Below are 56434 nucleotides of genomic sequence, written 5' to 3'. Positions count from 1 at the left end.
GTCGTGAGCGCCGTCATGACACCGCTCCTGTTCGTCGTGCTCGCCGCGGTCGCGGCGCTCGGCGCCGTGAAGGCGGTGCGCGGGGCATCCTTCGTCCGCCTCTTCCCGCCGCTCGCACTCGCCGTCACGCTCGGCTTCATCGTGCTCAACAAGGTCGGCTCGCCGCAGTTCCAGGTGTGGCTCATCGCACCTCTCGTGCTCGCCCTCGCGATCGATCGCCGTCGCTGGCGCGGGTTCGCCGTCGCGGCTCTGGCGACCGCGCTCCTCACGCAGTTCGTCTACCCGCTCACGTACCTCGGCGTGATGTACGCCGAGCCCGGCCCCGTGGCGATCCTCACGGCGCGCAATCTCCTCCTGGTCGCGCTGTTCGTGTGGTCCGTCGTCGAGCTCGCGCGCGTGCGACGCCCGTCATCCATCCTCTAGATCGAAGGAGCCCTCATGCTCGTCGCCTTCTCCGTCGCACCCAGCGGCACCGGCCGCGCCGACGGCAGCGTCCACGACGCGGTCGCCGCCGCCGTGCGCATCGTCCGCGAGAGCGGTCTGCCGCACCGGACGACGTCGATGTTCACCGAGATCGAGGGGGAGTGGGACGAGGTGATGGATGTCGTCAAGCGCGCGACCGAGGCGGTTCTGCCGTTCGGCTCCCGCGTGTCGCTCTTGCTGAAGGCCGACATCCGACCGGGGTTCGCCGGTGAGCTCGACGGCAAGATCGAGCGCCTCGAGAACGCCCTCGCCGAGAGCGATCTCGGCGAGGGGGATTGATGCTGTCGAATCGATTCGACATACGCTTCTTCGCGCAGTAGCATGGCGCGGTGACCTCCTCTTCGACGAAGAGGGGTGCGGCGATGTGGGCGCTCCTCTCCCTCGCCATCGGCAGCTTCGGCATCGGCATGACCGAGTTCGTCGTCATGGGCTTGCTGCCGAACATCGCGCAGGACCTGCTGCCGACGCAGTGGGCGGCCTCGCCGGACCAGGCGATCGCCCAGGCGGGTTGGCTCATCACCCTCTACGCGCTGGGCGTCGTGGTCGGTGCGCCGACGATCGCCGGCAGCGTCGCGCGGTTCCCACGCCATCGCGTCATGATCGGCCTCGCTCTCGCGCTGACGGCCTTCAATGCGCTGACCTTCCTCGCTCCGACGTTCGAGCTGGTTGCGGCATCCCGATTCCTGGCGGGTCTGCCTCACGGTGCCTACTTCGGCATCGGCGCCCTCGTCGCCGCCGATGTGCTCGGCCCCGGAAAGCGCGCGAAGGGTGTCGCGTTCGTGCTGACGGGGCTCACGGTCGCCAACGTCGTGGGCGTCCCGCTGGGCACGTTCCTGGGTCAGCAGGTGGGCTGGCGTGCCGCGTTCATGGTCGTCGCGGGCATCTTCGCCGCGGCCACCATTGCGATCGCGTTCTTCGTGCCCGAGCACGAGGGGGATCCCGGTCGGACGTTCCTGCGGGAGCTCAAGGTCTTCCGCATCGGGCAGGTGTGGCTCGCGCTCGGGATCGGCGCGGTCGGGTTCGGCGGCTTCTTCGCCGTCTACAGCTACGTCGCGCCGCTCGTGACGGACGTCGCGGGTTCGCCGGAGTGGGTGGTGCCCATCGTGCTCGTGCTCATGGGCCTCGGCATGACGATCGGCAACCTCGTCGGCGGACATCTCGCCGACGTCGACCTCAAGCGCGCGATTCTCGTGGGGCTCGTCGCCCTCGCCCTCGTGCTGGCACTGCTCGCCGCCACCGCGCACTGGATCTGGGCGCTCGGGTTCTTCGTCTTCGCGACGGGCTTCGTCTCGGCGGGCCTCAGCCCCGCCATCCAGACACGCCTGATGGATGTCGCGGATGACAACCAGTCGATCGCTGCCGCCCTCAACCACTCGGCTCTCAACATCGGCAACAGCATGGGCGCGTTCCTCGGTGGCGTCGTCATCGCCGTCGGATGGGGCTTCGTCGCTCCGCCGTGGGTGGGCGTCGCGCTCGCACTGGGCGGACTCGCTCTCGCGTTCTGGAGTTTCGCGCTCGACCGCCGAGCTGTGCGCGTTCCCGCCTGACCGCCGGCCCACGCGCATCCGCCTAGGGTGGATCGCGTGACTCCCGACGACCGTGTGACCCGAGCGCTCGCCGACACGATCGGGCACGCGCGGCCCCGCGTCGCGGGCGACGGCACCGACCCGGCGATCCCCGTCGCGGCGACCGTCGTGCTCGTCCGCGACGGCGTCGACGGGATGGAGGTGCTGCTCATCGAGCGGCCCGACCGCGGTTCGTTCGCGGGCGCGTGGGTCTTCCCGGGCGGAAAGCTCGAGCCCGTGGACGCGGGAGAGGGTGGGGAAGAGGATGCCGCGCGGCGCGCCGCCGTGCGCGAGACGTGGGAGGAGACAGGGGTCGTTCTCGACCCCGGCGACCTGGCCACGCTCTCGGTCTGGGATCCTCCGCCGGGCATCGCACTGCGCATCCGCACGTGGTTCTTCGTCGCCGCCGCGCCCGTCGCCGACCTCGTGCTGTCAGCCGACGAGGCGGTGAGCGCCCGTTGGGAGCGCCCGGACGACATCCTGGATCGGCATGGACGCGGGGAACTCACCCTCTACCCGCCGACCTGGGTCACACTCCACGGCCTCGCCGGCGGCCGCACGGCAGATGAGGCGATGCACGCCGCGCGTCGCGCGGGCACCGCTCGCTTCGATACCGTCGCGCGAAGCGGCTCCGCCGGGCCGATGCTGCTGTGGCAGGGCGATGCACAGTACGACGTGGAGGACTCCGAGGCATCCGCCCGCCACCGGCTCGAGGTCGGCGCGCTGCCGTGGGTGTATTCGCGCGACGAGTGACAGGACGAAGGGTCCGGGTCTAGCCTGGGGCCAGTGCCTGAGCCCGGGGGGATCCGATACGGGTGGTGGCGGACCGGCGTGGTCGGCGCCCTGCTCGCCGTTCTGCTTGTCGCGATGCTGCCGAGCACAGGCTTCGCGGTGCCGATCGTGCCGTTCGCGGCGCGCTTCTCGGCCGACGACAACGGCACCGTGACGGTCTTCGGCAACAACCTGCTCACCTGCCCGACCACGGACGCGCGATGCGCGGGCGCGCAGGCGGGCACGAATGCGCTCAACAACAACGGGTTCCCGATGACGAACCTGGATGCCGACACCGATCCGTCGACATTCAACTCGTCCAGTTCCACGGTGATCGCCCCTCCCGACGGCGAGGTGCTGTGGGCGGGACTGTACTGGGGCGCACGCGTCAGTCGCGGCGTGGGTGGGGTTGCCGGCGTCGGCGATCGCCGGGTCATGGCGCTGCGCCCACCGGGCGCGACGGCCTACACGAGCGTCACGTCGCAGGCGAGCTTCGGCCCGACCTCGGGCGACCAGGCGTATCAGGAGTTCGCCGACGTGACGGCGCTCGTGCGCAGCGCAGGCCCTGGTGCGTACTGGGGTGCCAACGTCGTCGCCGGCACCGGCGAAGACCGCTTCGCCGGGTGGTCGCTGGTCGTCGTGTTCCGCGCGCCGGGCCTCCCGCTGCGGAGCCTGACGGTCTTCGACGGCTTCGCCGACGTGGGACGCGACGAACCTCAGGTCATCAACCTCTCGGGCTTCCGAACGCCGGTCTCGGGCCCCGTCGAGACGCAGCTCGGCATGATCGCGTACGAGGGCGACTTCTCGACGTCGGGCGACTCGGCGCGCCTCAACGCGACGCTTCTGTCGACGACGCCGCTCTCGCGTGGCAGCAACTTCTTCAACGGCACGAACGACGACAACGGCACGAGTGTCGCGACGCGCGCGCCCGCCCACGTCAACATGTTCGGGTACGACGTCAAGAACCTCGCGGCCAGCGGCATCCCCAACGGCGCGACGAGCGCCACGATCTCGCTCGAGAGCACGGGCGACCGCTACTTCCCGGGCGTCGTGACGACGGCCATCCGGCTGTTCGCGCCCGACTTCACGACGAGCACCAAGACCGTCACGAACTTGGCGGGCCGCAATCCCGCGCTGCCCGGCGACGAGCTCGAGTACACGCTGACCTATCCGAACACCGGCCAGGACCCCGCGACGAACGCCGTCGTCACCGACACGCTGCCGCTCGGTACGACCTTCCTCTCGGCGGAGCCGAGCGCGGGCACGTGCACGGGGTCCGATCGCACCGTGACCTGCACGGCCGGCACGATCGGCATCGGCGCGACCTGGCAGGCGCGCGTGCGCGTAGCGGTGGGGCCGGATGCCGGAGGCACGACGCTGCGCAACGCGGCCGTGCTCGACTACACCGCCACGACACTGGGCCGCGAGCTGACCTATGTGGTGGCGCCGGCGCTCATCCCCGTCGCGACGGTCGCCGATCTCGTGCTCACGAAGTCGATGAGTCCCGACCCGGGCCTCGCGGGCGGACAGATCACCTCGACGCTGACGGTCCGTAATGACGGCCCCAACCTCGCGCGCGACGTCGTCATCACCGATCAGCTCCCGGCGGGAGTGACGCTCGCCTCGGCGACGGTGCCGGGCGGAAGCTGCGCGACGGCCGGAGCAGTCGTGACGTGCACGGTGCCCACGATCGCGAACGGCGCCTCCGTCGATGCGTCGATCGTCATCGACGTGCCCTCGAGCTCGACGGCGCTCAGCGTCGTCAACGTCGCGGCCGTCTCCTCCGCGAGCTCCGACCCCGACGCCTCGAACAACGCAGCCGGCGCCTCCGTCGCGCTCACCACGCAGGCGGACCTGCGTGTCGAGAAGACGTCGGCCGCGGCATCCATCACCCCCGGCGACTCCACGACGTACACCGTCACCGTCACCAACGACGGGCCATCCGATGCCGTGGGCGTCACGGCGACCGACTCCGCGGGGGATGCCGCTCTCGTGCTGACGAACGCCTCGGCCCCCGGTGCAGCGTGCGACGTGTCAGCCGAGACGGCGCGCTGCACCATCCCACGGCTGGCACCCGGCGCGAGCATGACCATGACCGTGACGGCCCGCGTGCTCCCCGATACCGCGAGCGGCGTCGAGCTCGTCAACACCGCGACGGTCTCATCGAGCACTCCCGATGCGGACGCGTCGGACAACTCGGCGTCGGCGACCGTCACGACCGCGGAACCGCAAGCGGATATCGCGACGACCAAGACGAGCAGCGACGCGCGCGCGGGCGGGCAGGTCGTGTACTCGATCGTCGTGACCAACCACGGGCCGTCGACGGCGCGGAGCGTCTCGCTCGCCGATCAGCTGCCCACCGGTCTCACCGCGACGAGTGTCGTCTCGAGCCGCGGCACCTGCGCGACGGCGGCCGAGATCACATGCGACCTCGGCGATGTGCCGGGACCGGATGCCGCGGGCGTCGCATCCTCGGCCACGATCACGGTCACGGCCGACGTCGCGCCGACCCTCGCCGCCGGCACCATCTCGAACACGGCGACCGCGTCGACCGTCACGGCCGATCCCGATCCGACGAACGATGCGGCGACGGTGGAGACGGTCGTGACGACCGCGGCGGACGTCTCGATCACGAAGACGGCAGACCCCGTGCAGCCCGCGGCGGGCGAGGACGTCACCTTCACCGTCACGGTGTCCAATACCGGACCGTCGACGGCGCGTGATGTGGTCGTGGCAGACGCGCTTCCCGCCGGGCTCACGCTCCTCGGAGTCGATCCCGGTCCGGGGGTGAACTGCACGGGCGCTCTGTCGTGCGCCGTCGCCGACCTCGATCCGCAGGCGACGGCGACCTTCGCAGTGCGCATGAACGTTCCCGCCGACTTCGATCTGCAGGCGGGGGCCGTCAACACCGCGACCGTCACGAGCAGCACTCCCGACCCCGCACCGGGCAACAACACCGCGACGGCGACCGTGACGGCGCGCGCGATCTCGGACCTCGCGGTGCTCAAGTGGGACACGACGGGCGGACCGCCGCCCCCCGGCACGCCGCCTCGATCGTTCACCGCCGGTGAGACGGTCACCTACTACGTCGCGGCGCTGAACTTCGGGCCGTCGGATGCCTCGTCCGCTCGCGTCGTCGACACTCTGCCCACCGGCGTCACGTTCGTCTCGTCGGTGCCCGAGTGCACGTTCACGCCGCCGGATCTGATCGTCTGTGACCTGCCGACCGTGCCGAACCAGTTCGCGGCGGTCTTCCCCGTCACGGTGATCGTCGACGCGGCGCTCCCCGAGGGCACCCTGCTCACGAACACCGCTGAGATCACCCTGACCGATCCTGATCGGGTCGACCCGGTCTCGTCGAACAACCTCGTCTCGGTGACCAATCCCGTGACCACCATCGCCGACCTCAACGTCGTCAAGTCCTCGTACTCGCTCGATCTGCCCGACTTCGGCTTCACGACGCCCTCGTCGGCGCCGCCAGGGACCAACATCGGCTACGGGATCGACATCCGCAACGCCGGTCCGTCGATCGCCCGCGACGTCCTCCTGGTCGACTCTTCGACGATGACCGACTTCCACGTCAATCGCATCCTGCTCGTGAAGCCCGGCGTCGATCCCGTCGACATCACGGCGCAATGCTCGTGGAGCGGCGGCGACCTGCAGTGTCCGATCGGCGACGTGCCGGTGTTCGCGCCCGGCGCCGCGAGCTGGCGCGTGCAGGTCGACGGCCTCTCGCTCTCGAACGCGACGCCCGGCACGTACGTGAACGCCGCCAACCTCTCGTCGGGCACGGCCGACGCGAATCCCGCCGACAACACCTCACAGGCACCCGTCACGATCACCGATCCCGTCGCGACCTTCACGATCGACAAGAGCGTCCTCGGTGGGGACGACATCAACGGCGACGGGGCGTCCGACATCATCCCCGGCACGGCCTTCAGCTATCAGATCGACGTCGAGAACGTCGTCGACGTCACCCGCGAAGGCGCGTCCGATGCCCCCGACGTCGTCGTCGTCGACGAGCTGCCCGAAGGTCTCACTCCGATCGCGGCCACCAGCACGCAGGGCACGTGCACGATCACGCCCCCGCGCACCGTCACGTGCGAACTGGGCACGGTGCTGGGGCCCGGCCGGCTGCCCGCACCGCCGCCGGTGCTCATCACGGTGTCGGGCACGGCCGCTGCGAGCCTCGCCGGCACGCCGACCGTCACCAACACGGCGAGCGTGTCGTCGCCGATCTCGGCCACCGTCACCGGCAGCGTCACGCAGGACGTCGTGGCGGTCGCCGATCTGTCGATCACCAAGGTCGCCGACGCGCCGCAGTTCGCCGCCGGCGGACTCGCGGGCTTCAGCCTCGTCGTGACGAACGCAGGGCCGTCGGACGCCGTGCAGACCGAGGTGGGCGACCTGTTCCCGTCGCAGATCGTGTTCGACCCCGCGGCCTCCGACCCCACGTGCACGGAGATCGTGGATCCTGCGGCGACCTACGTCTCGTGCGCGATCGGCACGCTCCCCGCGGGAGAGACCCGCACGGTGCGCGTCGCGGGACGCATCCCACCCGACCAGGCGGCCATGGACGTCGTCAACCTCGGTGCCGTCGCCTCGGCCGTCACGGGCGAGCCGAACATCGACGACAACCGCAGCGAAGTGACGGTGAGCATCGTGCAGTCCGCGGACCTCGTCGTGACGAAGACGGCGGATGCCGCGAACTATGCCGCGGGCGGACGCGCGACCTACACGATCGGCGTGACGAATCAGGGCCCATCGACGGCGTCGGACGTCGTGATGACGGATGCCCTGCCCGCCGCACTCGACTTCGTGGACGTCGTCGCGGGCGACGGCGTGACCTGCGACTTCGCGGGAGGCGAGGTCACGTGCACGGCGTCGACGCTCGCACCGGGAGCCGCCGTCTCGGCGACGATCCGCGTCGACCTGCCCGAAGACATCGAGCCCGGCCCGGTCGTCAACACCGTCTCGGCCGCCTCGTCCACGTCCGATTCCGATCCCGCATCGAACTCGGCGTCGGCGACGTTCGACGCCTTCGTCATCGCCGACATCGCCATCGACAAGTCCGTCGTCACACCGGATCCGGTCGCAGGCAGCGCCGTCGTCTTCGCGCTCGATGTGACCAACAAGGGGCCGCAGAACGCGCCCAGCGTCGTGGTGAGCGACTCGCTGCCCGAGGGCATGCGCTTCCTTTCGGGTCAGGGTGCCGCGTGCCAGATGACGAACCCCGAGGGCATCGAGGTCGTCACCTGCGAAGGGGGAGCGCTCGCCGTCGGCGCGACGACCCGCATCCTGCTCACCGTCTCGACGGATCCCTCGATCACGTCGTTCTCGAACGGCGCCCTCGTCGGGTCGGCGGCGCAGGACGCCGTGAGCGCCGACAACTTCGACGTCGTCGAGTTCGCCCTCACCCCGCCCGAGCCGCCCGTCGACCCGCCCGTCGATCCGCCCGTCGAGGGGGAAGGCGGCGGCTCCGCCTCGCTCCCGGGCGGTGAGCTGCCCCCGACGGGCGCGCCGTTCCAGGGCATCGCGATCCTCGTGGCGCTCGGTCTCACGGCGCTCGGGGCGTTCCTCGTGCTGCGGCGCCGCCGAGCCTGACGGTCAGCCCTCGAGCAGTCGCCGCACGTGGGTACCCACGAGAGGCGTCTCGATGAGGAAGCCGTCGTGGCCGAAGTCGCTCGTGAGCACGACGGCGCCGTCGTCGCTGATCGAGTCGCGGATGCCGCGGGCGATCAGGTGCTGCCCGTCGATCGGGAAGAGCCGGTCGCTGTCGATGCCCAGCACCAGGGCGGTCGCGGTGATGCGCGCGAGCGCGTCATCCACTCCGCCCCGATCACGCCCGATGTCGTGCGAGTTCATCGCCTCGACGAGGATCAGGTAGCTGTTCGCGTCGAAGCGGCGCGTGAATCGGTTGCCGTGGAAGTCGAGGTACGACTCGACGGCGAAGCGTCCGCCGTGGCCGAGGGGGCTCACGCCCGACTGCCACGACCGCTGGAACCGCTGATTGAGCTCGGTGGGGGAGCGGTAGTTGAGCAGCGCCATCCGGCGCGCGAGCGCGAGGCCGCGCGTCGGTCCGTCGCCGTCCGCGGCGTCGTAGTACTCGCCGCCCTGGAAGCGCGGGTCGATGGTGATCGCTTCGAGCTGCACCGAGTTCAGCGCGATCTGGTCCGCCGTGTTGACGGGCGGCGCGGAGAGGATGCCGACCCGCGCGACGCGGTCGGGGAGGCCGATGGACCACTCGAGCGCGTGCATGCCGCCCATCGAGCCGCCGACGACACCCGCCCACACGTCGATGCCGAGTGCGTCGGCGAGGCGGACCTGGGCTGCGACCTGATCGCGGATCGTGAGGTACGGGAAGCGGCTCGCCCACTCGTAGCCGTCGGGCGCGATGCTCGACGGGCCGGTCGAGCCCTGGCATCCGCCCAGCATGTTCGGCGCCACGACGAACCACCGGTCGGTGTCGATGGGAGCGCCGGGCCCGACGAGGTCGTCCCACCAGCCGGAGGTCGGATGCCCCGGCCCCGCGGTCCCGCGGACGTGGCTGTCGCCGGTCAGGGCGTGCAGCACGAGCACGGCATTGTCGCGCGCGGCGTTGAGCTCGCCCCACGTCTCGTACGCGAGGCGGTAGCCGGGAAGCTCGGCACCGCCCTCGGTGCGGAAGGCACCGAAGGCGGCGAAGCGGCGGTCGCCGACGGGATCGCCGTCGCGCCACGCGCCCGTCGCGGGCGGACGGCCCAGGAGCAGGCGGGCGTCAGCCTCGGTCACCGGTGCCGAGGGCACGGTGTCTTCGGATGACTGCCAGTCCATGCCTCCATCCTCCCGGATGGATCGTGCGGCTCGGCGACTGTTACGACCGGAAGGGGAGCGTCTCGTAGACCGCACCGTGCCCGCCGACGAGCGCGACGGCACGGCCGTCGACGGTCTGGACGAACCGATGCGAGGTGTCGAGGTCATCCGGCACCTGCGCGTCGAACTCGGGGAGCGTGCCCGTCGATTCGTTCGAGAGCCAGACGCACGGGATCGTGCTGACGAGGTCGGCGAAGCGGCGGCGCTGCGCGGCGTCGAGGTAGAGCAGGACGGCGCTGTGGAAGACGACGAGGGTCGCGTCGGCGGGCGCGGATGCCGCGACCTCGGCGACGAGGTCGAGAAGGTCTCCGCGCACGATCCGGGGCGGATCCGCCGCCGCCACCGCGGCCGCGCCGCGCAGGCGCTCGGCGCGGGCGTCGTGATCCGGCCCGGGCCACACCAGGGTCGCGAGCCAGTCGATCGCATCCTGATCGGTGGGATCGAGCGGATTCAGGTCGATGCCTCGCCGCCAGACGACGTCGGGCATCCGGGTCGGCGGGTCTTCGTCGATGCGGCACGCGAGGGCGAACTCCGTCGGACCGGTCACGGGGTCGAGCCGGGTGCTCCCCGAGGGTGTCTCGTACAGCGTGCTGTAGCGGTCCGGGAACAGGCACAGCCCGGCCGACGCGCCCACCTCGAGGAGGGCGACGGGACCGGCGATGCGGCTCAGCACCGGCAGGAGCGTCGCGCATCGATTGGGCTCGTTGGTCTGCGTCGATCGTGAACCGGCCACGGCGACGACGTCGTCCCAATGCGCGCGCAGCCAGGTCGACCACTCCGGGAAGGGCACGAGAGGGCAGCCGAGCCAACGCGCCGAAGCGAAGAGCAGGTTCGCCTGCCGGAGCCGCTGGTCGAGCCCCGCGATGCGCGTGATCAGGTCGTCGTCCGCCGCGATCCCGAGCGCCCATTCCTCGTACAGCGGCGATGTGCCGCTCGCCCAGCGGCGGCCGAAGTCGTCGTAGTACGCGCGCACGCGGTCGAGGGTCGCGGCATCCATCCGCTCACGATATGCCTCTGGCGTCGCCGAACCCACATGCTCCCGTCGAACCCACACGGCTTTGTCGAGCGGAGTCTGTGGGTTCACCGGAATCGTGTGGGTTCGCGGGGCGGGGCGGGCGGGGCTGTGTCCCCGGGGCGGTCTAGCATGCGTGGCATGGATGACGTCGTCGACTACCTGCTCGAAGGTGACCCCTCGATCCGCTGGCAGGTGCTCCGCGACCTGACGGATGCCTCGGCAGCCGAGGTCGCGGCCGAACGCGCGCGAGTGGCGCACGAGGGATGGGGTGCGCGGCTCCTCGGCGAACAGGCGGCGGACGGGCGCTGGGACGGCGGCACGTATCGCCCCGGCTGGGTGGATGAGGATCGCCCGTTCTTCGATGCGTGGACGGCGACGCACTTCTCGCTGCAGCAGCTGCGCGACTTCGGCGTCGATCCGGCCGACCCCGCGGTCATGCGCGCGATCGAACTCGTGCGCGAGAACGTGCGCTGGGATCACGACGGCCAGCGCTTCTTCGACGGTGAGGTCGAACCGTGCATCAACGGGATCGCGCTCGCCGTCGGGGCGTACTTCGGGCAACAGGTCACGCCGATCGTCGACACGATCCTCGGCGGCCGCCTCGCCGACGGCGGCTGGAACTGCTGGGACGAGGACGGCACGAGCCGCTCGTCGTTCCACTCGACCATCTGCGTACTGGAGGGGCTGTGGGCGTGGGAGCAGGCGACCGGCGGGACGGATGCCTCGCGCGCAGCCCGGCTCGCGGCCGAGGAGTATCTGCTCGAGCGTTCGCTCATGAACCGCAAGTCCGACGGGACCCTCATCGACCCGCGGTTCGCGATGGCCTCGTACCCGCCGCGCTGGTACTACGACGTGCCGCGAGCGCTCGACTACTTCCGTCAGACCCGATCGGCCGACGATCCGCGCTTCGCGCCCCCGCTCGCGCTGCTGCGGTCGAAGCGTCTGCCGATGGGGCTCTGGCCGCTCGAGCTGACGCACGAGGGGCCGACGCTCTTCTCGTTCGAGCGCGAGGGCGAGGGCTTCCCGAGCCGGTGGGTCACCCTCCGTGCGCTCCGCGTGCTGCGCTGGGCGGAAGCGTCCGGAGCCTGACGCGAGCCGTCGTTCACCGTCCGGTCGCGCGCGTGTGGGATCATGCGGCCATGTCGACCGCAGAACCGTTCATGCCCGCTCATGAAGCCAAGCCGCAAGCCCCCGACACCGAGCGCGACATCGACGGCGACGTCGACGTGCTCTTCGGCGAGGTCGATCCCGATCAGGGCCCGATCCCGGTCGACCACGAGGCGCCGTCGCTGTTCCATACGCCGGTTCCGGGTGACGCGCTGACCGAGGCCGAACTCGAGGACGACCTCGAGGCCTGATGCAGAATGCCCCGCCCCCGCGCGAGCGCGGTGGCGGGGCATCCGATCCCCCTGCACGTGGGATCAGGCGCGGGCGGCCTCAGAGACCTTGCGCGCGGCCGCGAGCGCCTGCTCGAGGTCGGCCTTGAGGTCGTCGATGTTCTCGAGTCCGACCGACAGGCGCACGAGACCCGGCGTGACGCCGGTCGTGAGCTGCTGCTCGGGAGTGAGCTGCGAGTGCGTCGTCGACGCGGGGTGGATGACGAGCGAACGCACGTCGCCGATGTTCGCGAGGTGGCTGAAGAGCGTCAGCGAGTTGACGAACTCGCGACCCGCCTCGACGCCGCCCTTGAGCTCGAACGACAGCACGGCACCGACGCCCTTCGGGGCGTACTGGTTCGCGGCGGCGTACCAGGGCGAGGTCGGCAGACCCGAGTAGTTGACCGAAGCGACGTCGTCGAGGTTCTCGAGCCACTCGGCGATCTCCTGCGCGTTCTGCACGTGCCGCTCGATGCGCAGCGACAGCGTCTCGATGCCCTGGATGAGCAGCCACGCGCTCTGCGGCGAGATGGCCGCGCCCAGGTCGCGCAGCAGCTGCACGCGAGCCTTGATGATGTACGCGAGTCCGTCGCCGACGGCAGCGGTGTAGGAGGCGCCGTGGTAGCTCGGGTCGGGAACCGTCAGGCCCGGGAACTTGTCGACGTTCTTCGACCACTCGAACGTGCCGCCGTCGACGATGACGCCGCCGATGACGGTGCCGTGGCCGCCGAGGAACTTCGTCGCAGAATGGATGACGATGTCGGCGCCGTGCTCGAACGGCTTGATGAGGTACGGCGTCGCGATCGTGTTGTCGACGATGAGCGGGATGCCGTTGTCGTGCGCGACGTCGGCGACCTTGCGGATGTCGAGGATGTTGATCTTCGGGTTGCCGATCGTCTCGGCGAAGAAGAGCTTCGTGTTGGGGCGGATGGCTGCGGCCCACTCCTCGGCGTCGTCCTGGTTCTCGACGAACGTCGTCTCGATGCCGAGCTTGGCGAGCGTGTACTTGAACAGGTTGTACGTGCCGCCGTAGATCGACGACGACGAGACGATGTGGTCGCCCGCCTCGGCGATGTTGAGCACTGCGAAGGTCTCGGCAGCCTGGCCGCTCGCGACGAGGAGGGCGCCGGTGCCACCTTCGAGCGCCGCCAGACGCTCCTCGACGACGCCCTGCGTCGGGTTCTGGATGCGCGTGTAGATGTTGCCGAACTCGGCCAGGGCGAAGAGATTCGCGGCGTGGTCGGCGTTGTCGAACACGTACGACGTGGTCTGGTAGATCGGCGTGGCGCGCGCCTTGGTGACGGGGTCGGGCGCGGCGCCGGAGTGGATCTGCTTGGTCTCGAAGCGCCAGTTCTCGGGTGCGGACATGAGTTGCTCCTGATGGATCTGATGGCCGGCGGCGGTCGTCGGGGCCTGAAGCGAGAGTAAGGATGCCGCGTGCCTGTCAACAACGGAAGGGAAATGTTACGTAACCTGCCGGCGGTAGCGTGGAGACATGGCGACGACGAGACGTGCGGTGGTCACGGGAGCGAGTTCGGGTATCGGTGAGGCGACGGCGCGGCTGCTGCGAACCCGGGGATGGGATGTCGTGGCCGTCGCGCGACGCGCGGATCGCCTCGAGCAGCTCGAGATCGAGACGGGTGCCGTCGCGTTCGCGGCGGACCTCACGAACCAGACGGATGTCGACGCCCTCGCTGACTGGCTGTCGTCGTCGGGCCCCGTGCACGCGCTGGTGCAGGTCGCCGGCGGCGCCCGCGGCACCGACCGCGTCGAAGACGGTCGCGCCGAAGACTGGCAGTGGATGTTCGACGTCAACGTCCTGTCGGCGCAGCGTCTCGTCGCGGCGCTGCTTCCGCAGCTGCGGGAGGCCGCGGCATCCACCGGCCACGCCGACACGCTCTTCGTCACCTCGACGGCGGCCGAGTCGCCGTATCCCGGCGGCGCCGGATACAACGCCACGAAGGCCGGTGAGGCGATGCTCGCCCACGTGCTGCGGCTCGAGCTCAACGGCGAGCCCATCCGCGTCATCGAGGTGGCTCCAGGCATGGTCTACACGCCCGAGTTCACGCTCAATCGCCTCGCGGGCGACCAGAACGCCGCCGAGCGGGTCTACGAGGGCGTGGAGAATCCGCTCGTGGCCGAAGACGTCGCCGACGTGATCGCGTACGCGCTGAACGCGCCCGGGCACGTCAACCTCGACCTGATCACGATGCGTCCGGTCGCGCAGTCGGCCCAGCACCTGCTCGCGCGCGGCCCGCTCACCGTGCGTCCGAGCGCCGACCCCGCCTGACCCCCCGCCGATCGGGGAAGGGACCGCCCCCTACTCAGGCTGGGGAGGGTCAGATGATCTGCGACTCGCCCGCGGTCTGCTCGAGCTCTTCGGGGAGGGTGTCGGCGAACGCGACCTTCGGGACGAAGAACAGCACGGCCGCCGCGGCGAAGCCGCCCGCGGCGCAGATCGCCCATACGGCCAGGTAACCGCCGAGGGATGCCGCGGTCTGGCTCGCGACGGTGCCCGCGCCGACGGCGAGGAGGACGCCGAAGACGGCCGAGGCGAACGTGCCGCCGATCGTCTTGGTCGTGTTCGTCAGAGCCGACGCGATGCCGGTCTGTCCGCGCGGCGCCGCCGCGGCCGCGGCGGCGGGCATCGCCGCCACGAGCGCGCCCGAGCCGATGCCCGCGATCATGAGGTTGAGGAGCACCTGCCACAGCTCCGTGTGGAACGGCAGGAAGAGCAGGTAGCCGATGCCGACGAGCGCCGAGGCGACGATGAGGATGACGCGGGGGCTCGCCTTTCGCGACGTGATCGCGAACACGACGGCACCGATGATGAGCGAGATCAGGTAGACGCCGATGATGTTCGAGCGGTCCGTGGCATCCAGTCCCAGCCCGTAGCCGAGTGAGGAGTCCGTACCCGCGTATGTCGAGAGCGGCCCCTGGGCGCCGAGGAGGCTGATCCCGACGAGGAATGCCGTCGCCTGCACGGGCCACATCTCGGGCTTGCGGAGCACACGGATGTCGATCGCGGGGTCTTCCTGCCGCAGTTCGTACCGCACGAACCACCAGAACATCGCGACACCGGCGGCCAGCAGCACGCCGACCCAGATCCACCCGCTCGCGCCGAGGTTCAGCTCGCCGATCATCCGCATGTACACGAGAGCGCCCGTGACGAGCAGGAGGCCCCACGCGAGGATGACGAAGCCCCACGTGTCGAGCCTGCGGCCGGGCAGGGGCTCGGACTCGGGCACGGCGAGCCAGATCACGATCGCGACGAGCGTGACGGCGATCGCGGGGATGAAGAGGGTCGTCTGCAGGTCGCCCGTGGCGGCGAAGATGCGCCCGGCGGCCAGGGCGCCGATGATCGCACCCGCCTGCAGGCCCACGACGAGCAGGCCCGCCGCCCGGCGCGTCGTCGAGACGCCGCGGTTCTGACGCCGACCGCGTTCGAAGATGAGCGCGATCTCGAGCGGGAGCCACACGACGTAGAAGCCCTGCAGCGCCCACGCGATCAGGAACGACCAGAAGTCGCCCGAGAACGCGAGCCACCAGCTCGCGCCCGCCGTGAGGATCGCCGAGATGAGCAGGATCTTCTTGTGCCCGTACATGTCGCCGAGCTTCGCGAGGATCGGCAGCACGAGCGCCGAGAGCAGCAGCTGCGCCGCCTCGAACCAGTTGACGTCGGAATCGTGGATGCCGAGCTCGTGCACGATGTCGCTGAACAGCGGCACGTAGTAGCCCTGCAGTAGTCCGCTCACGAGCTCGACGACGATGAACCAGCCGATGAGGCCGGCGGTGATGCCCAAGGCAGAATTACGCAGCGCCGAACCGCGGGGGCGGTCGGCAGAGGAGGCGCGGGTCACAGCGGCGAGACTAACACCACGCGAGACCTAGTCTGGACGCAGGACGACCGGGAGGAACGGACTGTGGAGAAGACGCGCGAGACGCTCACGTGGGATGGATTCGGCGCGGCATCCCGCGACCTCGCGCGGGCTATCGTCGCCGACGGCTTCGTACCCGAGGTCGTCGTCGCGATCGCGCGCGGCGGGCTGCTTCCGGCAGGGTCGATCGCGTACGGCCTCGGCGTTAAGAACTGCGGCGCGATCAACGTCGAGTTCTACACGGGGATCGGCACGGTGCTCGACGCGCCGGAGCTCCTTCCGCCCGAACTCGACATGACGTACCTCGACGGCAGGCGGGTGCTGCTCGTTGACGACGTCGCCGACAGCGGGCGCACGCTCGCACTCGCCGTCGACCTGCTGAAGGGCCGGGGCGCCGACGTGCGCTCGGTCACGATCTACACGAAGCCCACGACGATCATCGAGCCCGACTACTCGTGGAAGGCGACCGATCTGTGGATCGACTTCCCGTGGTCGGCGCAGGGGTCGGTCATCGACGAGGACGCCCGCGATGGCGCTGACGCTGTCTGAGCTCGCCGACGCGGGGCTGATCGACTCGGCGTGGGCCGCCGCGCTCGCGCCGGTCGGTCAAGACATCGCGGCGCTGGGGGAGCGGCTTCGCGCCGAGACGGCCGCCGGGCGCGGCTACCTCCCCGCGGGCGACCGCGTGCTGCGGGCTTTCGCGCGTCCCCTCGGCGACGTGCGGGTGCTGATCGTCGGACAGGACCCGTATCCGACGCCGGGGCATCCCATCGGCCTCTCGTTCGCCGTCGAAGAGCACGTGCGACCCCTGCCGCGCAGCCTGTCGAACATCTACCAGGAGCTCGAGGCGGACCTCGGCATTCCGCGGGCCCCGCACGGCGACCTCTCGGCCTGGAGCGACCAGGGCGTCATGCTGCTCAACCGCGTGCTGACGGTCGCGCCGGGGCAGCCCGCCTCGCACCGCGGCTGGGGGTGGGAGAAGGTCACCGAGCACGCGATCCGCACGCTCGTCGCACGCGACCGACCGCTCGTGGCGGTCCTGTGGGGGAGGGATGCCGCGAACCTGCGCCCCCTGCTCGGGCAGACGCCGATAGTCGAGTCGCCGCATCCGTCACCCCTCTCGGCGAGCCGCGGTTTCTTCGGGTCCCGGCCCTTCTCGCGCGCGAACGACCTGTTGCGCGCGCAGGGTGCGGAGCCCGTCGACTGGCGGGTCGTAGGCTGACCCCATGCTCGAGGAGGAATACGACCGCGACCGGCGCAGCCTGCCGCGCCACCTGCGGAGGGCGCCGGAGCCCGAGCGCACGTTCGCGTTCACGATCCGACCCGTCGAGGATCGCGATGTGCCCGACATCCGCGAGATCTACAACTACTACGTGACCAACTCGGTCGTGACGTTCGACGAGAAGAAGTGGTCTCTGAAGCAGTGGCGTGACAAGATCGCCGGCCTCGCGAAGGCAGGGCTCCCCTTCCTCGTCGCCGAGTCGCCCGCCGGTCAGGTGCTCGGGTACGCGCTCGTGCAGCCCATGTCGAGCAAGACCGCGTACCGCTACAGCGTCGAGAACTCGATCTACCTGGGCCAGGCGGCGACCGGCAAGGGCCTCGGTCGGCCTCTGCTCGAGGCACTCATCGCCGCCTGCGAAGAGGCCGGCATCCGCGAGATGGTCGCCGTCATCAGCGACAAGGGAGCCGAGGCGTCCATCGCCCTCCACGAGAAACTCGGCTTCGTCGAGGTCGGCCGCATGGGCCGGGTCGGCTTCAAGTTCGGCCGCTGGCTCGGCACGATCTACCTGCAGAAGTCGCTCAAGCCGGTCAAGAAGAAGCGCAAGCTCTTCGGCGGCTGATCAGTCCTCCGGCGCCTTCCAGTCCCGCACGGCGTCGACGAGGTCGCGCCACGGCCCGGTGAGGTCGGTGTCGGGCACATCCGCTTCGCGCTCCTCGGGTCCGCACTGCGCCGCGATCGACCACGTGTAGCGGTCGGCGCCGGCGGGGTCGGGCACGGGTTCGTCCCACGGGCCCGGTGCTTCCCAGGGACATCGGGCGATGAGGTCGACGAAGACGGATGCCTCGTCTGGTCGAGGCTCAGCGCGCCACGCGCGGCGCAGCCCCGCGATCCCGCCCGTGCGGGTCACGATGACGACGACGATCTCGTCGTCAGGCTTCGTCTCGTCCATCCACGTCGACGCCGACGCCCGCCCATGCGTCTCGGACGGCGTCCGCTTCCTCCGAACCCTCACCGTACTCCGTCTCGGCGGCGCGCACGGTGGCGGCCGCGAACGTCGTGAAGTCGGTGTCGGGCGTGAGCTCGCCGCTCGTGAGCGTGCGGTACCAGATGAGCCCGGCGCGCTCCCACGCGCGGCCGCCCAGCGCGACAGCCAGCAGATGGAACGCGTGATTCGGGATGCCGGAGTTGATGTGCACGCCGCCGTTGTCGTCCTGCGTCACGACGTAGTCGCGCATGTGCCCGGGCTGCGGATCCTTGCCGAGCACGTCGTCGTCATACGCCGTGCCGGGCGCAGCCATCGATCGCAGCGCGCGGCCCTGCACCGCGTCGGTGAAGATGCCCTCACCGACGAGCCACGTCGCGGACGCGGCATCCTGCCCCTTCGCATGCTGCTCCGTGAGCACGCCGATCACGTCGGCGAAAGACTCGTTGAGCGCCCCCGACTGACCCTGATACGTGAGGCCGCCCTCGGCGTCCACGACGCCGTGCGCGAGCTCGTGCGCGATGACCGAGAGCGAGCCGGTGAAGCCCTGGAAGACCTCGCCGTCGCCGTCGCCGAACACCATGCGCTCGCCGTTCCAGAACGCGTTGTCGTAGTCCTGGCCGTAATGCACCGTCGCCAGCAGCTGACCACCCGCGTCGTCCAGGCCGTTGCGGCCGAAGGCATCCCACAGGAAGTCGTACGTCTCGCCCAAGCCGTCGAACGCCTCGTCGACCGATTCGTCGCCCGTCGCCGGGTCGTCCTCTCCCCGAACGCGCACGCCCGGCAGGGTCTCGCGCTGCTGGGCGTCCGAGATCGTGCGGTCGGGGGCCGGAGCGGCCTCGGCGACGAGTGTGCCGCCGTCCTCGATCGACAGACGCAGGCGCGTGCGCCCCGGGCGATACGGCCGCGGCACCGCGAGGGTCGCTCGCGCGGCCTCCGCGGCGCGCGCCCACGTGGGCTCCTGCACGGCGGCGATGCGAGCGAGCAGATACGGAGGGACGATCGCGTGGGCCATAGCACCGAGGCTACCGAGGCGCCCCGACAACGTCACGAGGCGGTCGGGTCGATCGTGGGGATGGATGCCAGGAGCCGCCGCGTGTACGCCACCTGCGGCTGCAGGAGCACCTTCTCGGTCGGCCCCTCCTCGACGATGCGGCCGTCCTTCATGACGACGACCTGGTCGCAGAGGTTCTGGACGACGCCGATGTCGTGCGACACCATGACGAGGGTCAGCCCATCGCGTGCGCGCAGTTCGGCGAGCAGCTCCAGGATCTGCGCCCGGACGGTGACGTCGAGCGCCGAGAGCGGCTCATCGCCCACGAGCAGGCGGGGGCTGTGCACGATCGCGCGGGCGAGCGCGATCCGCTGTCGCTGGCCGCCCGAGAACTCGTGCGGGAAGCGATTCGCCATGGATGCCTCGAGTCCGACGTCTTCGAGAACCGCGCGCACGCGCGCCCGGCGGTCGCCCTCGATGCCGAGCGCCCACAGCGGTTCTCCGACGATGCGGCCGATGCTCATGCGCGGGTCGAGCGAGGCGTACGGGTCCTGGAAGACGATGCCCGTCTCACGGCGGAGCCAGTGCAACGAGCGGGCGGAGGCCGCGGCATCCACCTCCCGCCCGTCGAACGTGACCGTTCCCGCCGTGGGCGTGTCCAGGCCCAGCAGCAGGCGGACGAGCGTCGACTTGCCCGACCCGGACTCGCCGATGACGCCGACCGCCGAGCCCTCGTCGACGTCGAGATCGGCGTCGTCCAGTGCGGTCGTGAGCACGGGCCGGCCCCACGTCTCGCCGGGGGAGCGGTAGGTGCGCGTGAGCCCGCGCGCGCTGAGCAGGGTCATGCGACACCTCCCGGTCGCCACAGGGTCGCCGTCGCGTCGCGCAGGAGTTCCTGCGTGACAGGGGATGCCGGTGCCGTGAGCAGCTTCGAGACCGGAGCGTCCTCGACCACGTGCCCGTGCTCGAGCACGACGCCGTGCGTCGCGATCTGCGACAGCACCGCGAGGTCGTGGGTGATGAACACGAGCGACATGCCCTCGCTCTCGACGAGCGAGAGCAGGAGCTCGAGGATCTCGGCCTGGATCGTGACGTCGAGCGCCGTCGTCGGCTCGTCGGCGATGAGCAGCCGCGGCCGGCACGCGAGCGCCATCGCGATCGCGACGCGCTGGCGCTGGCCACCCGAGAGCTGGTGCGGATAGCGGCTCACGATCGTCGACGGGTCGGGGAGGGCGACGCGGGATGCCTCGGCAATCGCGCGGGCCGCGGCATCCTTCTTCGTCGTCTTCTCGTGGATGCGGATGGACTCTGCGATCTGGCGGCCGACGGTCCGGATCGGATTGAGCGCGGTGCGGGGCTCCTGGAAGACGATGCCGATCTCGTCGCCACGCAACCCGGCCAGTTCACGGTCGGGCAGGCCGAGCAGTTCGCGGCCGTTCCAGCGGATCGAGCCGCCCGCCGCCGCGCCGTCGGGCAGCAGGCCCAGGATCGCCAGCGCCGTGAGCGACTTGCCTGAGCCGGACTCGCCGATGAGCCCGACGCGAGCGCCGTCGGGCACCGAGAACGAGACGCCGTCGACGACACGGCGACCGCCGATGTCGATCGTGAGGTCCTGCACCTCGAGGCTCATGACACCACCTCGGGCATGTGCGACTCGGCCGCTCGCCGCGCGCGGTTCGCTCGCGTGAGCGTGGGGTCGGTCGCCTCGCGCAGCCCGTCGCCCAGCAGATTGAGCCCCAGCACCGTGAACGTGATCGCGAGTCCGGGCCAGATCACCGAGAGCGGGTGCACCGTGATGTACTGCTGCAGCTGCGCGAGCAGGAGCCCCCACGACGGCTCGGTCGGGGGCGCGCCGACGCCGAGATACGACAGACCCGCCTCGGCGAGCACCGCGACGGCCATGCCCCACGAGAGCTGCACGATGAAGACCGGCGCGACGTTGGGCATGAGGTGGCGCAGCAGGTTCTGCGCCGGTGTGAGCCCCGACGCCTTGCCCGCGAGCACGAAGTCGCTGTGCAGCACGCGCCGCAGCTCGGGTCGCGTCACGCGCGCGATGTTGACGCCGAACCCGATCCCGACCGCCCAGATGACGACCCACAGCGACCCGCCGAAGACGGCAGAGATCATCATCGCGATGATGAGCACGGGGAACGCGATGAGGATGTCGACGAGCACGGCGACCGACTCGCGGATCCACCGCGCCGTGAGCGCCCCCAGCGCGGCGAGGGCGACGCCGACGACGGTCGCCACGACGCCTGCGCCGATCGCGACGAAGACCGTCGTGCGGGCGCCGGCCATGAGCAGGCTCAGGATGTCGCGGCCCGACCCGTCCGTCCCCAGGACGTGCGGCCAACCCGGGCCCGCCCAGCGGTTCGCGATGTCGACCTGCTGAGGTGGGAACGGCGTCCAGAACGCCGCGACGATCGCGGTCAGGAGGATGACGGCGACCACGATGAGCCCGAAGCGCCCGGTCGACAGCGACCAGAGTCGCCCGAGCCACGCCCACCGGCTCGGCGCCCGGTCGCTGTCATCGCGATCACCCAGGCGGCCCTCCCGCGCACCACGGTCGGAGAATGTCGCCGATGTCGGAGAATTCGGGCCGGATGCTCCGGCCGAGCGCGAATTCTCCGACCGGGCGGCATCGGCTGCGGCGTCGGGGGCGGAGCGAGGGGTCGTGTCGTCGCTCATGTCGCTTCCCTCTGCCGTGGGTCGATGAGCCGGTGCACCAGATCGACGACGAACCCGACGACGAGCACGAACCCCGTGAGCACGAGCAGCTCGCCCTGCACCTTGAGCAGGTCGCGCGCTCCGACGTCGGCCACCAGCATCCGCCCGATCCCCGGGAGCGTGAACAGCTGCTCGATCACGACTGCGCCGACGATGATGCCCGCGACCTGCAGACCCAGCACCGTGATGACCGAGAGCCCGACGACGGGGAGTCCGTGGCGGATGAGCGCGGCATCCCGCGTCAACCCCTTCGCCGCGGCGGTGCGGACGTAGTCCTGGCCGACGGCCTGCAGCGTCGCGCTGCGCACGAAGCGCAGGAGCATCGCCCCCTCGACGATGCCGATCGTGAGGGCGGGGAGGATGAGGGCGCGGAACGCCGCCCACGGATCGTTCCAGCCGCTGCGGGGGAAGCCCTGCGCCGGCAGCCAACCGAGCCACACGGCGAAGACGATCACGAGCATCATCCCGGCCCAGACGACCGGCACCGCTGCGACCGTCTGCGCGCCGACGCTGAGAGCCGTGCCGTCGGCGCGGCCGCGGCGCATCGCCGACAGCACACCGAACGGAACGCTGAAAAGCACGGCGATCACGAGCGCCATGACGCCGAGCGGGAGCGTGACCTGCGCCTTCTCGACGAGTTCGCTCGCGACGGTCGAACCGGTGATCTGCGACGTGCCGAGGTCGCCGCGCAGCACCCCGCCGATCCAATCGAGATACTGCAGAGGGAGAGGCTGGTCGAGGCCCAGCCGTTCGCGGATGGCGGCGACCTGCTCCGGCGTCGACCCCGTGCCGGCGATCAGCTGCGCGACGTCACCGGGCAGCACCCGCAGGGTGAAGAAGATCAGCACGCTGGCGACGAGCAGCCCGAGCAGAAGCAGGGCCAGTCGCGTCAGCGTGTATCGGATCACCCGTTGCTCTTGGCGAGTTCTGCGAGATTGAGGCGATCGTTCGCACCGATCGAGGGCATACCCGTGATGTTAGTGCCCACAGCGACGACGGAGGCGCCGTTGTAGAGCCAGTCGGCCGCGGCGTCCTCCGAGACGATCTTCGCCGCTTCGGCGAGCAGAGACGCGGCTTCGGCCTCGTCGGTCGCGGCAAGCGACTCCTTGTAGAGGCGCTGGACGTCGGGGTTGTCGTAGGTGAAGTAGTAGTCGGGGTTGGCCCAGTTCTCGAAGTCACGGGACTCCGTGTGCAGCACGAAGCTGAGGTCGTAGTCCTTGTTCGTGTAGACGTCGTTGAGCCACGTGCCGAAATCGACCTGATCGACCTCGAGGGTGATGCCGACATCGTTGAGGTTCGACACGAGGATCTGTGCAGTCGTCGTGGGGTAGAAGTTCGGGATGGTGAGGGTCAGTTCGAGGTCCTCCTCGCCCGCTTCGGCCAGGAGCGCCTTGGCCGCCTCGGGGTCGTACGGTGCGACGTCCGAGAGGTCTTCGTAGCCCGGGTCGAGCTCGGGGATCGGGCCGTACAGCGTCTGGCCGGACTGGGCGGCCTCGAGGAAGGCGTCGTGGTCGATCGCCTGGCGGATCGCCTGTCGCACACGCTTGTCGGCGAGGGGGCCCGACGTCTGGTTGAACGCGAGCGTGCCCTTGTCGGTGGACTGGCCGAGCACGACCTGGTAGTCGCCGGACGCCTCGACCTGCTCGGTGAGGTTCGCGTCGAACCCGGTGAGCGCGTCGACCTCGCCCGCGAGGGCGGCGTTGAGCGCCGCCTGGTTGTCGGGGATGTAGTCGAACACGACCTCGGCGACCTTCGCCTTGTCGCCCCAGTACTCCTCGTTGCGCGCGAACGTGATGCTGTCGCCCTGCCGCCAGTTCGCCAGCGTGAACGGGCCGGTGCCGTTGGCTGCGGTCTTGTAGTCGACGCCGTCGTCTTCCTTGAGGACGATCCCGGCGCGGCCGGTGAGGTTCCACAGCAGGCTGGAGTCGGGCTCGCTCAGTGTCAGCGTGACGTCCTGACCGTCGGCGGTGATCGTCTCGACGTTCGCGAGACGCGCCGAGTCGCGCCACGCGGGCGTCGCTTTGCGCGTCTCCAGCGACCACACGACGTCCTGCGGGGTGAGTTCCTGCCCGTCGTGGAATGTGACACCCTCACGCACCGTGAAGGTGTACTCCAAGCCGTCGGGCGACACCGTCCAGTCCGACGCGAGGGCGGGAACGATGTCCTGCTCGGGCGTGCGCGAGACGAGACCCTGGTAGATGTTGTCGACCAGGATCTGGTCCACCGCCGCGCCGGCCGTCTCGCGGATGTCGAGGTTGCCGGGCTCCAGCACGAGCCGGATCGCGACCGACGCGTCGGGATCGACCTCACCCGTCGCGGTCGGCGCAGGCGCGGCAGACGTGCACCCGGCGAGCGCCAATGCGCCCGCCGTGAGCAGAGCGACGGCGGCGAAGGCGGTGCGACGGAACATGTGCGGGTCCTCTCGGAGGAGCGCCCCTGCTGTGGGGCGCGCGGGCCTCGGACGGTATGGTGCGTCCTCAGCCTAGAGATGCCGAGGCGCCCGCAACGCGTCCGTTACGGCGAACGCAACACAAGTGTTAACCCTTCCCGGCATCCTGCCCGCCTCTCATCCGGGCTGGGTACGCTGGCGTCATGAGCGAAGCCCGAGTGCACCTGTCGAGATCCGCCCGCGACGCCTACAACGCGCTGGACGCGTTCTCGAAGACCGTCAAGGAACTCGCGGGCGACGCGGGCATCGATGCGCGACTCAAGGAGATCGTGCAGATCCACGCCTCTCAGCTCAACGGCTGCGCGTACTGCGTGCGCATCCACGTCGATCGCGCAGTCGACGCGGGCCTCGACGCCGACACGATCGCCCAGATCGCGACCTGGCGCGACTCGGGGGTCTTCACCGAGCGGGAGCGTGCGGCGCTCGAGCTGACGGAGTCGTTCACCTTCATCCACGAGGACGGCATCCCCGACGACGTATACAACCACGTCGGCGGCATCCTGAGCGAGAAGGAGTACGTCGCGCTGAGCTGGCTCCTCGTCTCGATCAACGCGTTCAACCGCATCACGATCGCCGGGCGATACCCCGTCCCGCCCCGCTCGCAGTGAACACTGGGATCCCCGTCTCGGGCGCGACCAACTTCCGCGACGTCGGCGGCCTGCACGCCGGTGCGCAGCGCTCGCGCGCCGGCATCCTCTTCCGCTCGGGCAACCTCGCGCACCTCGATGACGACGGGCGCTCGGCGCTGCGTGCGCTCGGCATCCGGCGCATCATCGACCTGCGCGACGATGATGAGGTGCGCTGGGCGCCGAGCCTCGTCGACGGGCTCGACCTGCAGACCACGAGGGTGCCTCTCTTCCTCGGATCGGTCGGGTCGTTCTTCGAGGAGGACCTCTCGCTCGACGAGATGTACCGGCGGCTCGTCGAGGACTCCGCCGCGGGCGTCGTCGACGTCGTCCGCGGCATCGTGACCGACCAGCCCGTGCTCGTGCACTGCACCGTGGGCAAGGACCGCACGGGGGTCACGGTGGCGCTCGCGCTGCGCGCCGCCGGCGTCGACGAAGACGCGGTGGTCTCGGACTACGCGCGCACCGAAGCGCTGCTGCCGGCCGAACGCAACCGGAAGGTGCTGCAGCGACTGCGGGCGATGTATCCGGCTTCCGCGCATCTCGAGGATCTCGCCACGCGCTCGCCCGCGAGCGTGATGTCCGCCGCGCTCGCACGCGTGGACGCCTCCTACGGCTCGGCGGGGGACTACCTGCTCTCGCACGGGCTGACCGAGGATGAACTGCGGGAGCTTCGGCGCGTCCTCATCGCCGACGAGTGATATTCACGGCTCACCAAGGTAAGGCATACCTACACGGGGGTATACTGGCCTCATCATGACCAGCACCGCCGAGACGAACGTGCACAGCGCCAGCGCGTGCCGCGCGTCGAAGCACACTCGCGTGCAGCACCTCATCACCGCCGACGAATCGTCGCTGGCCGACCTCGAGGCACTGCTCGCGACGCTGCCGATCTGCTCGACGGGGCGCGTGTTCATCGAGATTCCGGATGCCTCGTGGCAGGCGCCCATCACGGCTCCTGCTCGCATGACCCTCACGTGGCTCGACCGCTCGGTCCGCTCGGGTGAGGCCGGCAGCGGCCGGGCCTGCGCGCCGGGTCAGGCTCTCGCTCGCGCCGTCACGGCCTGGGCGGACGAGATGCTCTGCGCAGAGGACGACGCGACCCGCATCCACCTCCTCGGCGGATTCCTCGGCACGGCCGACATCGTCGACCATCTGACGGCGCGCAACGGCATCCCGGCCGACGCGATCCACACGCCCGAGCAGTACGGTCTCGCGACCGCGCGCTGAGTCTCACCAGCGCGCGCGGGCGAAGCATCCCGCTACTCTCTTCGCATGACCGCCCCCGTGATCGTGCACCCGACCGAGTCCACCGTCGATCCGAAGGATCTGCGCATTCCGCTCTGGGCGGTGATCTGGCTCACGATCTCGGCGGTCATCCAGACGTACGACGCGTGCTACGTGCTGCTCGGTCCGCTCTCGCACGAGGGCGGCCCCCTCGCCGGAATGTGGCCGGGCCATGTCTTCTACGGCACGTTCGACCACCGCTACGCCGACTTCGACGCGTTCGGCAGTGCGCAGAGCTGGGCGAACCTGCTCGAGGTCATCGTCATCGTGTGGGTGCTCTTCCACGCCAAGAAGTGGTCGGGTGTCGTCGTCGGCCTCATCGTCACGGCCTGGACGTTCTGGAAGACCGTGATCTACTTCCTCGTCGAGATCTCGAGCGGGCTCGAGATGACGCGCCAGTCGCTCGAACGTGGTGACATCCTCGGCTTCCTGATGGTCGCCGTGCTGCCGAATCTCTTCTGGATCGTCTTCCCGCTCGCGGTCGTGATCACGCTCGGCAGGCAGATCTACCGCGTCGGCCGCGCCGCCCTGGTTCGCGGAACGTAATTGCCGTCCTCGAGGCCCGCGAGGATCTCGAACCGGTTGCGCAGTGGGTTGCGGCCCGCGAGCAGGTAGAGCACCGGCATGAGGAACCCGTAGCGCTGCCACTGGCGCTTGTGCACGGCTTCGTGCTGCAGCAGTCGCGGCGTGATGACGCCTTCGCCTGTCAGAAAGCATCCGCCGACGCACGTGCCGCCGCGACCGTACGTCCACGACGGCATGCCGCGGAACACCCACAGGCCGTTCTGCTTCGTCACGCGACCCGTGCTCCAGATCGACCCCCACACCCAGCCCACCGTGTTGCCGTACAAGTACCCGAGGCGGCTGATCGGGGAGTCGAGAAGGATGCCGGGGATCCAGCGATCGAGCTTCGCACCGCGCGCGACGGCGCGCGCGGCATCGGCCTCCCACCCGGCGGGCGGCGTCGGGATCGGGCTCACGCGAGCGCCCCGACGATGCGCAGGATCGCGCCGAGGTCGTCGGATGCCGTCGCCGCCGACGCGGGGGAGTACCCCGTGATCGAGGATCCGACGAGCGGCAGGGCGGCTCGCGCCGCCGCGATCGCTCCGGTCAGCTCGGCGACCGTCAGGCCGAACGGCTCGGGATGCGCGTTGCCCGTGAGCTCGGCCGGGTCGAGCACGTCGACGTCGACGTGCACGTAGAGCGCTTCCGCGCCCGTTTCGCGGACGGCGGTCGCAAGCGACTCCGGGTCGCGCAGCGCATCGACCGAGAGGACGGCGACACCGAGCCGCTCGATCGCCTCGGCCTCGGGTTCGTCGAACGAGCGCGCACCGCCCACGACGACCCGACGGGGTGGAACTACCCCGGGCTCGAGCATGAGGCCGCCTTCGCCCTGCCCGACGACGGCTCGCAGGGTCATGCCCGCGAACGCGCCCGAGGGCGACGAGCCGGCGTCGTTGAAGTCGGGGTGCGCGTCGAGCCAGACGACGGCGAGCGACGGATGCCGCTTCACGGCGTGTCCGATCGCCCCGAGGGCGACACCGCAGTCGCCGCCGACCGTGAGGACCGGCTCTTCGAAGGGGGCAAGGGCGTCGACCATGCGGTCGCGGGTGCCCAGCAGCGCGCTCAGCCGTCGGACACCGGTGCCGAGCGCCTCGCCCGCACCGGTCGGCACATCGAGCACGAGGGTCGCCGATCGGGGCAGGTCGCCCGCGATCGCCTCGGCGCCGTCGATGAGCTGCATCGCCCGCGAGGACGGACTGCCCTGCCACTGCGGGACCACGAGGTAGCGCGTCATCCTCCCATCTTGCCCCGCCCGCCCACGCTTGGCCCCTGAATACCGATGGGTTCTCGCGGGGAAGGGCAACGGCGCCGCACCCCCGGAGGAGTGCGGCGCCGTCGGCGCGAGGGCGAGAGGTCAGCTCTCGATGGCGCTCTGCGGGGCTCCCGACTTGAGGGCGGCCAGGCGCGCCTCGACCTCGGTCAGCTCGCCGACGTCCTCGAGCGCGTTGAACTGCGCGTCGAGGGTGGATGCCGCGAGCTCCTGCTTGCCGGCCGCGAGGGCCTCCTGGCGACGGACCTTGTCTTCGAACCGGCCGAGCTCGCTCGTCGGGTCGAGCACGTCGATCGACTTGACGGCGTCGTGCACCTTGTTCTGGGCTTCGGCGGTCTTGGCACGCGCGAGCAGCTCGGAGCGCTTCGACTTCAGCTGCTCCAGCTTCTGCTTCATGCCGTTGAGGCCGTCCTTGAGCTTGTCGACGACCTCGGTCTGCGACGCGATCGTCGGAGCGATCGCCTTGGCCTCGTTCTCCTCGCTGATCTGGCGCTGCAGCGCGATCTTGGCGAGGTTGTCGAACTTGTCGGCGTCGGCGGCGTTCCCCGAGCCGCGCAGCTCGTCCGCCTTGCGGCTGGCCGCGAGCGCCTTGTTGCCCCACTCGGTCGCCGCCTGGACGTCCTCCTGGTGGTCGCGTTCGAGCAGACGCAGGTTGCCGATCGTCTCGGCGATCGCGCCTTCGGCGTCGACGATCGAGTTGGTGTAGTCGCGCACGAGCTGGTCGAGCATCTTCTGCGGGTCCTCGGCGGAGTCGATCATCGAGTTGATGTTCGCCTTCACGAGGGTCGAGATGCGGCCGAAGATGGACTGCTTTGCCATCGGGTTTCCTTCCGTTAGGACTGACTGGATTCGAGAATGGATGCCGGGTCTGGAGCGATCAGAATCGACCACCTCCTCGGCGCGAGCGAGTGCCGCCGCCGCCGAAGCTTCCGGAGCTGCGGCCGCCGCGGCTTCCGCCGCCCCCGAGCATGCCGCCGAGTCCGCCGCTCATGCCGCCCGAGGAGCGACCGCCCCCGCCGCCCCCGCCGAGCAGGGAGTTGATCACGATGCCGCCGAGCACGGCACCCAGCATCCCGCCGTTGCCGCCGCCGCCGCCCGAGCCGCCCATGCCGCCGCCCTGGAACGAGCCGACGTCGTTCTGCGCGTACTGGATCGCCTGGGCCGCGAGTTGATTCGCGCGCTGCGCGTACTGCGTCGCCTGGTCGGGTGCGGTCTGCTGGAGCTGCTGCGCCTGCACGAGGGCTGCTCCGGCCTCGGCGAGCCGCGTGCGCGCCTCGGCGCCGATCGCGCCGCGCCGTGACGTGATGTAGTCCTCGGCGGTCGACACCTGCGCCTGCGCCTGCATGATGAGCTGTCCGACCATCTGGCGTGCGCGCTCGGCCTGGGCTGCGGCATCCCGCACGCCCTGCACGAGTCCGTCGATCTGCGCGTTCGCCGCCTCGAGACCCTGCAGCGCGATGAGCGGTCGGCGGCTCGAGCCGGTGAGGAAGCCCCGCGCCTTCTCGATCTCGGCGCGCGTCGACGCGATGACGGCGGCGATGCGTCCGTCGGCGTCGGGGAGCGCGGATGCCGCGGCGACGTCGTTCTCGAGTTCGGCAAGCAGTGCGGCGGCGTTCTTCTCGCCCTCGGCGAGGTCGGTGCCGAGCTTGGTGATCGCCTTCTCGAGCAGGTCGGCCTGACCGATCGACTCCTCTGCGGCGCGGATGCTGACGGCCGCCTCGCCGCCCTTGCCGGCGCCGATGGACTGCTGTGCGAGGGCGAGCTGCTCATCGGCGAACGCGATCCGCTGACGGGCCTGCTCAGGGTTGTCGGCGACGGTTGCGAGCGCTTCCGGGGCGTACGAAGACGAGAGCGTCTCGAGCTGGCTCGTCGCCGAATCGAGGGCGGCGGCGACGGCTGCGCGTTCCGTCTGCACGCGGGCGATCGCCTCGGGGGCGTTCTGCTCGAGCTTGCGCAGTTCGTCGAAAGCGGCGGCCTTCTCGTCGAGGCCGGCGTTCGCCGCTTCGCACAGGCTCAGGATCTGGGCATTCCACGCGCGGGTCTGCTCTTCGGTGTCGGGCGTCGCGTCGTCGAGCTGCTGCTTGAGCGTGAAGGCCTGGTTGAGGTTCTCCTTCGCCGTCTGCAGAGCGGCCTCGAACTCGGCCGCTGCGGCGTCGCCGAACTGCGCCTTCGCGAAGCCGAGTTCCTGCTCGCTCGTCCGCACGGCGTCGTCGGTCTCGACGAGCGCGGACGACGCCCGCTTCGCGAGCTCCGCGGTGCTGATCTGCTCGACGGCCGGGCCGCCGGCGGGCTTCTTCTTGCGGCGACTGCGCACGATGAGCCAGATGACGACGCCGATCGCGGCGGCGACGACGACGAAGATCAGGATGCCGGTGAACCCGCCGCCCGCGCCCCCCGCCGTACCCCCGCCGGCCGCGTCTGCCAGGCCGTCGGCCGCAGCCTCGGCGGCACCGGCCCAGTCGTCGTCCTGCAGGGCTGGGCCGATCTGCTGCTGTTCGATCTGCGCGAGCTGATCGAAGCTGACGGGGCCCTCCGAGTAGCCCGACAGGTAGAACTGCCTGCTCTCCGTAGCGACCGCGAGCAGGTACTGATTCGGTCCGAGTCCATTGAGGTCGGCCGTCTCGTTCGCCCATTCCTCGGCATTCGATGGGTTGGTGAACGTGTCCACGTAGACGACCCACATGTCCATGTCGGTCTCGTCCGAGAACTGCTGGAGGCGCTGCTGCACGGCCGACTCCTCCGACGACGAGAGTACGTCGGACTGATCTTCGACGAACCCTGCACCAAGATCGATCGGATCCGTCGCGGATGCCGCACCGGCCGCTCCGCCGAGCACGATCGCCACCGCCGCAGTGAGCGACACTGCCCATCGAACCCGCATGCGAACCCTCTCCGGGGGTGATGCGCGCGTGGCCCCCTCCGCGAGTCTATTGAGCGTCGAGAGGGCGACGGTAGGGGTTCTCACAGGCTCGGCACGAGTCGGCGGGTCGAGGCCTCGGCGGTGGGGCGCTCGCGTAGCCTTTCGCCTTCGGAGGGCGATGCGGATGGACGATCGGTACGGCACGGATGTGCTCGCGGCAGGTTGGCGCGAGAGCCGCGCGAAGAAGCTCGAGCGGGTCGAGGCGTCCATCGATCTCGTCGTCGAGGTCGCCGACGACGGATTCTGCGGCGCGGTGGTCGGCGTCGCCTCGGGCCTCGTCGAGCTCGAGGATCGCGTGGGCCGTCGTCGGTTGTTCCCGCTGGGGCCGGGTTTCCTCATCGACGGCGTGGACATCGTTCTCACCGCACCCGTCGTCGTCGCGGCGTCCGGACCGAAGCGCACCGCGTCGGGATCCTTCGCCGCCCCCGACGCGCGTGCCCGCGTCGCGCGCGCCAGCCGCATCCTCGTCGAGGGGCGCCACGACGCGGAACTGGTCGAGAAGGTGTGGGGAGACGACCTGCGGGCCGAGGGGGTGGTCGTCGAATACCTGCAGGGCGTCGATCTGCTCGCGCCCATGCTCGAAGAGGACCCGCCGTCGGCGGAGCGTCGCTACGGCGTGCTCGTCGACCACCTCGTTCCCGGCTCGAAGGAGTCGCGGCTCGCGGCGGAGGTGCTCCGCGGCCGTCACGGCGCGCACCTGAAGATCGTCGGGCACCCCTTCATCGACGTGTGGCAGTGCGTGCTCCCCGCGTCGGTCGGAATCCCGCGCTGGCCCGATGTGCCGCGCGGGATCGAGTACAAGGTCGGCGTCTGCCGCGCCCTCGGCTGGCCTGCGCGCGATCAGGCCGACATCGCGCGCGCGTGGCAGCGCATCCTGGCGTCGGTGAAGAGCTATCGCGACCTCGACCCCGCCCTGCTCGGCCGCGTCGAGGAGCTCATCGACTACGTCACGGCCTGACCACGTTCATCGCTCAGGATGACGCCGCAAGATCGAGCCCGCAGACGGCGTGATGGTCGATGCATCCTGAGCGATTCGCGCCGTTAGCCTGAGAGGGTGTCCGACGCAGCATCCGAACCCCACCGTTACCGCGAGAAGCCCGTGTCCTTCGTGCGGCGCAGCGGGCGGATGACCGACGGGCAGGATCGCGCGTGGGCGGACCTCGCGCCGTTCTACGTCATCGATGTGCAGCGGGATGCCGCGGCCACGAGCATCCTTCCGGGCTCTGCGATCGACCCGACGGTCGTGTGGGAGCGCGATGCGCCGCTCGTCGTCGAGATCGGCTCGGGTCAGGGTCACGCGATCGTGCACGCCGCGACGAACCACCCCGATACCGACTTCCTCGCCGTCGAGGTCTTCCGTGCCGGACTCGCGCGCACGATGCTCGACGCCGACCGGGAGGACGTGCGCAATCTGCGCCTCGTCGAGGCGAACGCGCCCGAGGTCCTGCAGCATCTGCTGCCCGCGGCGTCCACCTCCGAGCTCTGGATCTTCTTCCCCGATCCGTGGCACAAGAACAAGCACAACAAGCGTCGGCTCGTGACGCCGGAGTTCGCCGCGATCGCAGCGGCCGCAGTGAAGGGCGGCGGGATGCTGCGCCTCGCGACGGACTGGCAGGACTACGCCGACCAGATGCGCGACGTGCTCGACGCCTCGCCCGACTTCGACCGCGCCTTCGCGGGGGAGTGGGCGGAGCGCTTCGACGGTCGCGTCGTGACGGCGTTCGAGCGCAAAGGCGCGGCCAAGGGGCGGGCCATCCGGGATCTGGCGTACCGCCGACGGCCATGAGCGAGCCGGGCACGACTCCGCCCCGAACCCCGGCGCCGCGCGACCGCTGGCGCTTCGTCCGGCCGCTCTCGCAGCGCGACTTCCGGGTGCTGTTCGGCGCCGTCGTGCTGTCGATCTTCGCCGCCGGCATGTGGGCCGTCGTCATGGTCTACTCCGTCATCGGCGCGGGCGGCGGACCGCTCGAGCTCTCACTCGTCGCGGGAGCGAATGCGGTCGGCCTGCTGGTCTGCGCGATCCCCGGCGGCATCGTGGCCGACCGCATCTCGCGGCGGCTCATCGTGCGGTGCGTCGAGGGCGCCAACTTCGTCGCGATCACGTCGGTCGTGATGGCGGGCTTCGTGGGCACCGTCACGATCCCGCACCTGACGGTCGTCGCCTTCGTCCTCGGCGCGAGCGCGGGGTTCTTCTTCCCCGCTTACAGCGCGATGCTGCCGCGCATCCTCCCGGGCGAGCAGCTGCTGGCCGCGAACGGGCTCGAGGGGGCGATCCGGCCCGCGCTGCAGCAGGCTGCCGGCCCCGCGACGGCGGGCGTGCTCCTCGCGACCCTCGTGCCCAGCCACGCCGCGATCATCATCGCGATCGTCTACGGACTCGCGTTCGTCGGGCTTCTGTTCCTGCGCGAGGAGCCCGTCGGGACGAGCGAGGAGCCCGAGGCGCCGGCATCCGTCTTCCACGACCTGAAGGAAGCCGTCGTCTTCACCGTCCGCACGCCGTGGCTGCTGTGGACGCTGCTCTTCGCGACGGTGTGGGTGCTCGTCTTCGTCGGGCCGGAAGAAGTGCTGCTGCCGTTCCTCACGCGCGAGCGGATCGGAGAGGACCCGCGACTCTTCGGCTTCCTGCTCGCCGTCTACGGCCTCGGCGGCGTCGTGGGTTCGATCGTCGTCTCGTCGCGCGCGCTGCCGAGCCGCTACCTCACGGTCATGACGCTCGTCTGGGCGGTCAGCACGCTGCCGTACGTCGTCGTGGGTGTGACGGACCAGTACTGGCTGCTGCTCGCGTCGATGTTCGTCGTGGGCTTCGGCTTCAGCTACGGCAACGTCATCTGGGGGACCCTCCTGCAGCGCCGTGTGCCGCGGCATATGCTCGGGCGCATCTCGAGCCTCGACTTCTTCGTCTCGCTCGCGCTCATGCCGCTGTCGATGGCGCTCGCCGGACCCCTCGCATCCGTCATCCCGCTGTCCGTGATCTTCATCGTGGCCGGGATCATCCCGTTCGTCTTCGGCATCGCCGTGCTCTTCATCGCGCGGATGCCGCAGGACGAGATCGCGCATCCCCTGAGAGACTGAGATCGTGCCCGCGCATCCCGACGCCGCCCTCGCCCCTGCCCGCCCCGCCGTGTCGTGGGGGCTCGTGCCCGCCGCGCTCGTGTGCCTCGCCGCCCCGGCGTTCTTCGTCGTGCGGATCCCGTGGATCGGATGGATGCTGCTCGCCGCCGCCCTCGTTTCGGCATGGCTCGTCGAGCGGCGGACGCCGCACGACTTCGCTTTCGTCGCGGGCAAGGGCCGGCCGCGACGAGCTCCGAGCATCCTGCGGGATGTCTCCCTCATCGCGGTCGGGCTGCTCATCGTCAGCGCGATCCCGCTCAAGGCCGAGCTCGACAACCTCGCGATCCTGCGCTTCGCGCTCGCCCTCGGCGGCGCCGTAGCCGTGCCGTACGTCATCTCGCGCTGGGTCTACCGCGATCACGCGATCCGCTTCCCGTGGCGCGGGGGAGGACGCTGGACGACCTTCCAGTGGACGTGGCTCGTCGCCGTCCTCGTGCTGGGCTGGCTGATCCTGCCGTTCTACTTCATCACGTCGGGGGTCTACCTCAACTGGCCCGTCGTCGACACCCCGGAGCTCATCGGGCGCCTGTTCGTCGGCGTCGGCGCCGTCGGCATCTGGGACGAGCTGTTCTTCATCTGCACCGTCTTCGCGCTGCTGCGACGCCACTTCCCCGACTGGCAGGCGAACATCCTGCAGACCGTGGTGTTCGTCTCGTTCCTGTGGGAGCTCGGCTACCAGGCGTGGGGGCCCTTCCTCACGATCCCGTTCGCGCTGCTCCAGGGCTTCATCTTCATGAAGACGCGCTCGCTCGCGTACGTCGTCACGGTGCACCTGCTGTTCGACGCCGTCGTCTTCGCCGTGCTCGTCCACGCCCACAACCCCGGAATGCTGGACTGGCTGTTCCTCGTGTGACGCTGCCCAGGCTGTGATCAGGGATCGTCGGTAGGGTGGATGCCGGATCCCCGACCGGATCCCCGGACGACGGATCAGTACCCGGTGAGCGACAAGACTGGCCATGGAGCAAGCCATGTCGTGGGTCATCCTCATCCTGTCCGGAGTCCTCGAAGCGGTGTGGGCGACCGCACTCGGCAAGTCCGAGGGGTTCACGAAGCTCTGGCCGTCGGTCGTCTTCGTCGTCGGCCTCATCCTCAGCATGGGCGGCCTCGCCTGGGCGATGCGCGAGATCTCGACCGGAACGGCCTACGCCGTGTGGGTCGGGATCGGGGCATCCCTCACCGTCGCCTACGCCATGATCACGGGCGACGAGGACTTCTCGATCGTCAAGATGCTGCTCATCCTGGGCCTCGTGGGCTGCGTCGTCGGCCTCAAGATGGTGGGTCACGAGTGACGGCGATGGATGCCGCATCCTTCACGTTCAACGTGACGTCGAGGTGACTTCAGGGCGAACTCTTGACGTCCGTTCGCGGCGGAGTAATGTCATCCGCACGAAGAGAAAACGGAAACGAAAGAACCCGCAAGGGAACCGAAACAGAGACCGACAATCGTACTGATGATCGCCCCGGGGCTTCGGCGCCGGGGCGATCTTCGTCGTGTGCGCGACATCGTCGGATCCGTCGCCGGAGCGGATGTCAAGCCCCTGCTGATCCCCTCTCGAGGACGCAGTGTGGAGGTGTCTGAACCGGACATCCCACCGATGCACCCCAGGAGGTCCCATGACCCGCGCGCTCGCTCTCAACTGCACGCTCAAGCCTTCGCCCGCCGAATCGAGCTGCGATCTGCTCGCGGGCCAGGTCCTCGACGCCCTCGCGGCCCACGACGTCGACGGCGAGATCGTGCGCGTCGTCGATCACGACGTCAAGCCGGGGGTCGAGGCCGACATGGGCGGCGGCGACGAATGGCCCGGCATCCGTCGGAAGATCCTCGAGGCCGACATCCTCGTCTTCAGCACGCCGACGTGGATGGGGCACATGTCCAGCGTCGCCCAGCGCGTGCTCGAGCGCCTGGACGCCGAGATCGCGGAAGTGGATGCCGAGGGCCGCCCGATCCTGGCAGGCAAGGTCGCTCTGGCGGTGGTGCTGGGCAACGAGGACGGAGCGCACGCGATCACGGCCGACGTCTATCAGGCGCTCGTGGACGTCGGGTTCAGCGTTCCCGCCCAGGGAGGCGTCTATTGGAACGGCGAGGCGATGCACAAGGTCGACTACAAGGACCTCGAGCACACGCCTCGGAAGGTCTCGCAGACCACCGCGACCCTTGCCCGGCACGCCGCTCATCTCGCCAGAGTGCTGGCCGAGAACCCGTATCCGGCACCGTGAGGTTGCGTGCAGACCGCCTCGAGCGCGGACTGACCGGTCTCGTCGTCCGGCCGATCGCACCGGCTGACGCCGGGGAGGTGCTCACCGTCCAGCGAGCGGCTTTCGTGCAGGAGGCGCAGCTCTACGACGACGCGCGCATCGCTCCGCTCGTACAGACTCTCGACGAGCTCCGGGCGGAGCTCGCTGACAATCTCGGCGTCGTCGCAGTACGCGGCGACCGGATCGTCGGAGCGGCTCGCGCGATCGTGTCCGGGTCGACGCTGCTGATCGGTCGCATCGCGGTGGCTCCCGATGAGCAGGGCGAGGGAGCCGGAGGAGCACTGCTCGAAGCGCTCGAGAGGCGCGGACGCGACGCGGGATGCGCCGAAGCCGAGCTGTTCACCGGCTCACTGAGCACCGCGAATCTCGAGCTGTACCGGTCGGCGGGCTACGTCGAGAGCGAGCGGGTCGACCAGGACGACGGCACCGCGCAGGTCTTCCTGCGCAAGCACCTCTGACCCGTCCTGCTGTCGCCCGCAAGGGGTGGATGGCCACGCTGAGGGCAGGTGCCGTCCGGGTCCATGAGCGAACCTGCAGCGAAAGGCGCGCCCGTGGACGAGCCGGCACTGCTGCGGGGCGGCGCGCGGCGCACCCGACCGTCACAGTGACGCGGCGGCGGCCCGCATGCTTTCCGCATCGGACTCGGCCCAGCGCGACACGATGCGTCGAGCGCGGTCTGCTTCGACCCCCGTCAGGCGGGCGAGGAGCGGGCGCACCACGTCGAGCGCCAGGGGCTCGATGAGACTGGCCACGCGGGCGTCGCGGAGGAAGCCCTCGATGCGGGTGAGGTCATTGGCGGTGAGCGTCTCGACCTGCCCTTGGAGCAGCACGATCGCGGCGAGGCGACGCTCGTAGACCGGCGTTGCCCAAAGCTCCGACGCGAGCGCGGTGATGTCGTCGTGCGCGAGACCGCGGTGCCGGCGCAGTGCATCACGAACGGTGCCGCGGATCGCGCCGACCGACGCTCCGTACACGCGGAGCCCGCCGACGGAGTCGTCGCCGTCAGCCCACGTGCGCCACTCCGACGCTTCGGCCCGCAGCGTGCGATCGATGAAGGCTGCAGGTGCGGAATCCACGTCTCCATCCTCGCCCCACGAGCGTGTCCCGCGGGGATGCATCGTCATACACGCGGGGCGGTGGCGACCCGATGTGTAAGCTTTGGCTACCCTTACCTGTCCGAGAGGATTGCCCGTGATTCGTCGTGCTCGCTTGCTGTCGTCCCTTGCCCTCGTCGCTGCATCCGCTTTCGCGCTGACAGCCTGCTCCGGCTCCACCGAGTCGAGTGAGTCGGACGCCGATGCGGCGTGGACCTTCGCATCGGGGGATGGCGAGACGTACACCGCTCCCGACGTCCCGACCCGCATCATCGCCCACGCGTACGCGGCGAAGGCCCTGATGGAGTTCGGCATCACCCCCGTCGCCGTGTACGCGGATGGCCCGATCTCGGAGGATGTCGGGCTCGAAGGCGTCGACTTCGACGGCATCGAGGTCATCGGCGAGGAGTGGGGCAAGATCGACGTCGCGGCGGCTGCAGAACTCGCCCCCGACCTCATCGTGGGCGACTGGTGGCCCGCCGAGGACGCGTACTCCGGCTTCGAAGGCGGTGTCGAGGAGGAGTCGAAGAAGCTCGCCGAGCTCGCACCTGTCGTGGGCCCGAGCCAGGGCGACTCGATCGTGGGTCTCATCGAGGGCTATGCCGATCTCGCCGAGTCGCTCGGCGCGGACCCTGATCAGATCGCCGACGCCCGCGCAGAATTCGACGCGGCGGTCGCCGACTTCCAGGCGGCGAACGAGGAGAACCCCGGCGTCTCGGCGCTGGCGATCAGCCCGTGGGACGTCAACTACGCCATCGCCGTCCCCGAGTACGCCCCCGAGCTGCTGGACTTCCAGCGCTGGGGTCTCGCAGTCGTCGACCCCGAGACGCCCGACCCCGACTTCCCCTATTGGGAGACCCTGAGCATGGAGCAGGCCGACGCGTACCAGCCCGACCTGATCATGTTCGACGACCGCAACGCGCCGGGAGGCGAGGAGATCCTCGCGGCGGCTCCGATCTCGTCGAGCATCACGGCCTTCGCTGCGGGCCAGACCACGACGTGGCCCGCGTACTGGCTCCACACCTACAGTGACTACACGCAGCAGCTGTCCCGTCTGGCCGAGGTGATCCGCGGCACCGACACCTCCGTCGGCGCGCTGTGACCCAGACGCCGGTGCGCGCGCCGGCTTCGGCCGGCCGCCGCACCGGTCGTCTGATCGGTCTGATTCCGGCGGCCGGGCTTCTGCTTGCGCTCGCGATGCTGAGCATCGCGCTCGGGTCGCGGGATGTCGCGCCCGTGGATGTCTGGGACGCCATCACGGGCGCTGCGCAAGGGGCGGATGCGACGGTCATCCGCGACATGCGGGTGCCCCGGACGATCCTCGGCATCCTCGTCGGCGCCTCGCTCGCGATGGGCGGGACCATTCTTCAGGGCGTCGCGCGCAATCCGCTCGCCGACCCGGGTGTCCTCGGAATCAGCTCGGGAGCGGCCGCCGCGGTCGTCGTCGCGGCGCTCGTGTTCGGCACGATGCCCACAGGGGACGCGGTCTGGTTCGCCTTCGCCGGCGCGGGGATCGCGACGGTGCTCGTCTACGCGATCGCGTCCTTCGGCACCGAGGGTGCGACGCCTGTGAAACTCGCGCTCGCGGGCGCCGCGCTGACCGCACTGTGCGCGTCGATCACCTCGGCGATCCTGCTGGCGGACCCCGATGCGCTCAATACGCTCCGGATGTGGCAGGTCGGTGCGCTCGCCGGACGCTACGGCTCGGTCCTCCTGCAGCTCTGGCCGTTCTTCGCCGTGGGCATCGTCGTCGCCCTGTTCGTCGGGCGTCCGCTCAACCTCCTGTCGCTCGGCGACGATCTCGCCCGGTCGCTCGGCCTCCGTCTCGTCCCGACGCGCGCCTTCCTCTTCGCGGTGGTCGCGGCACTGTGCGGTGCGGCGACCGCGGCGTGCGGACCGATCGTCTTCGTCGGACTCATGATTCCGCACCTCGTCCGACTGATCACAGGTCCCGACTACCGATGGATCCTCGTCTACTCCGCCGTGCTCGGGCCCGTTCTCGTCCTCGGTGCGGACATCATCGGCCGGCTCCTCCTGCCGTCGGGCGAAGTGCCCGTGGGGGTCGTGATCGGCGTTCTCGGCGCGCCCGTGTTCGTCCTGCTCGTGCGCTTCCGGGGGAGCGTGAAGCTGTGACCGCCGCGATCGAGATCACCCGCATCCGGACCCGAGTGCGCACCGAACGTGCGGCGCTGAGCCGCCGCATCCTGCTCGTCATCCTGGCGCTCGCCGTCACCGTCGTGCTCCTCTTCTGCGTCTCGCTGATGCTGGGGAGCGTGCTCCTCTCGCCCGCGGCGGTCGTCGGCGGGCTCACCGGCACGGGCGAGACCGCGACCGTCTTCGTCATCCGCGAGCTGCGTCTGCCGAGGGCGACCGCCGCTGTGCTGGTCGGACTCGCACTCGGGGCAGCCGGGACCCTGTTCCAGCGCGTGCTCGGCAATCCGCTCGCCTCACCCGACTTCCTCGGTGTCGCGGCCGGTGCCGGCACCGCGACGGCGGCGGCGCTCGTGCTCGGCGGCGTCGCGGGGGTGACTCTTCCCGTCTACGCCCTCATCGGCGGAAGCGTGACCGCCGTCGTGATCTACGTCGTGGCCTGGCACCGAGGGGTGTCGGAGTACCGGTTCATCCTCGTCGGCATCGGGGTCGGCACCTTCGCGACGTCCGTCACGTCGTACCTCGTCGCGCGCGCCGAGTTCGCCGATGCGCGCGCTGCGATGACGTGGCTCACCGGCTCGGTCGGCATGGCGACGCCCGAGACGATCACCCTCGTCGCGGTCGTGCTCGTGGTCCTCGTCCCGTCGGGCTTCGCGTTGGCGCGGATGCTGCGCCGGCTCGAGCTCGGAGACGAGACGGCACGGATGCTGGGCGCCCGTGTCGAGCGCGACCGCCTCCTCATCCTCGCCGCGGGTGTCGTGCTCGTCTCGGTCGCGACGGCGACCGTCGGTCCGATCGCCTTCATCTCGATGCTCGCCGGGCCACTCGCGCAGATCCTGCTCGGTGCGGCCGGGCGCAGCATCCTCGCAGCTGCCCTCATGGGTGCCGTCATCCTCCAGATCGCCGACATCCTCGCCCAACACGCACTGCCGTGGCCCATCTCGACCGGCGTCGTCACGGGCATCTTCGGTGCGCCGTACATCGCGTGGATGCTCATCTCCGCTGCTCGAAGGACGAGAGTCGCATGACCAGATCCCATCTGCTCGAAGCCCGCGATCTGCGCCTGGGGTACGACAAGGTCCCCGTCATCGACGGGCTCGACCTCGTCATCCCGCCCGGCGAGATCACGGTGATCATCGGCGCCAACGCCTCGGGCAAGTCGACGCTGCTGCGCGGGCTCGCTCGGTTGCTCCCCGTGCGCGGTGGCGACGTCCTGCTCGACGGCACGTCCCTGCCGCGCATGCGCCCGGCCGACGTCGCCCGCATCATCGGGATGCTCCCGCAGTCGCCCGTGGCGCCGGACGGCATCACGGTCTCCGACCTCGTCGGTCGGGGGAGGCATCCCCATCAGGGGTGGTTCCGGCGCTGGAACGACGCCGACGAGGATGCCGTGGCCCGCGCTCTCGCGGCGACCGCGACGGCCGAGCTCTCGAACCGTCAGGTCTCGGAGCTCTCGGGCGGGCAGCGCCAGCGCGTGTGGATCGCCATGGCACTGGCGCAGGAAACCGACATCCTGCTCCTCGACGAGCCGACGACGTTCCTCGACGTCAACTTCCAGCTCGAGGTGCTCGATCTGCTGGCCGCGCTCAACGCCGAACGGGGCACGACGATCGTCATCGTGCTCCACGAACTGAACCTCGCGGCGCGCTACGCACACCACCTGGTCGCGATGCGCGGAGGACGCATCGTCGCGCAGGGCGCCCCGGTCGACGTCGTGACGGTCGAGACGATTCGCGACGTGTTCGATCTCGACAGTCGGGTCATCGTCGATCCGCACGCGGGCTCGCCGATGGTCGTGCCGATCGGAACGCGGAGCGTGACATGACCAATCTCATCCACCGCGCCGAGGTCGTGCGTGTCGAGACCCTGAGCGCGGGCATGGTGCGCGTCGTGCTGGGCGGCGAGGGCCTCGCGGGCTTCGTGTCGACCGGGGTCGGCGACGAGTACCTGCGGATGTGGCTCCCGCGCGACGGCGAAGCGGAACCGGTCCTTCCGTCGCCTTCGGGGGAGCAGTCCTGGGCATTCGCCGAGGACGTCGAGCCGTCGCCGCTGCGCACCTACACCGTCCGCCGCTGGGATGCAGCGCGTGGTGAGCTGTCGATCGACATGGTCGTGCACGGTCATGGGCTCGCCGCGCGGTGGGCCGAGACGGTCGCGCCCGGCTCCCTCGTCGGCGTCAACACGCCGCGGGGCATGTATGCCGCGCCGAGCGACCTGGAATGGCTCTTGATGGTGACGGATGCCGCGGGCCTCCCCGCCGCGGCGCGCATCCTCGAAGACCTCCCGCCGGGCGTCCGCGTGCGTCTGTACGCCGAGGTTCCGGGTCCGGCGTACGAGCAGCACATCGCCTTGCCTTCGGGTTCGGAACTGCGCTGGGTCCATGGCGGCAACGGACACGGTCCGAGCCGTCTCGAGGAGATCGTCCGGCGCTCCGAGCGTCCCGACGGCGTGGGGTACATCTGGGTGGCAGGGGAGACCCATTCCACCCGCGGTGTCCGCCGGCACCTCCGCCACGAGCTCGGTCTGCCCACGACCGCGTACAAGGTCGTCGGCTACTGGACGGAGGACGTCGAGCAGTGGGAAGCCCGCTACGAAGCGCTCCCCGCCGACGTCCATGCGCACCTCGAATCGCTGTGGGACGACACCACGCGCGACGAGGAGGACATCGAGGACGAGTACGACCGCACGCTCGAGAGGTTCGGACTCTGAACGCTGTCCGTCCCGTCCGACGGAAGGCATCGGGCCGGACGGACAGCGCTCGCCGTGATCAGGGGGCGATCGTGATCCGGTTCTGCGGCCCGGGCGCCACGGGACCCGTGGCGAGGTATGCCGCGAGCGAGTCGACGTCGAAGCCCGGCGCCGTGACGCGGTCGGTCGCGGCGGTGAGGTTCGTGAACCCGTCCCCGCCGTTCGCGAGGAAATCGTTCGTCGTCACGCGGTACGTCGCCGCCGGATCGATCGGCACGCCGTTCAGCGCGAGCGCACTGACGCGACTGCCGAGCGGGAGCGTCGCGGAGTAGGAGTAGGAGAAGCCGGCAGACACCTGCAGGATCCTATTGGTCGTCTGCCCCAGGTATCCGGTGAATTGCTGCTCCAACACCTCCTTGAGCTGCGCGCCCGTGAGCGAGACCGTCACGACCAGGTTGTTGAACGGCTGCACTGTGAACACCTCGCCGTAGGTGACTTGGCCCGGCGCTTCGCCACCCGGTGAGTTCGCGAACGCCAGGTCGGAGCGGATGCCCCCTGGGTTCATGAGGGCGATCTGCGCTCCGCCCGCGGCCGTGTACGCGATCATGCCGTCGGCGATGACGTCACCGAGCGCGCTCTCACCTGCCGGGGTCGCCGCGCGCGTGATGTCCGACGAGATCGATCCGATGACGCGATTGGCGATCGGTGCGACAGCCGTGCGGTACTTGTCCGCGATCGCCTTGGCGGCCGGGTCGACCGTCGCGGGGTTGCGGACGAAGACACCTGGCGCACTGGTCTGCCACGTGCCGTCGGGGTTGCGAACTCCGTTCTCGACGATGATGTTGGATGCCGCGGCCGCCACGATCTTCTTGGACGACTTGTCGATCGTGAGGCTGATGTCGGTGAGCACCGTACCGTTCGTGCCCGCACTCGTGACGAGCGTGCCGACGCCGGCCGAGTTGGGCAGCGAGCATGTGTACGAGCGGTGCGTGTGGCCGCTCACGACCGCGCCGTAGGCCGGGTCGAGCTGCGAGACGATCCCCGTGACAGCGCCCGAGAAGCCGGTGCATCCGTTCGGGTCGGTGGCGGTCGAGACCTGCTGACCGCCTTCGTGCAGCAGCAGCACGATCGACTTGATGCCCAGCAGCTTGAGCGCCTTCGCGTAGAAGTTCGCGGTCTGGGCCTCGTCGAGGAATTTGACGTTCGTGATGCCGGCGGGGTTGACGATCCCTGGCGTGCCCTCGAGGGTCATTCCGACGAACGCGATCTTCACGCCGTCGACGACTTTGATCGTGAAGGGGAGGAGGATCGGCAGCCCCGTCTTCTTCGAGACGACGTTCGCCGCGAGGATCGGGTACTTCGCGCCGGTGAACCCGTCACCGTCCTGGCATCCGTCCACGGGGTGGCAGCCGCCCTTCTGAAGTCGGAGCAGCTCGGAGACTCCCTCGTCGAACTCGTGATTTCCCACGCTCGTGACGTCGAGACCCAAGGCGTTCATCTCGTCCACGGTGGGTTCGTCGTGGAACGCCGCACTCACGAGCGGTGTGGCGCCGACGAGGTCACCTGCAGCGACCGTGAACGAGTGCGGCGACTCCGTCTTCTGCTCGGCGCGCAGCTTCTTCACGGCGGTCGCGAGATACTCGACACCGCCGGCGGGGGTGCCGTTGACCAGTCCACCGCTGCCGGTCGGAGGATCGATGGCGCCGTGGAAGTCGTTGAAGGCGATGAGGTTGACAGCCACCGTCTTGGCAGGCTTGGGCGGCGATTGCTTCGCGTGGGCGGCGCCGGCGCCGGTGAACACCAGCGCTAGAGCGACGGCGGCCGCGAGGGCGGCGCGGTGCCTGGGATCGATCGACATAGGGGGGCTCTCTCCTTCGAGGGCGGATGATGAGAAAGGATGCTCCTCCGCGACGCGTTTGGGAAGCCCCGCCGCCACGACGCCCGGGCAGCGAGACGCGATGATGGATGCATGGCATCGCTCGACGCGCTCACCGACGGCGGGCGCCGCTTCGTTTCGGAACACCACCTGGCCACGCTGTCGACGGTCGGCCGCAGCGGCGCCATCCACGTCGTCGCCATCGGCTACACGCTCGACGACGGCGGCGTGCGGATCATCACGAGCGACGGCAGCCAGAAGGTTCGCAACATCGAACGCGACGCTCGTGCGACCGTGGCGCAGGTGTCCGGCCCCCAGTGGCTGAGCATCGCGGGGACGGCCGTCGTCGAACGTGATCCCGCAGCCGTCGCGCACGCGGTTGCGCTCTATGCCCAGCGCTACCGGCAGCCGCGCGCGAACCCTCAGCGCGTCGTCCTCCGGATCACGCCGGAACGCGTCATGGGCTCGGCGGGTCTCTTCGGCTAGGACGTTCGAGAAGGGTCGCCGATCGCCGCGACTCTCACTCGCGTGCTGGCTCGATCAGCTCCCGCCGCACGACACCGGCGGTCCATCGACCCAGCACGGCGCCGGCGGCGACGTCCGAGATGTGGTGCTGACCGCGGTAGACGCGCGAGAACGCGATCGCTCCCGGAATCCCGTACCGCAGAACCGGGCCGAGGAATCGAGCTTCACGACCACCGTGTCGGTCGAGCAGATCCGCGAGCGTGCCGTGGAGCGCGAACGCCGCCGCCGTGTGCCCCGAGGGGAACGATGACGTCGCGTGCGGCTCCTCCGGTCGCCACTCGCGCACCGGGCGGGGGCGTCCGACGAGGGTTCCGGATGCTGTGAAGCAGACGGTCTCGAGTGCGAGCGCCATCGCGGGGGCGACAGCCGACCTCCGGTCGCGGGTCAGCAGCCACGTGATAGCGCACCAGATCGCCCCGTTCGCGACGGTCTGCGGCACGCCGGAGTACCACGAGAGGGGAGCGGTGATCCGGTCGACCGGCTCTCGCGGCCCGGTCGCGTCGGCGTCCCCTTGTCGGTGACCGAATCTCGCCTGCAGCCCACGTACGGCGCTGTCCTCGCGCGGGTCGTCGCCGCCGAGGAACCGGATCACCCTCCCAGCGACGGCGAGAACGGCGATCGCGCCGAGCGCGGGCAGAGCGACATCTCGGAGCAACGGCATGCCCGGATCCTAGTGGCGTGGTCGTCCTCTTCGGAGTGTCTTTCATGCTCGATCAATCGGTCGCCCGTTCGAGAGCGGATCGGGCGTCGGCGGTCGTGACGGGGGGAATGGCGGCGACAGTCCACTTGTGTTCGATCGGCGATTTCGCTGGGCCGCTGCCGATGGTTTCATCGGTGCATGTCGAATGAACTGAGATTCTCGTCCGACACGTCGGACATGGACGTGGATCGCGTGCACCGCTGGCTCTCCGAGGAGTCCTACTGGGCGAGCGGTCGCAGCCGGGAGACGCACGAGGCGGCGATGGCCGGCTCTCGGAACTACGGGGTGCTCGACGCGGCGACGGGCCAGCAGCTCGGGTACGCGCGTGCCATCACCGATGGCGCGACGTTCGCGTGGGTCGCGGACGTCTTCGTGGATGCGACGGCGCGCGGACGCGGCGTGGGAAAGCGGATCATGGAGGGCATCATCGACGACCTCGAACCGCTCGGCCTCAAGCGGACCGCCCTCTTCACCGAAGACGCCCACACGCTGTATGAGAAGTTCGGGTTCCGGCAGCTGGCAGACGCGGAGTCATGGATGCTGCGATGGGGTCGCGGGTACGGGCCGGAGTCCACCTGAGTTCGGTGGCGCGGCGTCTGCTCTGCGTTCGAATGGCGGGCTTTCACCTGGAGCGCGTGCCTTCAGCCTTGGCCGATCGAGGGTCACGGCTGACGCCCGGTGAGGGCCATCAGTCGATTCTGCAGGGGTGCGTCTGCGTCGATCTCCACCGCGGGACCGCCCTGGTCGGCGGTATTCTCGCCCCGGCGGCCAGGCGTCAGCGCGCCTCTTCGTCGGGTGAGCGGGACATCCGGAAATTTCCGTGATCATCGAACCCCGCGTCGATCACGTCGACCACGAACTCTGTTCGGATCGTCCCGTAGATGTGAGGGAAGAGCTCGCCATCCCCGCCGTCCTCTTCGACGACGGGCACACCCGCTGTCCTCACCCGACTCTCATCGATGACGAGTACGCAGAGAGGCTCGTCGGCGTCCGCGTAGGCGAACTCCGCGACGCGGGCCAACTGTTCTGGATGCGAGGCATGGACGAATCCGACCTCGTCGAGCGTCGCGCCTCTCGTCGAAGTCCGATATTCGCCGACGGCGACAGCCGCTTCCCAGTCGCGTGTGGACGCAAGGTGCAGGATCATCATCCGATTCTCGCCGATATGCGAAGAGGGCCGCCCCGTGCGGGACGACCCTCTTCGCAACTGTGCCCCCGAAAGGAATCGAACCTTCGGCCTTTGGTACCGGAAACCTCATCCGGGTCGGCGAATGCCGGCGATCACCTGCGAAAACCGCGAGATTCCGCGGAAACACCGACCATCTGGATCATCGATCAGCGAATAGATCCTCAGCAAGTGTTGTCACGGTGTTGTCACGCGCGACAGATGAAGAGCGCGGCGGCGGCCGCTGAAACACCCCCCGGCTCACCACCCCCTGACGTCCTGACCGACCAGCGCCTTTCTCTCCCGGCGCCTCTATCTCCCAGCGCCTTAATCTCCCAGCGACAGTCAGCGAGCGAGCGAGCGACAGGGCTGGGCGAAAGCTCGGTGTGAGCGATTGGTTAATGGGTCATGGGTGGGACGTCGGCTCGATAGGCGGCTAGCCACGGTCGGAGCGCCGGGGATGTCAATGTGGAGCACGCGCAGCGAAGCGAGCATGAACGACATTGACATCTCCAAGCGCAGGCTGAGGATGGGCCGTCGAGGCGATGGCCTGTCGCGATCGCTGGCGCACTCCGTTGGTGACGCAACCATCGTCGCGGTTTCGCGTTGCGCGGCGGAGAGCCGAGTCGCGACAAGAGATCTGAGGAACGGAGCGCCGGCCCCTCGCTAGCGAACTCGCCGTCGCTCGAGTAAGAGGCCCCCCTATCGCGCTCGTTCGGGACGCCGTAGGCTGTTTGCATGCAAACGCTCGCGACCGATCCGGCGTACACCACGCCGATCTACGGACAGGGAGAGGCGGCCCAGATCATCCAGGCGCCGCCTACGTCGTTTGCGAGGTGGGCTCACGGCCACCGATTCAAGCAGCGCACGGCTGGTGAGTGGGGATGGAGCCCGCCCCTGCTCACGGGGGTGAAGGACGGCCGGGGATACACGGTGCCGTTCAACGCGCTGGCGGAGGGATTCATCATCGAGAGTTTCCGCCGTGTCGGACTGCCTATGGCGCGAATCCGTCCCGCAGTCGAAGTCCTTCGTGAAGAGATTGGGCTGGAGAACGCCCTCTTGAGCGAGCGCTTGATGACCGATGGTGCGGAGATTCTTTACCGGAACGGCGAAGACGAACTCGTGGTGGTGCGCAACCATCAAGGGGTATTCAACGAGGTCGTCGCTGAGTTCCTGAAGAGCATCAGCTACCGAGATGGCTTCGCTCAATTGCTTCGGCTGCCGGCGTACGAGTCGGTCGAGGTGATCGTCGATCCGAACCGCAACTCGGGCCAACCCACTGTCGCGAAGCTTGGGGTGCGGGTCGAGGACGTCGTGAGTCGAGTTCGAGCTGGTGAAGCGATGGATGAGGTCGCGGAGGACTTTGGTCTGCAGAGAAGTGAGCTTCGATCGCTGGTACTTCGGGCCGCCTGACATCCGATGACGCGCTTCCTGCTCGATCGATCGCTGGGCCAGCGATCGCTCGTGTCTCGGTTGCGCAGCGCTGGCTGGGATGCAAGCACACTCGCCGAACAGTTCGGAGATCAACGTGCCCAAGCGATGCGGGACGAAGAGTGGATCGGGGAAGGGACATTGCTGGGATTTGTGCTCCTCGCGAAAGACCACAAGATCGCTACGCGTCCGCTCGAGGCCCACGCGATCTACCACCACGATGCGCGTGTGATCGTGTTTGCGCGAGGTGATATGACTGCGGCCCAGATGGGGAACCTCTGTCTGGAGCACAGCGAAAAGATCCATCAGGTCGCCCTCGCTCGCGGGCCATTCGTCTACTCCATCGCCTCGCACGGACTGGCTCGCAAGCGCCTCAACGCCCCTTAGCGAATTGGCACCTCCTGGTCGGATGCACTCTGTTCGAGCGCACGAAAGAGATCGCCGACTAGATTCGCGTTGCTCGCTTCATGAGCGCCTGGCGACTTAGCTTTGTTCGCGAGCTCAGCGCGTTCCAGCTCTGGCCAGTCGCTCGAAGATGAGCGACCAGGTCGTCCCGTTCGCGCAGTAGTACCGACTCCTCGCGATGAATTCGCTCGAGCTCGTGAGCTATGGCTCCGAGTCGGTCAAGCGCGCCCCGTGCATTACCCCATCGTTTCAGGAGTCTTGCTTCCGTCGCAGCGCGTTTCTCCTCGGCGGCGAGCTCCACCGCCGCGTTCTCTTCAGCCTCGAGCTGGCGTGCAACAGCGGCTTGACGCTTTGAAGTACGGCGTCCGCGGGCCATGTAACCAGGTTGTCATTGGAGCCCAGTGATTTCAAGGCATCCGAGCGTGTCACTGAAGAGTGCCTGCGTGCATTGCGGTTGTTCATCGCTGTTGTGCTCGACAAGGCTCTCTTCGCCTAGTTGTCCGGCTTGGGACGTGCGGTGCTTCGTCGGCGAGGATGCCTTGAAGCTTTGTCGCGCTTCAGTTTCGAGCGGCGTCCGTGTCCCGTATGGCGCACCTGACCGCGAAGGCAATCGCGGGCAGGTCTTGCGGACATCTGCCACTTCTCGGCCGCGCCGAATGTTGCGGACGGTGATACCGAGCGGTCGGCGTCGCGCCGGCCGACCGGCTATCGCACGCCTGACGACGGTTGGTCAGAACCCGTGGGACTTCACGAACGCTCGTAGCACGTCGGCCTTGGGAATGTCGACCCAAAGTTGAACGCTCTCGTCTGTCGGTCCGGTTCCGCCGACCACGTACCCGCCGGACCCCAGGGTGTCGAATAGTGGCGCAAGGATCTTTGCTCTCGAGGCAGACACGTATCCCACCTTTCGCTCGTTGCTCAGCACGAGCACAGCGCAAGAGTCATGCGGATTGTCGGGCTCGCGTACGAGAACGTACTCTTTGCCGCCGACCGCTCGTCTCTCGTTCCAACCGACGTAGTTCCCGATACCTTTGATTCGCATGCGAGTCGAATCCAGTGACCGTAGATCCGTCGGCTCTGTAATGGTGAGCATCTCGGGCGGGATGGTCTCTGGTTCGTCCGGTACGTGCACAAGGGCGCGCCGCTCCTCTGCAAAGTCGCGATCCGGCTCCACCACAGCCGGGAACAACGTGGCCCGTGCTCGCCATGCTCCGTCCTTCGGGTCTGCCCATACTCGCACCGGCGCGACACCCTCACCTGCACCCAACGCGGAGGCCACCTCGGCACTGATCTCTTTCGGCACATAGCCGATGTGCCATCGGCCGATAAGCACTCGTACGGCATTGCTGTCGTATTGATTCGAGGGCTCAGGCACAAGGTGCGCTGTCTGTTGAGTCACCCCACCCTCACTTAGTCCGAGCTCATCAAAGAGGCGCCGCACGGCATCTCGACGGAAGCTCTCTCCTTGTACCTCGATCTCACCCCATCGCGGCCCAAGGCGCCGGACCGGCGGCGTCGAGGAAGCCGGCGCGTCGTTGGCCTTACCGAACAGCGTTGACCAGAAGCCCATCGTTTCCCCCAAGCGTCGGTTATCGAAGCATAGGGCGAGGCCGTCGACGGAAGGGTTGAACTTCACTCGCTCAGCGATCAGGGGACGTAATCCCAAGCGAGCCGCAGAGCAGTGCAGTAGGACGACCGGCTTCCGGACGGTCTGTCGGCGCCCGCGACGCGGGTGGGCCGGGGAAACGCCCTAGAATCGCGTGATGCCTGACGATGTCGCCCCATCGCCGCATGTGGCCTACGACCGGCATGTAGCTCGGAGTGCACGACTCGGGGGGTGGTGGCGCCGTCTCGGTCAGTTAGTGTTCTACGTCGTCGCGGCGCTGATAGCTGGAGCATTCGGTCTCCTCATCTATGCATTCGCGGCAGACCTGGGGCAGCCTCGCATCTGGGGAACCTTCACGCACGAAGACTGCGAGCCGCGTCCTCGCGGCGGGTGCCGTGAGGTCGGGACGTGGGTGAGCCAGGACGGCTCCCTAGTGAAGGAAGACGTCTACCTCGACGGTGGAAGCGGACCAGACGGGACAACTCCTGCAAGCTACCAACCGTCTGGGATCATCAGCGACGAGACGAATAACATCGTCCATGTCCCGGCGCTCACGGGTGCCGGCCTGTGGTTAAGCAGCGCCTTCCTCATCGGTTGGTTGGGCTACGTCGCGTACAAGGCGCTCCAGTGGGGCGACCTGCGATTCCCATCCCGCCGAACCCGAACCCGAATCCGAACACTAGACACCGAAGTCTCGGACCCAGACTCCCGAAAGAGTCGCCGACACCGTGCCGCCTCAACACCAGATTGAAGGAAGGGCGAGCGCCGCCGACAAACGACCCTTCTATGTGACACGACTCGGCGCACTCACCGACCGGCTTTCGGGGCGGGAAGACGGTGGCAGCCTCGTGGGGTGTCGGGCAGTCGGAACCTGATCCTGCGGGATGATTAGAGGATGACTTCGGGATCGGCCGCCGACCAAGCCGGCGCGTCAACAGCGTCGCGGTGGGTGTGGTGGCTACCGGTCGTCGTGATGGTGGCGCTGGGAGCTGTTGCGGCGTCAGCGTTCAAGGTCGCCGAGGGTCGTGACGGCGCGGCTTGGGGCTTCATGCTCGGCGGTGCGATTGGCGTCAGCATCAGCATTGTCGTGATCGGTCTCGTGTTGGTTCCGCAGGCCATCCGAGTTCGTGCGGTCCGGATCGCAAACCCTTCGGCGTTCGCTCTTGGCGGCCTGACCGCGGTAGGCGCGGGCGACGTGTTGCGCGAGAGGGGCTTCGCTGTCGGCAATGCGAGTGGCTATGTCGCCATTAGCGTCGACGCCATCGGGATTGGCGTCTGGAAGGGTCTCGCTCGCATCAAACGAGTGGCACTGATCCCATGGGCGCAGATCGCGGCGATTGAGGTGGGCCAGATCACGACGACCCGGACGATTCCCGCCGTGGTTGTGCGCCTAGATGCCGCTGACAGCGAAGTGATTTACGGACTTGGTGTCTGTCGGCGCGGATGGCTTGCGATGTTTCCCGTGCTCGATTTTGCGCGAGTAACGAATCCTGTTGGCAGCATCAGGAATCGACGTCCTGCTACTTCGACCTGACTTCGCTGGGTTTGCGACGCTCGCGCATCGATCTAGCCTGCGCTGGGCAGCTTCGGCCGGTGCTGCAACAACTGAAAACTCGCAATGGGCGGCCTGACGGGTGAGTCCCATAGCGTGGTGTCACTTCCCGCGGGGGTCTCGTCGTCGTAGACGATGAAGGGCCACCGTGGGATGACCAGTTGTTTCCGGCAAGAAGCAAAGCAGAGATCCCACGATGACCCACCACCAGTCTGCCCTGACGACCCTGATCGGCGAAGTCCTCGCCGATCCCGACCTCGCCCACTCGGACGTGTTCCGACGGATGCTGCAGGCCGGCCTGCAGGACCTGATCAACGCGGAAGCGACGGTGAAGATCGGCGCGGCGCCGCACGAGCGCACCCCAGAGCGGACCACGCGTCGTAACGGCACCCGCCCGAAAACCCTCGCGACCCCGGCCGGCGAGGTCGACCTTCAGATCCCGAAGCTGCGCGAGGGGTCGTTCTTCCCGTCGCTGCTCAGCCCCCGCCGCCGGGTCGACAAGGCACTCTACGCGGTGATCTGCCAGGCGTGGATCGACGGGGTGTCCACTCGCAAAGTCGATCAGCTGGTCCGGGCGCTGGGCAACGACACCGGCATCTCGAGGTCGACGGTGTCGCGGATCTGCGGGGAGATCGACGAGGCGGTGCAGGAGTTCCTGCACCGCCGGATCGATCACACCTGGTTCCCCTACCTGTTCCTGGACGCCACTTACCTCGACGTGCGCCACCGGGGCCGTGTCGTCTCCCAAGCCCTCGTCGTCGCCACCGGCGTCAGCGGCGACGGCCGCCGGGAGATCCTCGGGATGGCGCTCGGCGACGCGGAGACTACGGACTTCTGGACCGAGTTCCTCCGCGGCCTCCGAGACCGCGGGCTGAAGGTCGCCACCGACGCCGATCCGCTCGGCGTCGCGCTGGTCACCTCCGACGCGCACGCCGGCCTGAAAGCGGCGGTCAAGGCGATCCTGCCCGGATCCGGCTGGCAGAGATGCCGGGTTCATTTCGCCCGCAATGTCACCCAGAAGATCGGATCCGCGCGTTCCAAGCCCGTCAATGCGCTGATCTCGACGATCTTCGCGCAGACCACCTCGGAGGCCGTGATCGCCCAGTACCAGGCCGTCACCGACAGTCTGCGCGCCTCCTTCCCCGAGATCGCGGCCATGCTCGAGGCCGCAGAGCCCGACCTCACCGCGTTCGCACCACTGCCCCGCGAGCATTGGCAGAAGGTCTGGTCGAACAACCCGATCGAACGCCTCAACCGCGAGATCAAACGCCGCGCCGACGTCGTGCAGATCTTCCCCGACCGCGACTCCGTGACCCGCCTCATCGGCACCGTCCTGCAGGAGCAGCACGAGGAATGGAGCTACGGCGAACGCCGCTACTTCTCCGACGTCTCGATGCGCAAACTCGTCCACACCCTCAACGAGCACACCGAACCCGCCTGCCCCGAGCTCTACCTCACCGCCTGACCATCACCCACCACAGGGAACAACCGGAGTGACACCACACCACGGGACTTGACCTTGCGGACGGCCGCCATGGGCGGAATCACGCGGGATTCGCGGCAACGTTGGCCGGTTCAGCGACCATGCCCAGCTGCTGAGAGCGACTGAGGGCGTGGTCTCAAGCGTCGTGTCGGGCACGGACTGGAGGCCTCTCCCTCGTGCCAACCGCAGTAATCGACGCCGTGCTCGCGCTGGGCCCGCGGCTCGTTGCGATCACCCTCGGCGGCGATGGCGCGATCCTGGCAACCGAAAACAATGGGCGTGAGGAACGAATCGGTGACAGTTTCGGTTTAGGCCGCGAGTGTGAGCGGCTCGGTTAGCTTGGCCTCGAACTCGATCGGCGTCAAGCCGCCGAGAGCGTCCTGAGCTCGCTGTCGGTGATACTTCCGCTCGATCCAGACCACGATGGCCAGGCGCAGCTCCTGCCGTGTCGACCGGCCGCGGGCCCGACCCCCTGTGCGACACAGGAGCCCGGCGTAAGCAGCTGCGAGATGCGGAGTTCGTCGTCCATTGGCGGCGTCCTGTGATCGCGCCGTGTCGCAGCGAACTGTCCGAGAGGGCGCATCCCTTGGAAATGCGGGCGACCTTGACCTGTCCAGTTACCGCTGTGGCGGTATTCTGAGGGCGCTACATGTCGTTCGTGCTGCTCTGTGTCGAAATGGATCCATAGGCCAAGAATGAAGCCATGGGTGGTCACGCAAGTTGGGGCGCGAGAAGTTGCGCTAAGAAGCTCCGAAACTCAGATGTTAGGTCTGTCGCGGGCGTTCAGCAGCCATTGGAGCTGCGGCCCGTCCCAAGCTGCTGCTAGGAGACGCGCCGCCGATGTCGGAGGTCAGCTGGGAAGGGTTGATGAAGCCTCGCTGCCACGTTCCGACTGCCGCACCGAGAACTTCATGAACTCTGCATGGCGCCGACCCACTTCTGCCAGGATGGAATCGATCGTCGTGGCCGGGCCGAGATACCGCTCCAGTTCGCGGCTGGCGAGCGCGTGGAGGCTCCGGTCGTAATCGCTGCCATATAGAAACTCGGCCATCGTGAGGTGATCGGTCATGATCGCGGCCGCAGTATCGGAGTCGTGATCGCGGAGAGCGCTCCAAAGGCGCTCGTGGAGCGGCGCGCCAGCCGACTTCACGTGCTCATCCGACAGGCTGCGCAGCATCAGCTCGAAGACCAGCGGACTGATCGATCCGTAGATGATGTCGAAAACCGTGTTATGGCTGGCTTTGATGATGAGCGCGTGGAACGCTAGGTCGAGTTGCGCCTCTTCTAGTACGTTTCCGGCGTGCGCGAACTCGTCAAGGCACCACCTCATTGCCCGCAGTTCGGAAGAAGTCGCATGCAACGCCGCAAGCCGAGCCGACTGAGTTTCGAGCATTAGTCGCACTTCCATGAGCTCGCGAACAGTGGCGTCCTTTCGTCTGTAGAGAACATCAAGACTTCTCGCGCCGTCTGCCGTTTCGGGCCCTCGAACGAACGTTCCGCGCGCTGGCTGTATGTCCACCAGACCCTGGTCCGAGAGTCCGCGGAGCACTTCGCGCACTACTGGGCGAGATACGCCGAAATCCTCGGCGAGACTGCGCTCTGACGGGAGCTTTGCGCCCGCGGGGTACCGCCCGGCAACGATACTGTCGCGCAAGTGAATCGCGAGGCCATCACCCATAGCGATCGTCACTTGGTCGCGCCTCCCAACCCCGCCACGAAGTAGCGCTGGAACGCGAGAAACAGTACCACTGGTGGAAGCGCCAGGATGATGGAAGCCGCCATCACTTCCGGCCATGGGGTCGAGAATTCCCCGAAGAAGCTGGCGATCCCCATGCTGGCAACCCAGTCTCCGGACGCGTTGATTATCAGTCGGGCAAACAGGTACTCATTCCATGCGGAGATGAAAGCGAAGACGGTTGTCGCGATGACGCCGGGGGCCGCCACCGGGAGCACGATGCGGAAGAGGACCCCCAACCGAGTGCAACCGTCGACACGCGCCGCTTCGTCAAGCGACTCGGGGACGGTGTCGAAGATCGACTTCAGCATCCACGTCGCCACCGGCAACGAAAAGATGAAGTTCGCGATCACGAGCCCTCTGAGGTCTCCGACCAATCCGACGTTCACGAACGCAGTGAAGATCGGAATCATCAACACAATCGCTGGCATCATCTGCGTTGCGAGCGTGAAGTAGGCCGCTATTCCCACACCACGGCGGGTCCAGCGAGACATCGCGTACGCGCCCCAGGCCGCGAAAACGATAGTGAGCGCCGCGCTGCATAGGGCCATGACAAGTGTGTTGCGCAGCCAGAGCAGGATCGGACGCGTCTCCCACACGGTCACGAATGACTGCAGGGTTGGCTGCGAAGGGAACAATTCGGGTGGGTAGGTATAGCGAAAGCCCGGCGGCTGAAGCGCCTGGACCAACATCCAGTAGAGGGGGCCTAGTGCGAAGATCAGAAATAGTGCAACAAGAATCCAGGTGCCGACTCCGTTACGCAGCGACCTCAGCTGTCTGGTGCGGTTCACGCGTCGGGGTGGGGCAAGCAACTCAGACATCCTTGATTCTCCGTGATCGTAGGTAGAGCCACGCCGGGACGGTGGAGAGGAGTAGCACCACGGTGCCCAATGCTGCCGCTCTGCCGAAGTCGTAGCGTTCGAATGCCTGGATGTAGGCGTCTAACGAGAGAACGGTGGTCGCCCCCGCCGGGCCGCCGCGGGTGGCGAGGAAGATCACCGTGATGTCGGCACCGATCGCCCATACCGTCATCAGGAGGGCGAGGACCGCCGTGACCGCGCGAAGTCCGGGGAGGGTGATGTAGCGGAGCTGTTGCCACCATCCGGCGCCGTCGAGCGCAGCGGCCTCGTACCGCTCGCGAGGGATGTTTTGCAGCCCTGCGAGTAGGAAGATGGCCGCGAATGGGAATGTCCGCCACACCTGGATGATGATCACGGTGGGCAGAGCCCAGGCGGGATCGTTTAGCCAGGCGATGTTCTCCTGGGTGATCCCGGTGATGCGCAGGATCTGGTTGACGATCCCGAACTGCGCATCCAGCGCCCAGCGCCATACGAGTACCGCAGGCACGATGGGCAGGGCCCAAGGGACGATGAGCAGCATCCGGACGACTCCGCGCCCCCGGAAGGTGCGATTTAGCAGAAGTGCCACGGACAGCCCGATGACGAGACCGCCGAGCACGGTCCCCACAGCGAAGACCATGGTAATTCCGAAAGTCCGCCAGAAGGACGTGCTGGTCAGCAGGTCGACATAGGTATCGAACCCAACGAAGGGACTGTCTGATTAACGGTGGATCTGGTCTGGCCTGACTGAAAGGAAGGGCGATGACCGATGTCATCGAGATGATCGATCCCGTGACGGGAGAGATCATCGATGAGCAGCAGCTCGCGGAGCAGCT

The 56434-nt window shown here is 68.7% G+C and carries 56 protein-coding genes and 1 riboswitch (1 of these 57 cut by a window edge); of the genes, 33 read left to right on the top strand and 23 right to left on the bottom strand.

Annotated elements, in window-relative coordinates; genetic code table 11:
- The 5 genes from MA876_RS13685 to MA876_RS13665 form a co-directional block, all read left to right on the top strand.
- On the top strand, positions 1–423 hold the end of the coding sequence (locus MA876_RS13685) for a glycosyltransferase 87 family protein (protein WP_248150357.1). The gene continues 777 nt to the left of window position 1, outside the view; 423 of the gene's 1200 nt are visible here — the last part of the coding sequence; its start codon lies off the left edge, out of view; its stop codon occupies positions 421–423.
- A gap of 15 nt (positions 424–438) precedes the next feature.
- Positions 439–762 carry a thiamine-binding protein gene (locus tag MA876_RS13680; RefSeq protein ID WP_248150355.1) on the top strand — a complete coding sequence of 108 codons (324 nt, stop codon included), beginning with the start codon at positions 439–441 and terminating at the stop codon, positions 760–762.
- 83 nt (positions 763–845) lie between these two features.
- Positions 846–2030 (top strand): MFS transporter, encoded by a 1185-nt coding sequence (locus MA876_RS13675; protein ID WP_248151118.1) that lies wholly within the window; start codon positions 846–848, stop codon positions 2028–2030.
- A gap of 36 nt (positions 2031–2066) precedes the next feature.
- Positions 2067–2801, top strand: coding sequence for an NUDIX hydrolase (locus MA876_RS13670; protein WP_248150352.1), 735 nt, complete (start codon positions 2067–2069; stop codon positions 2799–2801).
- Between the two features lie 33 nt (positions 2802–2834).
- A complete protein-coding gene (locus tag MA876_RS13665; protein WP_248150349.1) occupies positions 2835–8423 on the top strand; it encodes a CLIPPER-2 domain-containing protein in 5589 nt (1862 codons plus the stop codon).
- Between the two features lie 3 nt (positions 8424–8426).
- On the opposite strand, the gene metX is transcribed toward MA876_RS13665, so the two are convergent.
- Complete coding sequence (metX, locus tag MA876_RS13660) at positions 8427–9632, bottom strand: homoserine O-acetyltransferase MetX (protein ID WP_248150345.1); 1206 nt, start codon at positions 9630–9632, stop codon at positions 8427–8429.
- Between the two features lie 40 nt (positions 9633–9672).
- Positions 9673–10668, bottom strand: coding sequence for a DUF2332 domain-containing protein (locus tag MA876_RS13655; protein WP_248150342.1), 996 nt, complete (start codon positions 10666–10668; stop codon positions 9673–9675).
- Positions 10669–10824: 156 nt separating this feature from the next.
- Here MA876_RS13655 and MA876_RS13650 point away from each other — a divergent pair, with 156 nt between their 5' ends.
- Positions 10825–11775 carry a hypothetical protein gene (locus MA876_RS13650; protein WP_248150340.1) on the top strand — a complete coding sequence of 317 codons (951 nt, stop codon included), beginning with the start codon at positions 10825–10827 and terminating at the stop codon, positions 11773–11775.
- Positions 11776–11825: 50 nt separating this feature from the next.
- Positions 11826–12044: a hypothetical protein gene (locus MA876_RS13645; RefSeq protein ID WP_248150338.1), complete on the top strand. Its 219-nt coding sequence runs from the start codon at positions 11826–11828 to the stop codon at positions 12042–12044.
- Positions 12045–12107: 63 nt separating this feature from the next.
- Here MA876_RS13645 and MA876_RS13640 read toward each other — a convergent pair whose 3' ends face one another.
- Positions 12108–13430, bottom strand: coding sequence for a bifunctional o-acetylhomoserine/o-acetylserine sulfhydrylase (locus MA876_RS13640; protein WP_248150335.1), 1323 nt, complete (start codon positions 13428–13430; stop codon positions 12108–12110).
- A gap of 127 nt (positions 13431–13557) precedes the next feature.
- Between MA876_RS13640 and MA876_RS13635 the strand changes: the two genes are divergently transcribed.
- A complete protein-coding gene (locus MA876_RS13635; protein ID WP_248150332.1) occupies positions 13558–14352 on the top strand; it encodes an SDR family oxidoreductase in 795 nt (264 codons plus the stop codon).
- Between the two features lie 49 nt (positions 14353–14401).
- Here MA876_RS13635 and MA876_RS13630 read toward each other — a convergent pair whose 3' ends face one another.
- The gene (locus tag MA876_RS13630; RefSeq protein WP_248150329.1) at positions 14402–15922 is read right to left on the bottom strand and encodes an MFS transporter; all 1521 of its coding nucleotides are present in this window, start codon (positions 15920–15922) and stop codon (positions 14402–14404) included.
- Between the two features lie 63 nt (positions 15923–15985).
- On the opposite strand from MA876_RS13630, the gene MA876_RS13625 reads away from it, so the two are divergent.
- Genes MA876_RS13625 through MA876_RS13615 form a run of 3 tightly spaced genes read left to right on the top strand, consistent with a single transcriptional unit; the run spans position 15986 to position 17781 of the window.
- Positions 15986–16489 (top strand): phosphoribosyltransferase, encoded by a 504-nt coding sequence (locus MA876_RS13625; protein WP_248150326.1) that lies wholly within the window; start codon positions 15986–15988, stop codon positions 16487–16489.
- Positions 16470–17162 (top strand): uracil-DNA glycosylase, encoded by a 693-nt coding sequence (locus MA876_RS13620; protein WP_248150324.1) that lies wholly within the window; start codon positions 16470–16472, stop codon positions 17160–17162. Before MA876_RS13625 ends, MA876_RS13620 begins: the two co-directional genes overlap by 20 nt.
- Positions 17163–17166: 4 nt before the next feature.
- Positions 17167–17781 (top strand): GNAT family N-acetyltransferase, encoded by a 615-nt coding sequence (locus MA876_RS13615; RefSeq protein WP_248150322.1) that lies wholly within the window; start codon positions 17167–17169, stop codon positions 17779–17781.
- Here MA876_RS13615 and MA876_RS13610 read toward each other — a convergent pair whose 3' ends face one another.
- Genes MA876_RS13610 through MA876_RS13580 form a run of 7 tightly spaced genes read right to left on the bottom strand, consistent with a single transcriptional unit; the run spans position 17782 to position 24275 of the window.
- On the bottom strand, positions 17782–18111 hold the full coding sequence (locus MA876_RS13610; RefSeq protein WP_248150320.1) for a protealysin inhibitor emfourin: 330 nt from the start codon (positions 18109–18111) through the stop codon (positions 17782–17784).
- Positions 18092–19159, bottom strand: coding sequence for a M4 family metallopeptidase (locus MA876_RS13605; RefSeq protein ID WP_248150317.1), 1068 nt, complete (start codon positions 19157–19159; stop codon positions 18092–18094). The genes MA876_RS13610 and MA876_RS13605 overlap by 20 nt, the downstream gene beginning before the upstream one ends.
- Before the next feature lie 32 nt (positions 19160–19191).
- A complete protein-coding gene (locus MA876_RS13600) occupies positions 19192–19983 on the bottom strand; it encodes an ABC transporter ATP-binding protein (RefSeq protein WP_248150315.1) in 792 nt (263 codons plus the stop codon).
- Positions 19980–20768 carry an ATP-binding cassette domain-containing protein gene (locus tag MA876_RS13595; protein WP_248150313.1) on the bottom strand — a complete coding sequence of 263 codons (789 nt, stop codon included), beginning with the start codon at positions 20766–20768 and terminating at the stop codon, positions 19980–19982. Before MA876_RS13595 ends, MA876_RS13600 begins: the two co-directional genes overlap by 4 nt.
- The gene (locus MA876_RS13590) at positions 20765–21826 is read right to left on the bottom strand and encodes an ABC transporter permease (protein WP_248150311.1); all 1062 of its coding nucleotides are present in this window, start codon (positions 21824–21826) and stop codon (positions 20765–20767) included. The genes MA876_RS13595 and MA876_RS13590 overlap by 4 nt, the downstream gene beginning before the upstream one ends.
- On the bottom strand, positions 21823–22773 hold the full coding sequence (locus tag MA876_RS13585; protein ID WP_248150309.1) for an ABC transporter permease: 951 nt from the start codon (positions 22771–22773) through the stop codon (positions 21823–21825). Before MA876_RS13585 ends, MA876_RS13590 begins: the two co-directional genes overlap by 4 nt.
- Positions 22770–24275, bottom strand: a complete 1506-nt coding sequence (locus MA876_RS13580) for an ABC transporter substrate-binding protein (RefSeq protein ID WP_248150306.1) — start codon at positions 24273–24275, stop codon at positions 22770–22772. Before MA876_RS13580 ends, MA876_RS13585 begins: the two co-directional genes overlap by 4 nt.
- A gap of 182 nt (positions 24276–24457) precedes the next feature.
- Here MA876_RS13580 and MA876_RS13575 point away from each other — a divergent pair, with 182 nt between their 5' ends.
- The 4 genes from MA876_RS13575 to MA876_RS13560 are packed head-to-tail and all read left to right on the top strand — an operon-like array spanning position 24458 to position 26773.
- Positions 24458–24922: a carboxymuconolactone decarboxylase family protein gene (locus MA876_RS13575; RefSeq protein ID WP_248150304.1), complete on the top strand. Its 465-nt coding sequence runs from the start codon at positions 24458–24460 to the stop codon at positions 24920–24922.
- Positions 24919–25641 (top strand): tyrosine-protein phosphatase, encoded by a 723-nt coding sequence (locus tag MA876_RS13570; protein ID WP_248150301.1) that lies wholly within the window; start codon positions 24919–24921, stop codon positions 25639–25641. Before MA876_RS13575 ends, MA876_RS13570 begins: the two co-directional genes overlap by 4 nt.
- 55 nt (positions 25642–25696) lie before the next feature.
- Positions 25697–26170, top strand: a complete 474-nt coding sequence (locus MA876_RS13565) for an SIP domain-containing protein (protein ID WP_248150299.1) — start codon at positions 25697–25699, stop codon at positions 26168–26170.
- A gap of 45 nt (positions 26171–26215) precedes the next feature.
- A complete protein-coding gene (locus tag MA876_RS13560) occupies positions 26216–26773 on the top strand; it encodes a hypothetical protein (protein WP_248150297.1) in 558 nt (185 codons plus the stop codon).
- Here MA876_RS13560 and MA876_RS13555 read toward each other — a convergent pair.
- The 4 genes from MA876_RS13555 to MA876_RS19095 all read right to left on the bottom strand — a co-directional run bounded on the left by MA876_RS13555 (position 26734) and on the right by MA876_RS19095 (position 30942).
- Complete coding sequence (locus MA876_RS13555) at positions 26734–27207, bottom strand: Fe-S oxidoreductase (RefSeq protein WP_248150295.1); 474 nt, start codon at positions 27205–27207, stop codon at positions 26734–26736. The two genes, MA876_RS13560 and MA876_RS13555, sit on opposite strands and share 40 nt — an antisense overlap.
- The gene (locus tag MA876_RS13550; protein WP_248150293.1) at positions 27204–28025 is read right to left on the bottom strand and encodes an arginase family protein; all 822 of its coding nucleotides are present in this window, start codon (positions 28023–28025) and stop codon (positions 27204–27206) included. The genes MA876_RS13555 and MA876_RS13550 overlap by 4 nt, the downstream gene beginning before the upstream one ends.
- A gap of 120 nt (positions 28026–28145) precedes the next feature.
- On the bottom strand, positions 28146–28880 hold the full coding sequence (locus MA876_RS13545) for a PspA/IM30 family protein (RefSeq protein WP_248150291.1): 735 nt from the start codon (positions 28878–28880) through the stop codon (positions 28146–28148).
- Between the two features lie 58 nt (positions 28881–28938).
- The gene (locus MA876_RS19095) at positions 28939–30942 is read right to left on the bottom strand and encodes a TPM domain-containing protein (protein WP_275563017.1); all 2004 of its coding nucleotides are present in this window, start codon (positions 30940–30942) and stop codon (positions 28939–28941) included.
- 163 nt (positions 30943–31105) lie between these two features.
- Here MA876_RS19095 and MA876_RS13535 point away from each other — a divergent pair, with 163 nt between their 5' ends.
- From MA876_RS13535 to MA876_RS13505, 7 genes are all read left to right on the top strand, one after another.
- Positions 31106–31939 carry a DUF3097 family protein gene (locus tag MA876_RS13535; RefSeq protein ID WP_248150279.1) on the top strand — a complete coding sequence of 278 codons (834 nt, stop codon included), beginning with the start codon at positions 31106–31108 and terminating at the stop codon, positions 31937–31939.
- Positions 31940–32107: 168 nt separating this feature from the next.
- Positions 32108–32767 carry a tRNA (guanosine(46)-N7)-methyltransferase TrmB gene (gene trmB / locus MA876_RS13530; protein WP_248151115.1) on the top strand — a complete coding sequence of 220 codons (660 nt, stop codon included), beginning with the start codon at positions 32108–32110 and terminating at the stop codon, positions 32765–32767.
- Complete coding sequence (locus MA876_RS13525; RefSeq protein ID WP_248150277.1) at positions 32764–34053, top strand: MFS transporter; 1290 nt, start codon at positions 32764–32766, stop codon at positions 34051–34053. The genes trmB and MA876_RS13525 overlap by 4 nt, the downstream gene beginning before the upstream one ends.
- A 4-nt stretch (positions 34054–34057) precedes the next feature.
- Positions 34058–34945: a CPBP family intramembrane glutamic endopeptidase gene (locus MA876_RS13520; protein WP_248150275.1), complete on the top strand. Its 888-nt coding sequence runs from the start codon at positions 34058–34060 to the stop codon at positions 34943–34945.
- A 41-nt stretch (positions 34946–34986) separates the two neighbouring features.
- Positions 34987–35051, top strand: a riboswitch (guanidine-III (ykkC-III) riboswitch).
- A 9-nt stretch (positions 35052–35060) separates the two neighbouring features.
- A complete protein-coding gene (locus MA876_RS13515) occupies positions 35061–35381 on the top strand; it encodes a DMT family transporter (RefSeq protein ID WP_248151113.1) in 321 nt (106 codons plus the stop codon).
- Positions 35382–35706: 325 nt separating this feature from the next.
- Positions 35707–36309 carry a flavodoxin family protein gene (locus MA876_RS13510; protein WP_248150273.1) on the top strand — a complete coding sequence of 201 codons (603 nt, stop codon included), beginning with the start codon at positions 35707–35709 and terminating at the stop codon, positions 36307–36309.
- Entirely contained in the window at positions 36306–36806 is a 501-nt protein-coding gene (locus MA876_RS13505; RefSeq protein ID WP_308221663.1) for a GNAT family N-acetyltransferase, read from the top strand. The genes MA876_RS13510 and MA876_RS13505 overlap by 4 nt, the downstream gene beginning before the upstream one ends.
- A 141-nt stretch (positions 36807–36947) precedes the next feature.
- On the opposite strand, the gene MA876_RS13500 is transcribed toward MA876_RS13505, so the two are convergent.
- A complete protein-coding gene (locus MA876_RS13500) occupies positions 36948–37424 on the bottom strand; it encodes a DNA alkylation repair protein (protein WP_248150272.1) in 477 nt (158 codons plus the stop codon).
- Between the two features lie 115 nt (positions 37425–37539).
- On the opposite strand from MA876_RS13500, the gene MA876_RS13495 reads away from it, so the two are divergent.
- Genes MA876_RS13495 through MA876_RS13475 form a run of 5 tightly spaced genes read left to right on the top strand, consistent with a single transcriptional unit; the run spans position 37540 to position 42302 of the window.
- Entirely contained in the window at positions 37540–38544 is a 1005-nt protein-coding gene (locus MA876_RS13495; RefSeq protein WP_248150269.1) for an ABC transporter substrate-binding protein, read from the top strand.
- A complete protein-coding gene (locus MA876_RS13490; protein WP_248150266.1) occupies positions 38541–39575 on the top strand; it encodes a FecCD family ABC transporter permease in 1035 nt (344 codons plus the stop codon). Before MA876_RS13495 ends, MA876_RS13490 begins: the two co-directional genes overlap by 4 nt.
- Positions 39572–40621: a FecCD family ABC transporter permease gene (locus MA876_RS13485; protein WP_248150264.1), complete on the top strand. Its 1050-nt coding sequence runs from the start codon at positions 39572–39574 to the stop codon at positions 40619–40621. The genes MA876_RS13490 and MA876_RS13485 overlap by 4 nt, the downstream gene beginning before the upstream one ends.
- Positions 40618–41418, top strand: coding sequence for an ABC transporter ATP-binding protein (locus MA876_RS13480; RefSeq protein WP_248150261.1), 801 nt, complete (start codon positions 40618–40620; stop codon positions 41416–41418). Before MA876_RS13485 ends, MA876_RS13480 begins: the two co-directional genes overlap by 4 nt.
- A complete protein-coding gene (locus MA876_RS13475; RefSeq protein ID WP_248150259.1) occupies positions 41415–42302 on the top strand; it encodes a siderophore-interacting protein in 888 nt (295 codons plus the stop codon). Before MA876_RS13480 ends, MA876_RS13475 begins: the two co-directional genes overlap by 4 nt.
- Positions 42303–42360: 58 nt before the next feature.
- On the opposite strand, the gene MA876_RS13470 is transcribed toward MA876_RS13475, so the two are convergent.
- Positions 42361–44139: a bifunctional metallophosphatase/5'-nucleotidase gene (locus tag MA876_RS13470; protein WP_248150256.1), complete on the bottom strand. Its 1779-nt coding sequence runs from the start codon at positions 44137–44139 to the stop codon at positions 42361–42363.
- A 111-nt stretch (positions 44140–44250) separates the two neighbouring features.
- Between MA876_RS13470 and MA876_RS13465 the strand changes: the two genes are divergently transcribed.
- Entirely contained in the window at positions 44251–44643 is a 393-nt protein-coding gene (locus tag MA876_RS13465; RefSeq protein ID WP_248150253.1) for a PPOX class F420-dependent oxidoreductase, read from the top strand.
- 34 nt (positions 44644–44677) lie between these two features.
- Here MA876_RS13465 and MA876_RS13460 read toward each other — a convergent pair whose 3' ends face one another.
- Positions 44678–45343, bottom strand: a complete 666-nt coding sequence (locus MA876_RS13460) for a phosphatase PAP2 family protein (protein ID WP_248150250.1) — start codon at positions 45341–45343, stop codon at positions 44678–44680.
- Between the two features lie 177 nt (positions 45344–45520).
- Between MA876_RS13460 and MA876_RS13455 the strand changes: the two genes are divergently transcribed.
- Positions 45521–45961 carry a GNAT family N-acetyltransferase gene (locus tag MA876_RS13455; RefSeq protein ID WP_248150237.1) on the top strand — a complete coding sequence of 147 codons (441 nt, stop codon included), beginning with the start codon at positions 45521–45523 and terminating at the stop codon, positions 45959–45961.
- Between the two features lie 196 nt (positions 45962–46157).
- Here MA876_RS13455 and MA876_RS13450 read toward each other — a convergent pair whose 3' ends face one another.
- Positions 46158–46529 carry a DUF952 domain-containing protein gene (locus MA876_RS13450; protein WP_248150223.1) on the bottom strand — a complete coding sequence of 124 codons (372 nt, stop codon included), beginning with the start codon at positions 46527–46529 and terminating at the stop codon, positions 46158–46160.
- 756 nt (positions 46530–47285) lie between these two features.
- Here MA876_RS13450 and MA876_RS13445 point away from each other — a divergent pair.
- Together MA876_RS13445 and MA876_RS13440 are read left to right on the top strand one after the other, a co-directional pair.
- The gene (locus MA876_RS13445) at positions 47286–47960 is read left to right on the top strand and encodes a DUF433 domain-containing protein (RefSeq protein WP_248150220.1); all 675 of its coding nucleotides are present in this window, start codon (positions 47286–47288) and stop codon (positions 47958–47960) included.
- A gap of 6 nt (positions 47961–47966) precedes the next feature.
- Positions 47967–48365, top strand: a complete 399-nt coding sequence (locus MA876_RS13440) for a PIN-like domain-containing protein (protein WP_248150217.1) — start codon at positions 47967–47969, stop codon at positions 48363–48365.
- A 748-nt stretch (positions 48366–49113) separates the two neighbouring features.
- Here the strand turns inward: MA876_RS13440 and MA876_RS13435 are convergent.
- Positions 49114–50019, bottom strand: a complete 906-nt coding sequence (locus MA876_RS13435) for an HIRAN domain-containing protein (RefSeq protein ID WP_248150214.1) — start codon at positions 50017–50019, stop codon at positions 49114–49116.
- An 865-nt stretch (positions 50020–50884) separates the two neighbouring features.
- Between MA876_RS13435 and MA876_RS13430 the strand changes: the two genes are divergently transcribed.
- Both MA876_RS13430 and MA876_RS13425 read left to right on the top strand, forming a co-directional pair.
- Positions 50885–51523 (top strand): hypothetical protein, encoded by a 639-nt coding sequence (locus MA876_RS13430; RefSeq protein WP_248150211.1) that lies wholly within the window; start codon positions 50885–50887, stop codon positions 51521–51523.
- A 214-nt stretch (positions 51524–51737) separates the two neighbouring features.
- Entirely contained in the window at positions 51738–53006 is a 1269-nt protein-coding gene (locus MA876_RS13425; protein WP_248150209.1) for an IS256 family transposase, read from the top strand.
- 868 nt (positions 53007–53874) lie between these two features.
- Here the strand turns inward: MA876_RS13425 and MA876_RS13415 are convergent.
- From MA876_RS13415 to MA876_RS13405, 3 genes are read right to left on the bottom strand one after another with little or no spacing between them, the layout of a single operon-like run.
- Entirely contained in the window at positions 53875–54714 is an 840-nt protein-coding gene (locus tag MA876_RS13415) for a FadR/GntR family transcriptional regulator (protein ID WP_248150206.1), read from the bottom strand.
- The gene (locus MA876_RS13410) at positions 54711–55580 is read right to left on the bottom strand and encodes a carbohydrate ABC transporter permease (RefSeq protein ID WP_248150201.1); all 870 of its coding nucleotides are present in this window, start codon (positions 55578–55580) and stop codon (positions 54711–54713) included. The genes MA876_RS13415 and MA876_RS13410 overlap by 4 nt, the downstream gene beginning before the upstream one ends.
- On the bottom strand, positions 55573–56226 hold the full coding sequence (locus MA876_RS13405) for a carbohydrate ABC transporter permease (RefSeq protein WP_248150198.1): 654 nt from the start codon (positions 56224–56226) through the stop codon (positions 55573–55575). The genes MA876_RS13410 and MA876_RS13405 overlap by 8 nt, the downstream gene beginning before the upstream one ends.
- Between the last annotated feature and the right edge of the window lie 208 nt (positions 56227–56434).

Source organism: Microbacterium aoyamense (genome assembly GCF_023155855.1).
Lineage (GTDB): Bacteria > Actinomycetota > Actinomycetes > Actinomycetales > Microbacteriaceae > Microbacterium > Microbacterium aoyamense.
Note: the sequence above shows the minus strand (reverse complement) of the source record. Positions and strands in the feature narration are given on the sequence as shown.

Coding starts and splice junctions, on each gene's coding strand:
- MA876_RS13680 (WP_248150355.1), top strand. CDS start 439: ATGCTCGTCGCCTTCTCCGTCGCACCCAGCGGCACCGGCCGCGCCGAC.
- MA876_RS13675 (WP_248151118.1), top strand. CDS start 846: ATGTGGGCGCTCCTCTCCCTCGCCATCGGCAGCTTCGGCATCGGCATG.
- metX (WP_248150345.1), bottom strand. CDS start 9,632: ATGGACTGGCAGTCATCCGAAGACACCGTGCCCTCGGCACCGGTGACC.
- MA876_RS13655 (WP_248150342.1), bottom strand. CDS start 10,668: ATGGATGCCGCGACCCTCGACCGCGTGCGCGCGTACTACGACGACTTC.
- MA876_RS13650 (WP_248150340.1), top strand. CDS start 10,825: ATGGATGACGTCGTCGACTACCTGCTCGAAGGTGACCCCTCGATCCGC.
- MA876_RS13645 (WP_248150338.1), top strand. CDS start 11,826: ATGTCGACCGCAGAACCGTTCATGCCCGCTCATGAAGCCAAGCCGCAA.
- MA876_RS13640 (WP_248150335.1), bottom strand. CDS start 13,430: ATGTCCGCACCCGAGAACTGGCGCTTCGAGACCAAGCAGATCCACTCC.
- MA876_RS13635 (WP_248150332.1), top strand. CDS start 13,558: ATGGCGACGACGAGACGTGCGGTGGTCACGGGAGCGAGTTCGGGTATC.
- MA876_RS13620 (WP_248150324.1), top strand. CDS start 16,470: ATGGCGCTGACGCTGTCTGAGCTCGCCGACGCGGGGCTGATCGACTCG.
- MA876_RS13615 (WP_248150322.1), top strand. CDS start 17,167: ATGCTCGAGGAGGAATACGACCGCGACCGGCGCAGCCTGCCGCGCCAC.
- MA876_RS13610 (WP_248150320.1), bottom strand. CDS start 18,111: ATGGACGAGACGAAGCCTGACGACGAGATCGTCGTCGTCATCGTGACC.
- MA876_RS13605 (WP_248150317.1), bottom strand. CDS start 19,159: ATGGCCCACGCGATCGTCCCTCCGTATCTGCTCGCTCGCATCGCCGCC.
- MA876_RS13600 (WP_248150315.1), bottom strand. CDS start 19,983: ATGACCCTGCTCAGCGCGCGCGGGCTCACGCGCACCTACCGCTCCCCC.
- MA876_RS13595 (WP_248150313.1), bottom strand. CDS start 20,768: ATGAGCCTCGAGGTGCAGGACCTCACGATCGACATCGGCGGTCGCCGT.
- MA876_RS13590 (WP_248150311.1), bottom strand. CDS start 21,826: ATGAGCGACGACACGACCCCTCGCTCCGCCCCCGACGCCGCAGCCGAT.
- MA876_RS13580 (WP_248150306.1), bottom strand. CDS start 24,275: ATGTTCCGTCGCACCGCCTTCGCCGCCGTCGCTCTGCTCACGGCGGGC.
- MA876_RS13575 (WP_248150304.1), top strand. CDS start 24,458: ATGAGCGAAGCCCGAGTGCACCTGTCGAGATCCGCCCGCGACGCCTAC.
- MA876_RS13565 (WP_248150299.1), top strand. CDS start 25,697: ATGACCAGCACCGCCGAGACGAACGTGCACAGCGCCAGCGCGTGCCGC.
- MA876_RS13560 (WP_248150297.1), top strand. CDS start 26,216: ATGACCGCCCCCGTGATCGTGCACCCGACCGAGTCCACCGTCGATCCG.
- MA876_RS13550 (WP_248150293.1), bottom strand. CDS start 28,025: ATGACGCGCTACCTCGTGGTCCCGCAGTGGCAGGGCAGTCCGTCCTCG.
- MA876_RS13545 (WP_248150291.1), bottom strand. CDS start 28,880: ATGGCAAAGCAGTCCATCTTCGGCCGCATCTCGACCCTCGTGAAGGCG.
- MA876_RS19095 (WP_275563017.1), bottom strand. CDS start 30,942: ATGCGGGTTCGATGGGCAGTGTCGCTCACTGCGGCGGTGGCGATCGTG.
- MA876_RS13535 (WP_248150279.1), top strand. CDS start 31,106: ATGGACGATCGGTACGGCACGGATGTGCTCGCGGCAGGTTGGCGCGAG.
- trmB (WP_248151115.1), top strand. CDS start 32,108: ATGACCGACGGGCAGGATCGCGCGTGGGCGGACCTCGCGCCGTTCTAC.
- MA876_RS13525 (WP_248150277.1), top strand. CDS start 32,764: ATGAGCGAGCCGGGCACGACTCCGCCCCGAACCCCGGCGCCGCGCGAC.
- MA876_RS13515 (WP_248151113.1), top strand. CDS start 35,061: ATGTCGTGGGTCATCCTCATCCTGTCCGGAGTCCTCGAAGCGGTGTGG.
- MA876_RS13510 (WP_248150273.1), top strand. CDS start 35,707: ATGACCCGCGCGCTCGCTCTCAACTGCACGCTCAAGCCTTCGCCCGCC.
- MA876_RS13480 (WP_248150261.1), top strand. CDS start 40,618: ATGACCAGATCCCATCTGCTCGAAGCCCGCGATCTGCGCCTGGGGTAC.
- MA876_RS13475 (WP_248150259.1), top strand. CDS start 41,415: ATGACCAATCTCATCCACCGCGCCGAGGTCGTGCGTGTCGAGACCCTG.
- MA876_RS13470 (WP_248150256.1), bottom strand. CDS start 44,139: ATGTCGATCGATCCCAGGCACCGCGCCGCCCTCGCGGCCGCCGTCGCT.
- MA876_RS13465 (WP_248150253.1), top strand. CDS start 44,251: ATGGCATCGCTCGACGCGCTCACCGACGGCGGGCGCCGCTTCGTTTCG.
- MA876_RS13460 (WP_248150250.1), bottom strand. CDS start 45,343: ATGCCGTTGCTCCGAGATGTCGCTCTGCCCGCGCTCGGCGCGATCGCC.
- MA876_RS13455 (WP_248150237.1), top strand. CDS start 45,521: ATGTCGAATGAACTGAGATTCTCGTCCGACACGTCGGACATGGACGTG.
- MA876_RS13450 (WP_248150223.1), bottom strand. CDS start 46,529: ATGATCCTGCACCTTGCGTCCACACGCGACTGGGAAGCGGCTGTCGCC.
- MA876_RS13445 (WP_248150220.1), top strand. CDS start 47,286: ATGCAAACGCTCGCGACCGATCCGGCGTACACCACGCCGATCTACGGA.
- MA876_RS13440 (WP_248150217.1), top strand. CDS start 47,967: ATGACGCGCTTCCTGCTCGATCGATCGCTGGGCCAGCGATCGCTCGTG.
- MA876_RS13430 (WP_248150211.1), top strand. CDS start 50,885: ATGACTTCGGGATCGGCCGCCGACCAAGCCGGCGCGTCAACAGCGTCG.
- MA876_RS13425 (WP_248150209.1), top strand. CDS start 51,738: ATGACCCACCACCAGTCTGCCCTGACGACCCTGATCGGCGAAGTCCTC.
- MA876_RS13410 (WP_248150201.1), bottom strand. CDS start 55,580: ATGTCTGAGTTGCTTGCCCCACCCCGACGCGTGAACCGCACCAGACAG.